Source organism: Streptomyces sp. NPDC002809, assembly GCF_040295435.1.
Classification (GTDB): Bacteria; Actinomycetota; Actinomycetes; order Streptomycetales; family Streptomycetaceae; genus Streptomyces.
This window is the reverse complement of the sequence record NZ_JBEOVJ010000066.1, coordinates 1-46,983: the sequence shown is the minus strand read 5'-3', so window position 1 is coordinate 46,983 and position 46,983 is coordinate 1. Positions and strand designations below refer to the sequence as shown.

The following is a 46,983-nucleotide window of genomic DNA, read 5'->3' as shown; positions in this document are numbered from 1 at the left end:
CCCCACCCCGCCCCCCCCCCCCGCCCCCCCCCCCCCCCGGGGCGGGCCCCCCCCCCCCCCCCCCGGGGGGGGGGGGGGGGGGGGGGGGGGGGCCCCCCCCCCCCCCCAAGGGACGGTCAGCCCGCGTTCTCCTCCGGCGCACCGCACGGCGACACGCACGGCCCCTTGCGCCACCACTCCGGCAGCATCGCGATCGCCTCGTCCCCGAGCGGGTTCACACCCGGCCCCGCGGCCAGCGAGTGCCCGACGAGCACGTGCAGGCACTTCACCCGGTCCGGCATGCCGCCCGCGCTCGGGAAGCCCTCCAGCACCTCGATGGCGTCCCGCCGCGCGATGTAGTCCTCGTGCGCGGCCCGGTACGCCGCAGCCAGCTCGGGGTCGGTGCCGAGACGCTCGGTCATCTCCTTCATGACCCCGTTCGCCTCCAGCGTTCCGATCGCGGAAGCCGCACGCGGGCACGTCAGATAGAACGTCGTCGGGAACGGCGTACCGTCCTCCAGCCGGGGCTGCGTCTCGACCACGTCCGGGTTGCCGCACGGGCAGCGGTGCGCGATCGCGCGCAGCCCCCGCGGCGGGCGCCCCAGCTGCTGCTGGAACGCGGCGATGTCCGCGTCGGTGGGCGCGGTGGACTCGGTCTGGGGAGGGGGCGTTTCCATGCCTGCCTAGGGGTTCTGATCGGACTGCTCGAACTGCGGTTCTGCAGATGTGAAAGGAATGCGGCGGCTCAGCCGCGATCGGCGCTGTCGCCCCGGTCGGCGCTGTCGACGCCGTCCCACAGGTTGGAGTGCCACGGCCGGCCGGACTCCTCCGGCTGTCCGTTGCGCTCCTTGACCGCGTCGGGGTCGACCACGGTGTAGCCGGTCTCCCCGGGAAGAAGGTAGTGCAGGTGCTCACGGGCCAGCCGCTTGATGTAGGCGTCGTCCTGGAGCCGCGCCTTCTCGTCGCGCAGCTCCTCCGTACGGACCTCGGCCTCCTGCGCCAGCCGCTCCTGGTCGGCGATCTCGTCACGCTGCGACACGTACTGCCGCATCGGGTACGCGAGGGCGACAACCAGTGAGCAGACGATCAGGGCCAGGAAGGCGGCCCGGCCGGTGAGCCGGGAGCGGCGGGCCTGACGGCGGTTCTGGGACCGGTAGACGCGGGCTGCGGTCTGCTCGCCGAGCAATCGCAGCCGGGTCGCGGTGGAGAACCGGTCCCGGTCCTTCGCGGCCATGTCTCCGCCTCCCCATTACGCACGTCCGTCCCCGCACACGGTACGGGACCGAGTGCGGGGACGGACGGAGGCCGGGGCACTTGACCCCGCCGGGCTTTGCGGGCCCTTGCTGTACGTGTCAGCCCTTGAAGCGCGGGAACGCCGAGCGGCCGGCGTACACCGCGGCGTCGTCGAGGATCTCCTCGATGCGCAGCAGCTGGTTGTACTTGGCGACGCGGTCCGAGCGGGCCGGGGCGCCGGTCTTGATCTGGCCGCAGTTCACCGCGACCGCGAGGTCGGCGATGGTGACGTCCTCGGTCTCGCCGGAACGGTGCGACATCATGCACTTGAAGCCGTTGCGCTGCGCCAGCTCGACGGCGTCCAGGGTCTCGGTCAGCGAACCGATCTGGTTGACCTTGACGAGCAGGGCGTTGGCGGAGCCCTCCTCGATGCCGCGGGCCAGACGCTCCGGGTTGGTGACGAAGAGGTCGTCGCCGACGATCTGCACCTTGGCGCCGATCTTGTCGGTGATGACCTTCCAGCCGGCCCAGTCGTCCTCGTACAGCGGGTCCTCGATGGAGACCAGCGGGTACGCGGAGACGAGCTCCTCGTAGTACTCGGTCATCTCGGCGGCCGAGCGGGACTTGCCCTCGAACTCGTACTTGCCGTCCTTGTAGAACTCCGAGGCGGCGACGTCGAGCGCGAGCGCGATGTCCTTGCCCGGGGCGTAGCCGGCTTCCTTGATGGCCTCGACGATGAGGTCGAGCGCGGCGCGGTTCGACTCCAGGTTCGGCGCGAAGCCGCCCTCGTCACCGAGACCGGTGGACAGGCCCTTGGTCTTCAGGACCTTCTTCAGCGTGTGGTAGACCTCGGCGCCCCAGCGCAGGGCCTCGGAGAAGGACTCCGCGCCGATCGGGGCGATCATGAACTCCTGGATGTCCACGTTGGAGTCGGCGTGCGACCCACCGTTGAGGATGTTCATCATCGGGACGGGCAGCAGGTGCGCGTTCGGGCCACCGAGGTAGCGGAACAGCGGCAGGTCCGAGGCCTCGGAGGCGGCGTGGGCCACGGCGAGCGAGACGCCGAGGATGGCGTTGGCGCCGAGCGAGCCCTTGTTCTCCGTGGCGTCCAGGTCGAACATCGCCTGGTCGATCAGCCGCTGCTCGGTCGCGTCGTAACCGACGAGCTCCGGGCCGATCTGCTCGATCACGGCGAGGACGGCCTTCTCGACACCCTTGCCGTGGTAGCGGTTGGGGTCTCCGTCACGAAGCTCGATGGCCTCGAACGCACCGGTGGAGGCGCCGGACGGAACGGCAGCACGGCCCGTGCTGCCGTCGTCGAGGCCGACCTCGACCTCGACCGTGGGGTTTCCGCGGGAGTCGAGGATTTCCCTGGCTACGACGACGTCGATGGACGGCACGAGGCATCTCCTTCTGGGATATGACGCTGGTGGTGCAGGGTCGCTTTGGCCTTGCGACAAGAGCCTAACCGGCCGGGCCGCATCAACCGGCCGACCGCCCGTCCCCTGGGACGAAAAAGGACTCAAGGGCGGGCACAGCCGGACAAAGGGCCAGAATTTTACTGACGAGTAACTACAACAGTTGAACGATCACGCCGAAACCGGCCGACCCCGGCCCGGCACGCACGGGGGGAAGATGCGCACCGGACCGGGGCGGCCGGAGTGATTCGGCGAGGAGAGATCGCGACTACTTCGTCAGGTGGAGCTGCTGACCCGGGTAGATCAGGTCGGCGTCCGTGACGATGTCCTTGTTCAGCTTGAAGAGCTGCTCCCAGCCGCCCTTGACCTTGTGGTCGGCGGCGATCTTGCTCAGGGAGTCGCCGGTGACGACCTTGTACTCGCCGTCACCCTTCTCGACCTTCTTGCCGGTCGGGGTGGTGACGGTCTTCGACTCGGCCTTGGGGGCGGCCGAACGCTCCGAGCGGTTGGTGGCGGGGGCCTCGGCGCGCTCGGCCTTCTTCGGCTCGGCCTGCTGGACCGGCGCCGACTCCTGCTTCGGGGCGGTCTCCGTCTTGGCGGCGGAGGAGCCGGTGTCGACGCCCGGGTCGACACCGTCGTTGCTCAGGTTGCCGGCACCGGCACAGGACCAGGCGCCCGGGCCCTGCAGGTCGAGGAGCTTCTCGGCGACAGCGATCTGCTGGGCCTTGGTGGCCAGGTCGGCGCGGGCCGCGTACTGGGTGCCGCCGGCGGCGGCCCAGCTGGACTGCGAGAACTGCAGGCCGCCGTAGTAGCCGTTGCCGGTGTTGATGGACCAGTTGCCACCGGACTCGCACTGGGCGACGGCGTCCCACGTGGACACGGAGGCGGCGGAGGCGCCGGTGGCACCCATCAGGGGCACGGCGATGGCGGCACCGGTGACACCGGCGAGCGTGGCGATACGGACGGCCTTGGACGGGCGACGGTGCTTGTTGCCCTTGCTGTTGAGCAGCATCGAGACTTCTCCTCACCGACGCCTACGAGGTGAGCTGTCGGGTTCGGGCCAAGTGAGTTGCCCGGTCGCACGTCCTAGCGCACGACTTCACCCCAAGCCGGTCCTGGTGCGTCTTGCGACGACCGGGCCCGGCGCTTACCTGGGTCCCCCGCTCCTGCCTACGGCGCTTTACGCGTCTGTTCCCTTCGACCGACGGCAGGATTCGGCGTGACGGTCGACGGGGCCCGCGGTGCGAGCGGTTCCGACCGTAAACACACCCACCCCTCATATCCAAAGATGGACATACCGGATAAACAGCCCTTACTTGCATCCGAAGAAGCACTGTTTGCGCAGGTGGGAACGGCTGCGGCGGGACCTCCCGAACAAGACGCGCCAGTTCACGCGAAGAGACCCATGTCTCACTTGGTCAAAAGTGGGACATAGGCCTCTTAACTACCCCAACTTTTGGGGTGTTTTCAGCTGATCATCAGACCGCTCTCACTCGGCCTTCATGCCGAGATCAAGGCTCTGGCCAGGCAGGATGAGGTCCGGGTCGGAGCCCACCTCGGCCTTGTTGGCCTCGTACAGCCCGGTCCAGCCTCCCGGCAGCTTCTGTGCATCAGCAATCGACCAGAGGTTGTCGCCGGCGCGGACGGTGTACGTGCCGTCAGATGCCGGGGCGCCGGTGTCGCGTGCGCCACCGTCACCTCGCGAGGCGTGCCGCCCCGCATCCCGGTCGCCGCCGCCGCTCCGGGTCCCCTCGGGGGCCGGAGCGCCCCGGTGCTTGCCACCCTTCTCCTGCCCCCCGGAGGGGTCCTCCTCGGCGCCGGAGGCGTCCCCGGAGGGCGACGTGGAGGGCGTGGCGGAGGGTGCGGCCGACGGCGAGGCGGACGCGTCCGGCTTCCCGTTCCCGCCCTCCGTGTCGTCCGTGGCCCCGTCCGCGGGCGTCGTCGCGTCCGAGGACGCGTCGTCCGACGCGGCGGCGTCCCCGGAGGGGTCGCCCGCCTCGGACGGGTCCGTACTGCCGGCGGTGTCGTCGGCCGGGGCGCTGCCCGGGTCCACACCCGGCAGGCCGCTGTCCACGACGAGGCCCGAGATGACCGCACAGCTGGGCCACGCCTTCGGGCCCTGGTCCTCCAGGACCTTCTCCGCCACGGCGATCTGCTGCGAGCGGCTGGCGAGGTCCGCGCGCTCCGCGTACGAGTCACCGCCGTACGACTTCCAGACCTCCTGCGAGAACTGCAGGCCGCCGTAGTAGCCGTTGCCGAGGTCGGCGCTCCACATGCCGCCGCTCTCGCACTCGGCCACCCGGTCCCAGGTCGAGGCGTCGGCTGCGTGCGCGCCTGCCGCGCCGAGCAGCGGGATGGCGATGGCCGAACCGGTCACGCCTGCGGCGACGATGATCGCGGGTGCCTGCCGAGGGCGACGGTGTCTGCCGTTCGCGGAGCCCATGGGGATGCCTTCCGTGTGACTGACGAGTGACTGGTGAGTCGAACGGTGAACCTAGCGGGACTCGAACGTGTGTCACAAGTCGATGCAGCAGAGATCACGTGAAAGTCACAGAGTTGACAGAGTGTCACCTTCATCGGACACCGGCCCCGGGGTGAACTCCACGGGCAGCGTGCGCAGTCCGCGCATGATGAGCCCGCCACGCCACCGCAAATCGGCAGGTTCTCCCGCAAGTCGCAGGTCCGGAAGGCGTTTCAGGAGCGTGGCGAGGGCGGCCTGCCCCTCCAGCCGGGCAAGCGGTGCTCCCAGGCAGTAGTGGATTCCGTGACCGTAGCCGAGGTGCTGATTGTCACGCCGCGAGAGGTCCAACGTGTCCGGCCTGCGGAAGCGTTCCGGGTCCCGGTCGGCGGCCGCCAGCACGACGAGCACCGGGTCACCCTCGGCCACCCTCTGCCCGCCGATCGTCAGCGGCTCGATGGCGTACCGCCAGGTCGCCAGCTCCACCGGACCGTCGTACCGCAGCAGTTCCTCGACACCCGTGGCCAACAGCTCCGTCTCCCCCGCGGCCAGGGAACGCTGGAGCTGCGCCCGCTGCTCCGGGTGACCCAACAGGGTGTGGATGCTGTTGCCGATCAAGTTGACTGTGGTCTCAAAACCGGCGAAGAGGAGGATAAAGGCCATCGCGGCGGCCTCGTTCTCCGTCAGGTGCTCGCCGTGGTCGCTCGCCCGGATCAGCCCCGAGATCAGGTCGTCCCCCGGGTTCTCGCGCTTGCGGTGGATCAGTTCCAGGAGATAGCCACGCATCTTCTTCACGGAACGGGCCACCCCGCCGCGCGGGCCGCCGCCGTGGCGGATCATCATGCCCGCCCAGTCCCGGAAGTCGTCCTGGTCCTCGCTCGGAACGCCCAGCAGGTCGCAGATCGCGTAGATGGGGAGCGGGAAGGCGAACTCGTGGATGAGGTCCGCCTCCCCCTTCTCGACGAAACCGTCGATGAGCCGGTCGGTCAGCTCCTGCACACGCGGGGCGAACTCCGCGATGCGACGCGGAGTGAACGCCTTGGACACGAGGCGGCGCAGCCGGGTGTGGTCGGGCGGGTCGATGTTCAGCAGATGTGTCATCAACTCCGCCTTGCGCTCGCCCGGGATCCCCGTCTTCCCCTTGGTGTGCGCGGACCCGGCGTGGTGTGCCGGGTTCTTGGACAGCCGGCTGTCGGCGAGGGCCTCCCTGGCGTCCGCGTACCGCGTCACCAGCCAGGCCTCGACCCCGCTGGGCAGCGTGGTGCGGTGCACGGGACTGTGCTCGCGCAGCCAGGCGTAGGCGGGGTACGGATCGGTGGCGAACTCCCACGTGAAGAGTTCGGGCGCGGCGGGGGCCGTGTGGGCGGGGCAGCCGGTGGGGATGCGGTCGGAGCTGTCGTTCACCCCACGACGTTATCCGCTGCCGTCCGGCCGGCCCCGGCTGAGGCCCTCCGTCGCTACCCGACGCCCTCCGCCGCCCTGATGGCGTCCCGGTAGGCGCGGCCCGCTGCCCGCAGGGCGGCCTCCGGGTCGATGCCGTCCTCCTGGGCGCGCACGGCAAGGGCGAGGAGCCGGTAGCCGATGCCGTCGCCCTCGTCGCCGCCCTTGCTGTCGCCCTCGGGGAGTGCCACGTCGAGTCCGGCGGTACGGACCCGGCTTGCCAGCTTCGCGGCGAGGGCCAGGCCGGGCTGGCCGAGCGGCACCCCGTCGGTGACGGACTCGCGCTGCTTCTCGATCGCCTTCGTCCGCAGCCAGTGCGCGTGGACGTCCTCCGGCGTCTCGGCGGTCTCGTCGCCGAAGACGTGCGGATGGCGGTGGATCAGCTTCTCGACGAGCGTGGCCGCGACGTCGTCGACGGAGAACGACTCGTCCTCGTCCTCTTCCGCGATGCGCGCGTGGAAGACGACCTGGAGCAGTACGTCGCCGAGCTCCTCACGCAGTTCCTCGCGGTTGCCGTCCTCGATCGCCTCGACGAGTTCGTACGCCTCCTCGATGGCGTACTTGGCGAGGCCCTTGTGGGTCTTCTGCGAGGTCCAGGGGCATTCGATCCGGATCCGGTCCATGACCTGGACGAGGTCGAGGAGCCGGGCGCCGGGAAGATCGTACGAACCGGGGAGCAGCTCCAGGTTCGGCATCTGCACCCGTCCCGAGCCGGCCAGCCGGGCCAGTCCGTCGGTCAGCGGCTGGTTGCCCTCGCCGCCGGTGAGGACGACGACCGTCCGGCCGCCCGCGCACGCGCCCACGAGCTCCTGCGCGTCGGGCACACCGGGCGTGACGGTGATGCCCGCCTCGCGCAGATACGGCAGCTGCGGCTGGTCCTGCTCCCCGCAGTGCACCCGGTCGGCGGCGTGCAGTGTCTGCCAGGCGGGCCAGGACAGCAGTCCGGGCGCGACGCGGTGGCTGGCGGTGAGCAGGACGATGCGGCCGGGGTCTTCAGCGTTCACACCGCCGAATCTACCCCGGCCGTCGGACAGTCCTCAGGCCCCGGCCTCCGCGGCCGACTGGGCCGGCTTGGTGACCTGGGTGATCCAGGGCGCCTTGAACTCGGCGAGCTGGATCTGCTGGTTGTTCCAGGTGCCGAAGCGCGGGTTGACGTCGACCTTCAGCGCCTTGGACGCCTTCGTCAGCGCGTCGCCCAGGACCTTCGTGCCGGCCGGGGTCGTCGGGTCGGCGCCGAGCGCCTGGCCGAGCTTGGTCAGCTGGATCTGCTCTCGCAGGAAGGCGTCGATCTGGTCCGGGGCGATCCACCGCTCCTGGAGCACCGCGGCGCGCAGCCCGGCCTCCCCCTTGTACTGGGCGACGGCCGACTGCCGCATCTGCTGGATCTCGGCGCGGCTGACGGTCACTCCCGCGTCCGCCGATGCCTTGTCCAGGACCCGGTCGAGGATCAGCCCGTGCAGCTTGGCGCGGACGAGCTGGCCGGACTGGTTGGTGATCTGGGCGGCCTGCTTCGAGCTGTCCTGCGCCTGGCGCACGTCCGCCACCTGGCCCTGCACGGTGGCCACCGTGATCCGGTCCCCGCCCACGACGGCCGCGGCGCCCGGGTGGGCCTGACTGCCGCAGGCGGCGAGGAGCGGCGCTGCGGCGAGCAGTGCGGCGGAGACGGTGAGCGCGGTGCGACGGCGGCGGTGCAAAGGAGCCTCCCGAGGAGATTGTGCGGCGGTGCACAAAGCCTTGCGGTGATCGATGTTAGGCAGTGGAACTGGTCCGGGCCACTGATTCGACCAACGATTCGGGAGGAGTTGGGGATGTGGGGTGCCGGCGGCGCGGCTCGGGCGGCGCGTTCGGCCTGGTTTCGGCGGGTCTCTCGTGGGGCGAGGCCCGCCCCCGTACCTTCTAGCCGTTACACCGTCGCCGTCGCCGGAGGAACGAGTCCTGCCATGGCCTCCATGTCCTTGACGCCGAACCTTGGGAAGAAGATGCGCAGGGCGCTCCCCGCGGACTCGTCGATCAGGATGAACGAGTGCTTCACGAATCCGCGCTTGATCTCGGTCCGCTTCACGTTCTTGATCTCGAACGTGGCCAGGTGCCGGTCCGGCTTCGCGAAGGTCGGGTTGGCCTGGAAGAGGAAGAGGCGTTCGCGGCTGCCCGCGAGATACATCGGCTGGGGGGCTGCCGCAGCGATCATCGTCCCGCCGCTCAGGACCGCCGCGGCGATGCCCATCGCCACGTTCTTCTTGACGGAGACCTCGCTGAGATTCACCAGCGACGTCGCCTCGATCTGTTCACCGGGCTCCAGCATGACCGTGACGGCTTTCAGCAGGGCCCGGCGTCTTCTCGCGTTCACAACACACCTCTGAGTGGATCAAGGAGTACGGTGCGCGAGCCGGCCGTGCGGAGTCACGCCGCGGCCGGCGCCTCGCCGGAGCTCCACGGCGCGACGGTTCTGCCCGGCTCAGCGCATATGACCGGGACACCTTGCCATACGGAACACCCGGCTCCGCACCGCCCGGCTCAGCCGACCCGTTCGACCGATTTCGGCGGGGTGTCCGGCCGCAGCATGATCGCGCGCGAGACCACGAAGGTGATGGGGATGGCGGCCGCGGCCGCGACCAGTGGGGCGTACCGGCTGCTGAATCCGGCCAGGTCGACCAGCAGGTAGACGCCGCCGGTGGTGATGACGAAGTTGGCCGCGTTGGTGAGCGGGAAGAGCAGGAACTTCCGCCAGGTGGGCCGGGTGCGGTAGGTGAAGTACGAGTTGAGGAAGAACGAGCCGGTCATGCTGAGCGCGAACGCCAGCACATGCGCGGCCATGTACGGCAGCCAGTGCAGGAGAGCGAGATAACAGCCGTAGTACGTGCCGGTGTTCACGGCGCCCACGAGCGCGAACCGGGCCATCTGTGCCTTGACCGTCATCGGCGTACGGACTCCAGGGGTTTCGGCTCCGGGGCCGGCCTGCGGATCGGGGTGTTGGTCGCCTTCACCAGGAAGTGCGGGCGGCGCTTCACCTCGTAGTAGATCCGGCCGACGTACTCCCCGACCACCCCGACCATCACCATCTGGACCCCGGCGAGGGCGGTCACCACCACGATCAGGGTGACGTATCCGGGGGTGTCGACGCCCTGGACCAGGGCGACGCCGACGATCCAGGCGGCGTAGGCGAGGGCCACCGACATCAGCAGCATGCCGAGATAGAGCGCGGCGCGCAGCGGCTTGTTGTTGAACGAGAGGAGTCCGTCGAGGCCGTAGTTCAGCAGCTTGCCGAAGGTCCAGGCGGAGCGGCCCTGTTCCCGGACGGCGTTCTCGTAGCTGAACGTCGAGGTGGGGAAGCCGACCCAGGCGAAGAGGCCCTTGGAGAAGCGGTTGTACTCGGTGAGTTCGAGTACGGCGTCGGCCGCCCGCCGCGACAGCAGCCGGAAGTCGCCGACGCCGTCGACGAGTTCCACGTCCACGAGGCGGTTGATCAGCCAGTAGTAGGCGCGGGCGGTGAGGGTGCGGGTGACGCGGTCGCCCTTGCGGGTGCGGCGGGCGATCACCTGGTCGTAGCCCTGCGCGTGCTCCTGCAGCATGCGGCCGACGAGCTCCGGCGGGTGCTGGAGGTCGGCGTCCATGATGACGAGTGCGTCACCCTCGGCGTGCTGGAGACCGGCCAGCATGGCGGCTTCCTTGCCGAAGTTGCGGCTGAAGGAGACGTAGCGGGCCCGGGGGTCGGCGGCTGCCAGCTCCTGGAGGATCGGCAGGGTCCGGTCCGTACTCCCGTCGTCCACGTACACGAGCTGGAAGGCATGGCCCAGGCGGGTCAGCTCATCCGTCACGCGTTCATGGAAGCGTTCGAGGATGTCTTCCTCGTTGAAGCAGGGCACCACCAGCGAGATCAGCACGAATGTACATCAGCCGGTCAAAGTGTCGGGAGCGGATGGCGGGTGTGGCCTGAGGGCGACGATTGGGTGAACTGGCCCCGGAGCCCGGCCGGGTGAGGCCGTGCGCGGTGTCACGGGCGGCGTCGGCCGACGGCCCGTCCTCCGTAACGGCGCGTACGGCACAGCTCAGCCCTGGAAGCTGAGGCGCGGCGGGTGGGTGGGGTCCGCCCGGCAGACGAAGACGTGCATGGAGCCCCAGCGGCCCACGGTGATCCAGGTCGGGACGTTGGCGCCCATGGCGTCCGCCGTCGCGCGGTCCTCCTGAGGGATCCAGCTGCGGTTCCCGCCGTCCCACTCCTGGCTCGCCACCGTCATCAGGAGATCCGTCCGCGCCCCGCACGAACAGCGCAGGTCGACGTGGTCCGTCGCGTGCCGGGAGGCGAAGCCGCCGGCCTTCCAGCCCGGCGCGACCGACAGGTCGGACCGGTAGAGGACCGCGTCCTCGTCCAGGTCGTCCTCGTCGCCCTCCCACGCGTCGATGCGCTCCCGCACGTCGTCCGGGAGCAGGCCGGCGTCCGGGTGCTCGACCACCTGCTCGGGGTCGAGCAGGCACGGCGCGGGCACGTACCCCTCGGATCCCACCACCTCGGGTTCCGGCTGCTCGGCCAGGACCTCGCCGACCTCGGCCGACCGGCGTCGGCGCAGTTCGACAGCGGGCTCGTGACGCCCGTGGTGGGCGTCGAACGGACACCACAGGATCTGAAGCAGATCGAGATCGGCCAGGCCTTTGAGGTCGGGCACGTCCCGCCGGAACAACTGGGCCAGCGCAAGGAGGGGAACGGGGTCCGTGTCCCCGAGAGAGGGGGCATGGCGCGCCCGCTTGAACGAGCGGAGGACATCCCCCTCCTCGTCCGTGGGACCGGGACGCTGCCCCGGGGCGGGAACCCTGCTCCACGCCTCGTCGAGGATGCGCCGGCTCAGCCGTACGTCCGCCGTCCGCTCCCCGTATCCCCGCCGGTGCCGCTCCGTGCAGACCGGCCAGGGTTCGGCGGCGGGCCACAGCAACGGCCCGCCCACCGAACTGTCGCGGTGCCCGGGGGCGCCCGGACGCGGGTGCAGCCGTGTGGTGGTGCGCCGGTGGGCGGCCAGCTCCGGGAAGACACTCTCGATGTCCACAGGACGGGAGGGGGTGGTGCGCGACATGCGTCTCCTTGTGCGGACGGGGGCGCCGCGCGGGCTTCGGCTTCGGCTTCGGCTTCGGCTTCTACAGACTCATCTGCGGGCGGCCGAGGTCGAACAGGTCGGGGTCCTGCTTCGTCAGTTCGCGCTCGAAGTCCGGCCAGCCGTGCTTCTCCACGTACTCCGCCTCGATGCCGTGAAGCGGCACCAGCCACACCAGGGACACATGCGTCCCGTTCTCCAACGCGACGGAGAAGAAGGCGTCGTCGAAGTAGACCGGCATGGCCGCGTACAGCGCGGTCAGGGAACTCCCCGGAGTCAACGGCATCGGCAGGGGCACGACGTCCCCGCGAAGAATCGCCCTCCCGGTGGCCGCCAGGCGCTCCGCCACCCACTCCAGCACTCCGGGAAAGGGGCCGTACTCGTCCCCGGCAAGAGGGTGGCCGCAGCCCAGCAGTTCCAGATGCTGGGGCTCCCCGGTGGTGGGTGAGACGAGGTGCGTCCGGTGCAGGGTGATGGTGGCACAGGACTGGACGCCCTCGAAGACACCACCGGTGAACCAGCCCACCTGCGCCGCGCCTTCGGGAGCGCCGTCCCTGACCGGCCACGCTCCGGCCAGTCGGCCCAGACGTGCCTCCAGGTGGTCGATCAGAACAGCCACACTCACCTCTTACGTCGTTGCGATGCCAGGTCGGTCGTATCCGTACGGGCACGGCGCTTGGCGGACACCTCTCCGGTCCGGCACCGGTTCAGCCACCCCTGACCTTCAGCTGGCGCTCCAGCTGGCGGCGCAGTTCGACGGGCAGCGGGTGGTGCGGGCCGTACATCCGCTCGGTGTCGTACAGCAGGGCCTGGAGCTGGCCGCGCGCCCCCACGTGGTCACCGAGGGCCAGCAGCAGGTGGCCGATGCGGTGGCGGATCTCGTACGAGCGGGCCGGGTCGTTGTTCGTCGCGTACTGGTTCTCGTAGTACGGGAGGACCGCGCGGTACTCGGCGAGTGCGGCGGCGGGTTCGCCCAGCTGTTCCAGGCACTGTGCGGCGTCGTACCGGAACTGAAGGGTCTGCAGGTCGGCGGGTCCTGCCTCCGCGGCCCGGTCGTCGGCCAGCCGGCGCAGCTCGGGCAGGGCGCGTCGGTACTGGCCGTCGTCCATCAGTGTCGCCGCGTACTGCTTGCGCAGGATGCGGACGACCGGGGAGCCCTCGCCGTGCTGTTCGGCGGCGGCCGGGAGGATGCCGCCGAGCATGTCGACGGCCTGGGTGATCCGGCCTTCGCCCAGCAGCCTCTTGACCTCGTCGACGGCGGCCGCGACGTCCGGCCGGGCGGGCATCGGCGCGGGCTGGGCGGCGGGCGGGGTCGTGGCCCGGTCGGGCCACGGGGCGTGCGGGCGCAGGAAGGGGCGGGTCGGGTCGAGCGGGCCCGAGGGCTGCCCGGCGTTCCGGGTGGGCAGCAGGGGGGCGAGGTGTTCGTACACCTCCTGCGCGCTGGCCGGGCGGTGCTGCGGGTCCTTGGCGAGCAGGCGCAGGACGAGCGCTTCGAGCGGTTCCGGGATGTCGGGGCGGATCGTACGGACGGGGGCCGGCGGCTCGTAGAGATGGCGGTGCAGCACACCGAGGGCGGTGGATCCGACGAACGGCACGTCTCCGCTGAGGAGTTCGTGCAGGAGCACGCCGAGGGCGTACAGGTCGGTGTACGGGCCGACGGCACCTCCCATGGCCTGCTCGGGGGCCATGTAGGCCGGCGAACCGATGGGCGAGCCGGTGTGGGTGAGCCGGGTGGTGTCGGTGTCGAGGACGGAGGCGACGCCGAGGTCGAGCACGACGACGGTGCCGTCCGGGCGCACCATCAGATTGCGGGGCTTGAGGTCGCGGTGGACGATCGGCACCGCGTGCACGGCGCACAGGACGGCGCAGAGCTGGGCGGCGACGGCGACGGCCCACTGCCAGGGGTACGGATCGTGTTCGGCGAGATGGTCGCCGAGGTCGGCGCCCTCGACGTACTGCATGACGAGGAACAGTTCGTCGCCGTCGCTGCCCGCGTCATGGACGGTGACGAGGCCGGGGTGGTCGACCTGGGCGGTGACCCGGCACTCACGGACGAAGCGGCGGCGCAGCTCGCCCGCGGCGTCGCTGCCGATGGGGCCGGTGACCCGGTCGGGGCGCAGCAGCTTGACCGCGACCCGACGGTCCAGGCGCTGGTCGTAGGCCGTCCAGACCTGGCCCATGCCGCCCTGCCCTAGGATCGTCGCCAGCTCGTACCGCCCGCCGATGAGGCGACCGCTCACCGGCCCTCCTCCTTACGGAGGTAGTCGCTCAGCTCGTCGAGCTCGGCGCGGACCTGGTCGAGGCGCTGGGGGTGGGGCGTCGAGTGCGGCTGGTGGGTGTGGGGCGCCTGCTGGGGCTGGGGTGCGGGGTGGGGTTGGGGTGTGGGGTGGGGTTGGGGTGTGGGAGGGGACTGCTGGTACTGCTGCGGCGCGTACGGCTGCGGTGTGTACGGCTGCGGGATGTAGGGCTGCGGGGTCGGGGGGTGCTTACCGATCGGCTGCATCGGCGGCTGTACAGGTGTCTGCACGGGCACCGTGGGCGCGTATGCGTAGCCCGGCACCGGCGGCACAGGGCCGCCGCCCATCACGTTCTGCCGCGTCAGCTGCGCGTAGTGGCGGATGTCGGCGACGAGGTAGTGCACGGGGGCGGCCACCATCGCGAGCAGCAGCAGCGGTATGAGGACGTTGTCGACTCCGTGGGGATCGGCGTCGCCGCCGTCCCTCCCGATGACCGGCAGCAGCACGCAGACGAGTACGAAGCCCGCCCCGGTCACCCACCAGTCGAGGGCCCTGCGGCGCACGATCGCCAGCCGCAGCAGGGGCGCCCACAGGAGCAGGCCCAAGGAGCACACCGACAGCACGGTGAACAGTACGCGCATCGACACGATCCAGGCCCGGCCGGGGACTCTGCGCGGCGGCGTCGGCAATTGGCCCGGGGCGTACATGGCTGCTCCTGGATACCTGGTCATGGGACGTCTGCGCGCACCTGGGCGTGCACGCAGAACCGAGCGTAGAGGGCGACACCGGCAAGGGCCCCCGGGTTGTACGGAACCGTTGTGGTTCCGCTCACTTCGGCGTGACCGTTCCGTCCGTCAGTCCGTCGTACATGCCCTGGACGAGCCGGCCCCCGAGGCGGCCGGCGAGGCGCAGGGCGTCCTCGAACGCGGCAAGGGCGCGGAAGCGTTCGCCGTACCGCTGCTGCTCGGCGAGCGGCAGCCGGGGCAGTTGGAGACGGCGGGCGTCGAGCCGGGTCGCGGTGGACGCGTAGCTGCTGGCCTGACGGTTGTTGGCGGTTCCGCGCAGGAACCCGGCGAGGAACCAGGGGTCGAGCGCGGCCGGATCGGGGCGCAGCAGCTGGAGGTTGCGGCCGAGCGCGGCGCCCGCCGTGGCGTCGTCGATGACGCGGGCGACGGAGCCGCCGCCGAGCACGGGGACGACGACGTCGCCCGGTTCGACGAGCACGGGCTCCTCGTGCGGCCCGTCGGCCGGCAGGTTCCCCGACGGTGCGGAGGAGCCGAGGACGTCGTGCTCGGTGAGCACGGGGCCTGTGCCGGTGCCGGAGCCTCCGGTGCGGAGCTGGAGGGCCCCGGCCCGGGCGAGTTCGCCGACTGTGGTGAGCGGCCAGTGGGCGGGGCCGGAGACCTCCACGGGCGGCGGGGTGAGGCTGTCGGCGAGGCCCAGGCTCTTCGTCAGCCGTTCCCGTACGTCGATCAGCTCGGCGGGCCCGTCCGCCGCCGCTGCGGCGGGCAGATGGCGGGCGGGAGCCAGGTCGACATCGTCGTCGAGGAGTTCGATGACCGGGACGACGCGGCTGGTACCGGGCCTGAGGCGGCCGGCCTCGCCGTTCGCGAGGCTCCCGTCCGCGGCCTGTGTCACACCGGTTTCCCTCGCCTCATCCGTCTCACCGGTCCCACTGGCCTCAGTGGCCTCACGGGTCCCACGGGTCCCACCGGCCCCACCGGTCCCACGGGTCCCACCGGCCCCACCGGTCTCACCGCTGAACGGCTGCCAGGCGTCGAGCACGGCTGCGTGCAGGGCCGGCCAGTCGAGCCGGTCGCGGCCGCTCTGAGAGGAGGCCTGTTCGGTGGGCTCGGTGGTGTCGACCAGGAGCAGTTCGGGTGAGGGGTGCGGCCCGGTGTCCGGCTTGCGCAGCACCCAGAGGTGGAGCGGGATGCCATAGGGGGGTGCGGCACCGGCCGGGAGCGCGATGACGGCCCGCAGGGCGCCGCGCCGCAGCAGATCGGCGCGGATGCGTCGGCCGGAGCGACGCGACGCGGCGGCGGGCGGCATCAGCAGGACCGCGGTGCCGCCCTCGCGCAGATGGGCCAGCGCATGCTGCACCCAGGCGAGTTCGGACTCCGTGCGGGCGGGAAAGCCGTACTCCCAGCGCGGGTCGTAGGCGAGCTCGTCATGGCCCCAGTTGCGCTCGTTGAACGGCGGATGGCAGAGCACGGCGTCCACGGTGAGGCCGGGGAAGGCATCGGCGCGCAGGGTGTCGCCGGTGCGCACGGTGAGCGTGCACTCGGTGGAGTCGGCGTGCAGGGCGAGACGGAGTGCGGTGAGTGCCGCGAGGTCCGGGTCGCTCTCCTGCGCGTACAGCGCGCCCGGCCGCGGGACGGCACCCAGCAGGGCCCCGGTGCCCGCCGCCGGGTCGAGAACCGTGCTCAGGGGCCGGCCACCGGTGTCCGCCAGCGCGGCCATCAGCTCCGCGAGGCCGGGCGGGGTGAGTGTGTACTGGCGCGGGTTGGCGTCGAGCTGACGCCCGAGCAGGAACTCGAAGGTCTCCCGGACCCCGGCAGCGGCAGCGAGCTCCGCGGCGCCCCGCAGCAGCGGGACGGACGGCAAGAGCTCGGAGCGGTCCGGGCTGTGAACCGCGCGCCCGGCCTCGGCGGCCGGTCCGAACCTGGCGGTGAGCACCTCGTTCAGCGCGAGGGAGAGCACACCCGCCATCCGTTCGTCGGACACCCCCGTGATCTCCCGCCAGGCGGAGGGCCGCTCCCGCACGAGGAGCAGTGCGCATCCGACGTGGAACAGGGCCGGGACAGCACCCGCGGGATGTCCGGCCAGCTGCTGCCAGACGCGCTCGCGGAGCGGGACCTCGGCGAGTTTCCCCTGGTCGCGCAGCCACTGCTCGACCTCGGGCAGGGCGAACGACGGACTCGCCTCGGTACCGCCGACGGGCTTGGGGAAGTCGGCGTGACGACGGCGCCAGTTACTGACGGCGGCGCGCCCCACCCCTGCCAGCCGGGCGATCCCTGCGGCGGTCACCTCTGTCGCGTTCTCCGGCACTTGCTGTCTCCCTGGTGCTCGTACCGCTGCTGGCCCGTCCGTGCTCACTGCCCGCGCTCATCGCGCGTGCTCACTGCGGCGCGTGCTCACTGCGCGTGCTCACTGCGGCGCGTGCTCACTGCTGTGTCGGCGAGCATACCGACCCGTTCACAGCACCCGGTTCACAGTCACCGTGCAGCAAAACCCTGTGAACGATGTTGACTCGGTTCACAGGAAATGGTGTCATTGACCTGTCGCTGCACAAGCGGCGCGTGGAACCGCTCACCACTCAACTCCGCACTTGCCGAAGGGCACAGCCATGTCCCAGTTCACCCAGCCGCCGCAGTCCCCGCAGCAGCAGCCCCAGTCCCCGCAGCAGCCGTACATCCCCGCCCAGACACCCGGCCTGCGCCCCGCACGCAACGGGCTCGGCATCGCGGCACTGATCCTCGGTCTCATCGGCGCGGTCTCGGGTCTGATCCCGTTCCTCTTCTGGCTGGCGGGCACCCTCGGTCTGATCGCGCTGATCCTGGGCCTGGTGGGCCGGGGCCGTGCCAAGAGGGGCGAGGCGACGAACAAGAACATGGCCACGTTCGGCACGGTCCTCGGCCTCATCGCGCTGATCCTCTCGGTGGTCGGCGCCGTGATCACGTTCAAGGCGGTCGACGACGCGGTGAACGACATCAACAAGGCGGTGTCGGACACGACGGCCTCCGCGAAGCCGAAGGCCGCCGGGGAGACCGGCAAGAACGCGGACGACGCGAGCACCGGGGGCGAGGCCAAGAAGGACGAGGCCAAGGAGGAGGACACCGCCGAGGCCCTGGAGGCCGGCGACTCCGCTGTGTACGACGACGACGTCACGGTCACCGTCGGCGACGCGACCTCGTACTCCGCGGGCTCTTTCGCGGCCGGTCACACGAAGGGCAACAAGGCCTACCGCGTGGCCGTCGTCATCGAGAACGCGGGCAAGGAGAAGTTCGACTCCACACTGGTCAGCGTCGAAGCGCGCGCCGGTCAGGACGGGGTCGACGCCGAGCAGATCTTCGACGGCAAGGTCGGCGAGGGCTTCAGCGGCACGGTGCTCCCGGGCAAGAAGGTCACGGTCCTCTACGCCTTCGACGCTCCCGCGGATGCCAAGAACCTGACCGTCGAGGTCAACCCCGGCTTCACGTACGAAGCGACCCAGTGGGACCTGAAGCTCTGACCCGCGCCGAGGCGCCCGCACACACGACACCACGGCACCTGCCCCGGCAGGATCCGTGGTGTCGTGCGTTCACCCCCGGCCGCTACGAGGTCCAGCCGGCGCGGCCGAGGATGTCGGCCGCCGCCATCCTGACGTTCGGGTTCTCGTCGTGCAGGAGTGCGCGTGCCGCGGAGCCGTATGCGGTCTCGTCGTCGGTGACCCGCAGCAGATGGACGAGGGCCCGCCGTCTGACCCAGTGATCGGGATCGCTCAGCGCCCGTGCGAGGGCGTCGGCCACCCCTGCGTACAGGTCTGACTCTGCCAGGGTCTTCGCCGCCTCCATACGGACTCCGCGGACGGGATCGTCGGCGAGGGCGGCGAGCAGCACGTCACGGGCACGGCTGCCGAGTGGCCGCCGCCCACCCAGGGTGTAGGCGGCGGCAAGTCGCTCGCAGGCTGAATCCGAACCGGCCAGTTGATCGACGAGTTCCTCGTCGCTGCCCCGGGACTGGTCACGGAGATCAGGAGCAAGCCTCCCCTGCGGCAACCCGTCCAGCCAGTGCTCGTACCAGTGGAGGAAATCCGGCGCGGGATGGAACACCGGGGGCAGAGCCGTGTTCCCGAGGTGGGCGTCGAGGAGCCGGCCCCGGGCGGGCCCGGTGATGACCAGCAAGGTCGCCTCCGGGCCGCCCCGTTGGACGACTGGATGGGTTCCCGCGTACGGATCCGTCCGATCGGCACACAGCCGCGCCCATTCCTCGGGCACACAACCGGTCGGATCCGGAGCGAAAGTCGTCCCCAGGCGCTGACGGGCATCAGGGATGTCACGGATGTTCCAGCGGGTCAGCGGCTCAAGGCCGCAGTCCGGGCCGATGCCTCCGTTGCCGACCTCCCGCAGGAACGTGCGATACGCGGAGGGAAGACGGATGCCGTGGACCGCCTCGAAGGCAGCCAAGCGCTCCTCACCGAGCGGGAGGCCCAGCCGTCGGCCACCGGGCGCCCGCACGAAGGCCCTCCGCCGAGGGACCGGCTCGGGGCACGCTGCGGACAGCTTGGCGTGGATGCGGGCGACAACGTCGTCCATAGGCGCCTCTTCCGGGTGCGGCGACACTCCGTGCGTACCGCGCTCGCCCGCATCGTAAGCAGAGGCAAGGCGGACCAGAACCGGGAGCGCCGCCTGCGGTTGCCGCTCCCTCCCGGCCGCCGCATCGCCGAACTGCCGCACCACCGAACTGCCGCGTCGCCGAACTTCCTCACCACCGAACTGCCCGACCACCGAACTGCCGCACTGCCGAACTACCGCACCGCCGTGATGTCGTGATGCCGCACCGCCGCACGCCGCAGTCCGCTGGTCCGCTCGCCGCAGTCCGCACGCCGCGCTCCGGCCGGGTCCGGGGCCCACCGCTTCCGTCACGTGAGCGCCGGAGTCGCCTGGGCTGCCCCGATACGGAAGCGCGCGGCCAGGAGGCCGTAGGACGCCATCCGGTCCTCGGGCGATGCGGCGAGCGTGTTGATCATGATCTCGGTGGCCTGGTGGGCGCGGGCCAGGGAAGTGAGGCGGAGGTGGAGTTGTTCGGGCGTGCCGTGGAGGATCGCAGGCCGGTGCATGGCGGCCCGGGCTCGTTCCTCCGGGGTCCAGATGTGACGGGCCGCCGTGGCCGGTGCGGGGATCGGGCCGTCGTGGCCGAGGTCCTTGCGGGCACGCCACAGCAGCATGGCCCGGGCCAGGGCTGCGGCGTGGCCCGGGTCCTCCGCGGTGACGGCGCGGACGGCAAGGACGGTCGACGGACTGCTCCCGGCGCGCAGGTGCCCGCGGTATTCGGCGACGGCCGCGGGACCGTTCCTCGGGGCGAAGAAGTGGCCGAAGGCGTAACCCGCGCCGAGACGGCCGGCCAGCGGGGCGGTGGAGCCGCCCGCGCCGAGCAGCCACAGGTTGCCCACCGGTTCTCCGGCGTCGGCGGTCGCACCCGTACCCGGTTCCGTGAGGCGTTGGTGCAGGCGCTGGAGCTTTTCGTCGAAACCGGCGGACGGGCCGCCGCCGCGGGCGATGCCGACATCCACGCGGCCGGGGTGCAGCCGGCGCAGCAGCGTCATCGCCTCGGCGGCCTTGTCGGGGTGGTACCGGGGCAGCAGGATGCCGCCGGTACCGACCCGCAGGCGCGCGGTGTTCTGCAGCAGCAGTCCGGTCAGGACTTCGGGTGCGGTGCCGGCGAAGGAGCGGGATTCGTGGTGCTCGGCCAGCCAGTAGCGGTGGTAGCCGAGGGCTTCGGCGTACTGGGCGAGCGAAACGGTGGTGCGCAGGGCGTCGGCAGCGGACTGCCCCTCCCCTATGGGGGACTGGTCCAGGACGGAGAGCCGGATCGTGGCCGGGTCGCCGTGGGCGGTGCCGGCGGGAACGGGGTGGGTGGTCATCGCGGCTGGACCTCGTTCGGGGTGGGTGCGGCGGCATCGGCGGCCGTGGTCGTCGGCTGATCGGGGTGGGGGTGGTGACCGTGATCGCGGAGGGCGGGGACGATGCGCCAGTCGCGCTGGAAGACGAGGTTGTGCAGATCGGCGGCGACGATCGCGCGGAAGGTGGGGACGAGTTCGGCGGCCTGGGCGGGGGTGAAGACGTTGAGCGGCCACTCGGCGACGGTCGCGCCGCGCAGGTGCGGGTGGTGGAAGCCGGCGCCGTAGTGGGCGTGCAGGGTGAGGGCGGTGATCCCGGCGCGGCGCTGTTCGGGCCAGGTCAGAAGCCAGGCTGCGAAGTGGCCTCCGTACTGGTCGCGGCGCAGGCCGGTGGCGCGGATCGTTCCGGTGCCCAGCAGCAGGTGGGTGTCGAACTCTGCGAGGACCTGGCGTGCGGGGGCGTCCAGGAGTTCGGCGGCCTCACCGAACGCTGTCTGCTTGGACGGCCGGTCGGCGTGTCCGGCGTGGGTGCCTTCACGCAGGTCGGTGAAGTGGCGTACGAGGGCCTCCAGGGGTGCGGGGACGGCGGAGGGGGCAGCTGCGGTGGTCATCGCGGGGTGTCCTTTGCGTTCAGGTGCGGGCTGCGCCGGTGGTGACGGTGCGCAGACGTCCGGCGAGTGCGGGAAGAAGCTTGCTGTCGGGGTGCAGGAGGTCGGCGTGGGCGGTGCCGGGCGGGTGGACGAGATCGACGGGGACGGCGGCGGCACGCAGCCGGGCTGCGTAGGTGAGGACGTCGTCCGCGACCGGGTCCAGTCCGCCGACGGCCAGCACGGTGGGTGGCAGTCCGCGCAGGTCGGGGGCGTCGAGCGGGGTGGAGTACAGGACCCGGCCACCGGCCGTGGGGGCCGGGGGCGCGGTGCCGCGCAGAACCCGCCAGGCGCGGCGCAGGTCGGCGGGGTGCGGGAAGGCCGCCGGGTCGCGTCGGTGGCTGGCCCCGGAGCAGGCCGGGTCGAGGGGCGGGTAGGCGAGCAACTGGGCGGCCAGCGGTGCCCGTTCCGGGTCCGCGCCCCGGTGATCGCGGTCGGCCAGGGCGGCCGCCGCGGCCAGCGTGCCGCCGGCGCTGTCCCCGCCGACTGCCACCGGTACCGCCTCGGCGCCCGCCCGGCTCCGGGCCCAGTCGAGAGCGGTGAGAACGTCCTCCAGGGCTGCGGGATGGCGATGGGCGGGGGCGAGCCGGTAGTCGACGCTCAGCACCCGCCACCCGGAGAGCTCGGCCAGCCGCTGTGTGACGGGGTGCCACTCGGCCGCCGATCCCCGCTGCCAGCTCCCTCCGTGCGCCCACACCAGCCACCCGCCACGGCCCGTGTGCCCGGTACCGGCCGGGGAGTGCAGCCGGGCGCGGACAGGCCGTCCTCCCGGAATCGTCACGTCGGTCCACCGGGGCGGGCTGGTCCACCGGGGCAGGTCGGTCCACCGGGGCAGGTCGGTCGCGTTCATCGGAGGAAGTTCCTTCCGGGAGCGGTACGGAGGGTGATCGGGGAAAGCGGCGGAGCGCGCCGGGCACGTCCGCGCCGCCGGTGATGCCGGGGGGGCGGGGCCTGGCGCGCCCGGCGGGAGCCCGGCGTCAGGCGTTCTGCGCGACAGCGGGAGTGTCCTGGGGCTTCCCGTTGGCGGCAGCGAGGGCGTCCTCGGACTTCTCGTCGGCGACAGCGGGGGCGTCCTCGGACTTCTTGTTACGGAGGAAGAGCGCCGCGATGACGACCCCGAGGGCGACGAGTGCGGCGTTGACGGCGATGGCGACCGTGACGCCGTGGTGGATGGCGGAGGCGGAGGCGGCGCCGGCGGTGGTCGCCGTGACGACCGTCGACATGATCGGGGTGCCGAGGGTGATGCCTACCTGCTGGGACATCGAGGCGAGCCCGGTGGCCAGGCCCTGTTCCTTGTCGGGCAGGCCGCTGGTGGCGGTGACCATGAAGCCGACGATGACGAGCATGTTGCCGATGCCGCCGAAGAAGGTGGCGGGCAGGAGCAGTGCGAGGGCGGTGCCGGTCGTCGTACCGAGGAAGAGCAGCGAGGCGGTGAAGACGGTCTGGATGATGCCGCCGGCGATCAGGGCGGTCAGGGTCGAGGTCCTTGCGATGACCCTGGGGGCGAGCAGTCCGCCGACGACCGTGCCGATGCCCAGGACGCCGAAGGAGATCCCGGCGGTGAGCGGCGAGAAGTCCAGGGTCTTCTGCAGGTAGAGGGTGAGGAGGTAGACGAGCGAGGTCTCGGTGACGAAGGCGAGCATGCCCAGCGCGTTGCCCCAGGCGACGTTGCGGCGGCCCAGGGTCCTGAGCGGGACGAGCGGCTCGGCGACCTTGCGCTCGATCAGGAAGAAGGCGGCGAGGAGCAGGGCGCCGACGACGAGGCCGGTGACGGCGTGGGCGTTGCCCCAGCCGTGCTCGCCGGCCTGGGTGAGGCCGTAGACCAGGGCGAGCAGTCCGCCGGTGACGGCGAGCGCGCCGGGCAGGTCGAGCCTGGGGCGGGTGGCGGGCCTGGACTCCTTGATGACGGCAGGTGCGACGAGGACGACGGCCAGCGCCACGGGGACGTTGATGAAGAACGCCCAGCGCCAGGAGAGCAGGTCGGTCAGGACGCCGCCGAGGATCGCGCCGGCGGTGAACCCGGCGGACATCAGGGCCCCGTTGATGCCGAGCGCCTTCTGCCGGAGCGGGCCCTCGGGAAAGATCGTGGTGAGGAGGGAGAGCCCTGCCGGGGTGGCGGCGGCGGTGGCCAGACCCTGGGCGACGCGGGCGATCAGAAGCATCTCGGGGGTGGTGGCCAGCCCACCGACGAGGGACGAGGCGCCCAGCAGCACCAGGCTCCCGATGAAGATCTTCTTACGGCCGATCAGGTCGCCGATCCGCCCGAAGAAGAGGGTGAAGCCGGCCGCGCTGAGTGCGAACGATGTCGCGATCCACTGCAGGTTGGAGAGGGAGAACCCGAGGCCGTCGCCGATCGCGGGGAGCGCGACGTTCAGGATCGAGAAGTCGACGGCCAGCATGAACTGGGCCACCAGCAGCACCGCGAGGATCAGCTTCAACCGGCCGGTCAGGTGCTGCGGTTGATCATTCGGGGCGACCGTTCGGGGGGCGGGGGCGGGCCGTGGCGGGAGCTGTTCCCCGGGGACGGCTCCCGAGTTCGCCTTAGTCATAGACATGACAGAGATTCCTTTCTTTCCCGCCGTTCGCCGGTACGGCGGGGCATGGACGGGCAGGGCGGCCTGGGCTTCAGAACGGCAATCCTTAATGGGCCCGCAGTTCCGTTACGACATGAAAGTAGCACCGTGACTCGCCAATGGGAACCCCAGTCCCGATAAGATGGGGGTGGCACCGTGAGAAATCAGCAGAAGGAGATCGCCATGCCCACACCCCCGGCCGGCCCGGCCGGCCCGCCCACCGACGACCACTCGACCCCGGCCACCCCCTCGGCCCCCGTCGGCACCGTGCGTCCCGGCGGCCGCACCGCCCGGGTCCGCGAAGCAGTACTCAAGGCGGCCGGCGACACCCTCGCCACCGACGGCTTCGCCACCCTCGACCTCACCGAGATCGCCCGCCGCGCCGACGTCGGCAAGACCACCGTCTACCGCCGTTGGGGCACTCCGGGCGCCCTGGCCGCCGACCTCCTCACGGACATGGCCGCGACCTCCCTCCCCCGCGCCGACACGGGCACTCTCGACGGCGACCTCACCGCCAACGCCCGCCTCGTCGTCAAGACCCTCACGGATCCCCGCCAGGGCCGCCTCTTCAAGGCCCTGATCGCAGCCTCCCTCTGCGACGACCAGGCAGCCGAGGCCCTCCACCGCTTCTACGAGGTCCGCATCGCCGAGTGGTCGGGCTGCGTCACCGACGCCGTCACCCGTGGCGAACTCCCCGACGGCACCGACCCCCACGCCGTCATCGGCGCCGTCTCGGCACCCCTGTACTACGCCCTGCTCAACACGGGCCACGCGCTCACCGAGGACGACGCGGACACCGCGGCCCGGAGCGCCGCCGAAGCGGCCCGGGCCGGCGTCTGGCAGTCCCCTCGGCCGAACTGACGTGGCGGTGCACGACCAGGGCTCCACACCGGCCCCGGCCGATGGCAAAATCGCGGGCCGCGCCGCCGGACCACGGGCCCGCGACACCCGCACCGCGGCCACGCACGGCACGGCGCGGGGCTCAGCCCCTCTTCGAGCACCGGGCCGCGCAACGGGGCCGCCCACCGATGCCGCTTCGGAACGGGCGCACCCTCGCACTCACCACGCAGAGGCGGCCTTGCGCTGCGCCCACCGTCAGTGGGCAACCCCGCGGACTTCGACACCACGCACACCCCAGACCCGTCCCGCCGCAGGCCCCACACCTCCGCGACCTACGAGAAGGACCTCAAGGCGGAGCGCGATCGGCTCCGCAACCGGGTCAGGCTGTCTCTCGGCACCGAGTTGGAGGGCGTGAACCAGCACGAGCTGATCGAGCGGGTACAGCAGATCGAGCAGCGGAATACCGCGCTGGAGCGGGCGATGTCAGAGGCCGGGGATCAGATCGCCGCCTTGGAGGGCCAACTGCGGGGGCGGAGGACGACCTCACCGCGGCACGAGCCAGTCTCCGCCGTGCCATTGCGGGCTGTTCCGTCTCCATAGCCCTCGCTCCACACCGTCCGCAGCTGTCCGGCTTGAGTGTCGTCTGCCGGACAGCCGTGAGAGGCGGAGTCAGAACGAGGGATCGTGGAAGAGCGAGCCGGTCCGGACAGGTGGCCCCGGCTCGGAATCGCGCTGCTGAAGAAGTGCGACAGCGTCCTTGACGCGACCGAGGCCGATGAGGTGGCCGGCAAGGTCGATGCTGTTCGCGGGGGCGTACTGTTCGAGAACGGCAACAGCCTCCTCGGTGCGTCCGGCACCGGCGAGCAGCTCAGCGATGTGCGGCGCCGCGTACGAGGTGGCGCCCTCCGGGTGGGAGCGGGCCCGTGCGATCGCTTCGTCGACGCCATCGCGTGCGGCAATCAGCGGCAGCCGTATCCAGTACAGGTCCCAGTCCTCCTCGCATCCGCGGGCGGCGGCAAGGCCGTCGAGGTGCGCCAGGCCTTCCTCGGGGCGGCCCTGGCCGAGGTACAGGCCGGACAGCGCATGGAGGATCCAGTCATCCCCGACATGGGCGTCGGCCTGGCCGCGCATCACGTTGATCGCTTCGTCGCCTTGACCGTGGCGCGCCAGGAGCTGCGCGAGCTCGAAAGCCGAGTTGGGATCGTGCGCCCCTGGTCGGTCGGCCTGCCGGTACACGGCGATCGCGCCTTCCACATCACCGCGCTCCTCCAGCACCTCGGCCAGGCACCGCGCAGCGTCACCGAGATCCTCTGTCGCCGCGTAAGCACGCAGTTCCTCGATCCGATCGTGTCTCGCCAACAGATCGGCCAGCTGGTCGTGGTTGTTGACGGAGGTGATGAGCTGCCGGGTGTGCAGCAGGGCGATCGCTTCGTCGATGAGGCCCTGGCGTTCACGGATCGTGGCAAGCAGCCCGATCGCAGTGTCGGGGTCGAGGCCGCGGCAGCACCACGGGCTGTCACACCGGTGCTGAGCCGGGATCCGGGCGGCCAGCAGCGCGGCGACGTCTTCGTCCCGGCCTGTTCCCTCGGCGATGTCGACCAGAGCGGTGGCAAGACCCCAGTCCTCGATTCCGGTGCTCAGCCGAGTCACCGCCTCGTCCGTACGCCCGTGCCGGGCCAGCAGGCGCGCAAAGAACTCCAGTGGGAGCCCTCCCGTGCTCGCGTACGGCCGGGCCAGCGTGATCGCCTCCTCTGCCCGCCCCCAGCTCTCCAGGAGTTCCGCCTGGGTCCGGGCCGCCGGCCACCAGCCCGTGGCAACGTACGGGGCAAGCGCCTCCAACGCCTGGGCCGGTCGGCCCTGGTCACCGAGCAGCCGCGCCCACTCCCGCGCGCAGAACCATTCCCCACGACCGGCCTGGAACTCCACCTCGTTGTTGTGGCCGAACTCAAGAAGCCGGGATACCAGGATCGGAGGAATGCAGCCGGACAACGTCCTGGCCCGGTAGTCAAGATCAGCAGCGTCCATGGCAAACCACGTTAGCCGCCGCCTCCGACATCGGCCCTGCAGCCCAGCGGGGGGCTGTCATTGGGGTGCTATCGGCCTCCGCACTGCCGCAGCATCATCTGCTTGTCCGCCGCGGTCACAGGCAGCTCGTACTTGAGAGAGACCTGGGCGAACCGAAGCGAGTACGAGCAGCGGATCTGCTTGTACGGCGGCAACCAGGACGCCGGACCGGAATCGCTCTTGGAGCCGTTGGCGGGTCCGTCGACCGGGATGAGGTTGAGCGGGTCGTTGGCGATCTGCTGCCGCTTGGCGTCGTTCCAGCGGGCGGCGCCCATCTGCCAGTCGTACGAGAGCGGCATGACGTGGTCGATCTGGACCTTGGTGGCCTGCTGCTTGCGCCATTCGATGGTCGAGCCGGTGTACGGGTCCTTGAGCGTCATGGCGACGACCACGCAGTCGGAACCGGAGCGGAGCGCGACGTCCTTGCCGTCGCGGGCCAGCAGATCGTTCCGTGTGTCGCAGCCGTTCCGCGAGAGCGGGATGCCGTCGACCGAGTCCTTCCAGGCGTACCCGAACTTGTCCCGCTCGTAGCCGGTCCTGGGGCCACGCCCCTTGGTCGCCACCTTCTCGATGACCTTCCGGGCCGCCGCCCGGTCCGCGTCGGAGGTGAGGGGGGCGAGACCCGGCTTCGTACCGTCGGGGTTGTCCAGCGGGCTGGCGCCGAAGCCGGTGACCGACTGGCCACCGGCGTTCGAGCTGCCGGTTCCGGAGGACACCTGCTCGGGGTCACAGCCGGTCAGGGCCAGTACCGCCACGGCGCCCAGGGCGGGCACGATCACTCGACAATCGCGGGGAGATATCACTCGAAGCCGTCCTGACGGGGAGAAAGCCGAACCAACCCGGGAATCCTACGGACGTCTTCCCCGCCAGGACGTGTTCATGACTCCCGTTCACCCCCGATGCGGCCCGAATCACACCTTGCCGATGCCCAGCGTCGTCTCCGACGGCAGCAGCCCGGAGCCGATCGCCGCCACCCACAACGGCCCCAACAGCTCCACGAGCCGCTCCCGTTCCTCATCCCCCAGCACCCGCCACGGGGCGGCCGCCGCCTCGTCCGTACGCCGCTCGACCTCGGCACGCAGCGCCGCACCCGCCTCGGTCGCCGTACCGTCCTCCGTCAACAGTCCGCGCTTCAGAAGTCGTTCACCGGCCTGCGACCACTCCTCGCCGCTCCATCCCCGGCTCGCGAACACCTCCGGGCGCGCCGCACCGACGGCGGCGAACGACACCAGCGCCTCGACCGGGTCCAGCTCCGCACCCGCGAGCGCCGCGAGGTGTCCGTCGCCGCGGTGTTCGCGCAGGACGGTCGCCGCGTGCCAGAGCGCGAGGTGCGGTTCGTCCGGCCAGGGCAGTGCGGCGTTGGCTGCGGCGAGCGGGCGCCCCGCCGTGTCGGCGGCCTCCGCGACGCGGCGCAGGAGCGCGGCGGCCTCGGCCGTGTCCGGAGCGACGGCCGCCTCCCCCAGCAGCGTCCGGTACATGCGGTCGACGGCCCGGCTCCGGGCGGCGAGCACGGCGTCCGGCGAGGCGACGGACCAGACGGCAGGGACGTACGCATCCACCGTCCGCGGGCTGAAGCTGTAGAAGGTCGCCGTGACCCGGTCGGCCCCCGCCCCGGCCTCCCCGAGTGGTGCCGCCCGCCAGGCGAAGTAGCTCGGCCAGCGCTCGTCCACGGCGTATCCGAGCGCCGAGGCCTCCTCGAAGGCCTCCGGTGCGTAGTAGAGAACAGCGTGCAGGGGCTCCAACAGGTGCCACATCTGCCGTACGCGACCCAGCTCGTCGGACATGTCTCCGCCTTCCGCGACCATTCAATCTTGCCGTTGACTAGATCCTCAGAGTGCACCTCGCTCCGCGAACTTGTCAATGGCTAGATTCAGCGTAATCTGCTGTCATGACCAGCCCCCGCACCTACCACCACGGCGACCTGCGGCGAGCCGTTCTCGCCGCCGCCCTCGACGTCATCCGCACCGAGGGCCCCGCCGCGCTGAGTCTGCGCGACCTGGCCCGCCGGGCCGGCGTCTCCCACGCCGCCCCCGCCCACCACTTCAAGGACCGCACCGGCCTGCTCACCGCCGTCGCCACCGAGGGATACGGGCTCTTCGCCGCCGCCCTGGCCGATGCGCCGGACCTGCGGGAGCGGGGCGTGCGGTACGTACGGTTCGCGGCCGAACACCCGGCCCACTTCCAGGTGATGTTCCAGCCGGACCTCTACCGCGCCGACGATCCGGACCTGCTCGCGGCGAAGGAGCGGGCGTCGCAGGAACTGCGCGCAGGCGTCACCGAGCTCCCCGCAGCCGGACGCGGCGACGACCCCCGCCTCGCGGGCGTGGCCGCCTGGTCCCTGGCCCACGGCTTCGCCACCCTGCTGCTGAGCGGCAACCTGAGCGGGGCGGTGGGCGACCGGGACCCGGAGGAGGTGTTCCGATCGCTCGCGTATCTGCTGTTCGATCGGGAGAGTCCTGCCGCCGAGTGACCGGCACGGGCCGAGGGGCGTGTTTCGGACGTCGCGGAGCCCGGCTCCGCCGGGGCACAGAGGACCGGGCGCCTTCCCGGCACCGGTCGACGGCCTCCCCGTGCCGGCCTGATCAGAGGTGTCGCGGAGCGGTGGAGTCGTAGAGTCCACCGCCATGTCCATCGAATTGGCTCGGCCGCTGTGGCGGAACCAGCAGTTCGCCCTCCTGGCCTCCGCGCGCGCCGTCTCGGTCCTGGGCAACGGCTTCGCCCGCGTGGCGCTGGCGTTCGCCGTGCTTGCCCTGCCGGGCGCCGGTCCGGGGCGGCTGTCGCTGGTCCTGGCCTGCCAGGCGGTGCCGCAGCTGGCTCTCGTCCTGCTGGGCGGCGTGATCGCGGACCGGATGTCCCGCTCCCGGCTGATGGCGATGGCCGATGTCGTCGGCGCCGTGGCGTACGGCGGGCTGGCGGTCCTGGTCCTGGCCGGACACGCCCCGTTGCCGTTGATGTGCGTGCTGGCCGTGGCCGCGGGCACGGCGACCGCACTGTTCGCTCCGGCGATGGACGGAATGGTGCCCCTGGTGGTGCCGGCCGGACAGCTCCAGCAGGCCAACGGATTGCTGCGGGTGAGTACGAACGTCTCGCTGCTGCTGGGCCTGGCCCTGTCGGGCATCACGGTGGCGTGGCTGGGCGCCGGCTGGGCGCTGGCCCTGAATGCCCTGTCCTTCGTGATCAGTGCGGTACTGACGTCGTTGCTGGCGATCGGTGAACGCCCGCGCAAGCGGACCTCCGGCTGGGCGGACCTGCGGGAGGGGTGGCAGGAGTTCTCCTCCCGGCAGTGGCTCTGGGCCGTGGTCTGCCAATGCACCTTCGTGGTGGCCGCGTTGAACGCGAACGTCGGCGTACTGGGCCCGCTGGCGGCGGAGCACCACCTCGGTGGCGCTCGCGCCTGGGCGGTGATCGTCGCGGCACAGGCCCTCGGAGCCGTCGCGGGCGCGGGCCTGGCGGCCAGGGTGCGGGTCGAACGGCCGGTCCTGGTGGCGGTTCTGGCCCTGCTGCCGTCGGCTGTCCCGATCGTGCTGCTGGGGCTCGGGGCTCCGGTGTGGCTGATCGCGGTGGCGATGTTCGGGTCGGGAGTGTCGTCGGACGTCTTCGGTGTGCTGTGGTCCACCACGGTGCAGCGGGAAGTACCGGAGGAGGCGTTGTCGAGGGTCAGCTCGTACGACCTGTTCGGCTCGCTCGCGTTCGCCCCGCTGGGCCTGCTGCTCGCGGGACCTGCTGCCGCCGCATGGGGAACGGACCGGATGCTGTTCGTCTGCGCCGCTCTGATCGTCGCGGCGACCTCGGGGGCCGTCCTGGTTCCCCAGGTACGCACTCTTCGTTCCCCGGCACGGGCGGAGCTGCCCAAGGCGCCGGATCAGCAGGAGATCCGGAAGGCCGTGGGCACGGGATCCATGGGCGAGGAGGCGGCGGGCCGGAGCGCGGGCCCTGCCGGTCATGAGTGACTGCCCGGGCCATCAGCGCGCCGGCGCACCCTGCCCTGCCGGTGCGTCTTCGCGCCCCTGGCCGATGGATAGGCTCCGGCCATGGACGTCCACGTAGAGATCATCCGGGAAGCCGGTCAGGAACTTGTCGAGGCCTTCGGCCGGCTGCTGCCGCAGCTCTCCACAACAGCCGAGCCCCTGGACCGCGAAGCCATCCACCGCATGGTGACATGGGATGCCAACACCGTACTTGTCGCCCGGACGTCCGAGGCGATCGTCGGCACCCTGACTCTGGTACTCCTGCCGTTGCCGTCCGGAGTGCGGGCCCGCATCGAAGACGTCGTCGTCGACAGCGCGGCACGAGGCCAGGGAGTCGCCGCACTCCTCACCCGGGAGGCTCTGCGGATCGCCCGGGAGGCGGGCGCACGAACGGTGGACCTCACCTCCCGGCCGGATCGCGCTGCGGCGAACCGGTTGTACGAGCGCCTCGGCTTCCGGGCTCGGGAGTCGACGGTCTATCGCTACCCGACCGGCTAGGAGCTGTCCGGCCGGGCACGGTCCGGCACGATGCGCGAGGCCGACGACGGCAGGCCCCACGCAACCCGCCTGCCGCCCGGCGCGCACGAGGAGCTCTCCTCCGGGCGCACGCCGCGCGTCCGCCCTCACGACCCCAGGATCGTCGTGAGGAACTCCCCCGTCCACGCCAGCAGTTCGCGCCCCACGACCGGCTTGCCGCCGATCTTGCCGCCGGTCGGGCGCGGGACCAGGATCTGGCGCAGGGCCGGCTTGATGATCGTCTTCGGGTACAGACGCTTCAGGCGCAGCTCCTGCGACTCGCGCAGCTCCACCGGGGCGAAGCGGATGTTCGAGCCCTGGAGCACGATGTCGCCGACCCCGCAGGCGCGGGCCAGCATGCGCAGGCCCGCCACCAGGAGGAGGTTCTCGACCGGCTCCGGGAGCTTGCCGTAACGGTCGGTGAGTTCCTCGCGCACCGCCCTGATGTCCTCCTCCGAGGAGGCCGAGGCGATCGAGCGGTAGGCCTGGAGGCGCAGCCGCTCGCCGGGGGCGTAGTCGTGCGGGACGTGCGCGTCGACCGGGAGCTCGATCTTGACCTCCAGCGGCGGTTCCTCCTCCACTCCTCCTTCGAGGGAGGCCCGGTAACCGGCGACCGCCTCGCCGACCATGCGGATGTACAGGTCGAAGCCGACGCCCGCGATGTGGCCGGACTGTTCGCCGCCCAGCAGGTTTCCGGCGCCGCGGATCTCCAGGTCCTTCATGGCCACGTACATGCCCGCGCCCATCTCGGTGTGCTGGGCGATCGTGGCGAGACGCTCGTGGGCCGTCTCGGTGAGCGGCTTCTCCGGCGGGTAGAGGAAGTAGGCGTAGCCGCGGTCGCGGCCACGGCCGACGCGGCCGCGCAGCTGGTGGAGCTGGGAGAGGCCGAAGTTGTCGCCGCGCTCCACGATCAGGGTGTTGGCGTTGGAGATGTCGATGCCGGACTCGACGATCGTCGTGGAGACCAGGACGTCGAACTTCTTCTCCCAGAAGTCCACCACCACTTGTTCCAGGGCCTGTTCGGACATCTGGCCGTGGGCGGTGGCGATCCGCGCCTCGGGGACGATCTCGCGCAGCCGGGCGGCGGCGCGGTCGATGGACTCGACGCGGTTGTGGATGTAGAACGCCTGGCCCTCGCGGAGCAGTTCGCGGCGGATGGCCGCGCCGATCTGCTTCTCCTCGTACGGGCCGACGAAGGTCAGGACCGGGTGGCGCTCCTCGGGCGGTGTGGTGATCGTCGACATCTCGCGGATGCCGGTCACCGCCATTTCGAGCGTACGGGGGATGGGCGTCGCGGACATGGTGAGGACGTCCACGTTGGCGCGGAGCTTCTTCAGCTGCTCCTTGTGCTCGACGCCGAAGCGCTGTTCCTCGTCGACGATGACCAGGCCCAGGTCCTTGAACTTCGTCTCGGAGGAGAACAGACGGTGGGTGCCGATGACCAGGTCGACGGAGCCTTCGCGGAGCCCTTCGAGCGTCGCCTTGGACTGGGACTCGGACTGGAAGCGGCTCAGCGCCCGTACGTTGACGGGGAACTGGGCGTACCGCTCGGTGAAGGTGCCGTAGTGCTGCTGGACCAGGAGGGTCGTGGGGACGAGGACGGCGACCTGCTTGCCGTCCTGGACCGCCTTGAAGGCGGCCCGCACCGCGATCTCCGTCTTGCCGTAGCCGACATCGCCGCAGATCAGCCGGTCCATGGGGACGGACTTCTCCATGTCCTCCTTGACCTCGGCGATGGTGGTGAGCTGGTCGGGCGTCTCCGCGTGCGGGAAGGCGTCCTCCAGCTCGCGCTGCCAGGGGGTGTCCGGGCCGAAGACGTGGCCGGGGGCCGCCATCCGGGCCGCGTAGAGCTTGATCAGGTCGCCGGCGATCTCCTTGACGGCCTTCTTGGCGCGCGCCTTCGTCTTGGTCCAGTCGGCGCCGCCGAGCCGGTGCAGGGTGGGTGCCTCGCCGCCGACGTACTTGGTGACCTGCTCCAGCTGGTCGGTCGGGATGTAGAGCCGGTCGCCGGGCTGGCCGCGCTTGGCGGGGGCGTACTCGACGAGGAGGTACTCACGGGTGGCGCCCTGCACCGTGCGCTGCACCATCTCGATGTAGCGGCCCACGCCGTGCTGCTCGTGGACGATGTAGTCGCCCGTCTCCAGCGTCAGCGGGTCGATGCTCTTGCGGCGGCGGACCGGCATCCGGCCCAGGTCCTTGATGGCGGTGCGCTGGCCGGTCAGGTCGGTCTCGGTGAGGACGGCGATCCGGAGCTCGCGGTCGACGAAGCCGTGGTCGATGGCGCCGCAGGAGACGTGGACGAGGGACGGGGTGATCTCGCCGAGGTCCGCGTCCAGACGGGCCGGGATGCCTTCGCCGCCCAGCACCTCGACGGTACGGGAGGCGAGCCCCTGGCCCTCGGTGACGTACACCGTGCGCCAGCCGTCGGCCAGCCAGCCCTTGGTGTCGGCGAGCGCGCGGGCGGTGTCGCCGCGGTACGCCTCCGGGGCGTGCATCCGGAGCTTGAGGGTGTCGTCGTCCAGTTCCTCGTCCGCGGCGAACGGGGAGATGGACCACCACATCATGTTCAGTTCGCGGGCCCGGTCGCGGACGTCCGCGATGCCGCGCAGCGAGGCCGCGCCGACGTCGATCGGGGCCTCGCCGCCGCCCGCGGTGGCCGCCCAGGACGCCTCCAGGAACTCCTGGCTGGTGGCGACCAGGTCGGCGCCCCGGGTACGGACCCGCTCGGGGTCGCAGACCACGGCCATGGAGCCCTTGGGCAGGACGTCGATCAGCAGTTCCATGTCGTCGACGAGGACCGGGGCGAGGGACTCCATGCCCTCGACCGCGATGCCCTCGGCGATCTTGTTGAGGAGTTCCCCCAGCTCGGGGTGGGCCTCGGCGAGCTCGGCGGCCCGCTCGCGGACCTCGTCGGTCAGCAGCAGCTCGCGACAGGGCGGGGCCCACAGCCCGTGCTCGGCGATCTCCAGCGACCGCTGGTCGGCGATCTTGAAGTAGCGGATCTCCTCGACGTCGTCGCCCCAGAACTCCACCCGCAGAGGGTGCTCCTCGGTCGGCGGGAAGACGTCCAGGATGCCGCCGCGCACCGCGAACTCGCCGCGCTTCTCGACCAGTTCGACCCGGGAGTACGCGGCTGCCGCCAGCGCCTCCACGGTCTTGCCGAGATCCGCGCTCTGCCCGATCCGCAGCGCCACGGGCTCCAGGTCGCCGAGCCCCTTGACCTGCGGCTGGAGCACGGAGCGGATCGGCGCGACGACGACGGAGACCGGGCCGGTCTCCGGGTCGTCCTCCCTCGGGTGCGCCAGGCGCCGCAGCACGGCCAGCCGGCGGCCCACGGTGTCGGAGCGGGGCGACAGGCGCTCGTGCGGCAGCGTCTCCCAGGACGGGTACTCCGCGATCGTGTCCGGCGGCAGCAGCGTGCGCAGCGCGGCCGCCAGGTCCTCGGCCTCGCGCCCGGTCGCGGTGACGGCGAGCACGGTCCGCCCGGAGTCCCTTGCCAGCGCCGCGACGGCGAAGGGCCGGGCGGCGGGCGGGCCGACCAGGTCGATGTGCATCCGGTGGCCGTCTCCGGCGGCCTTCACCGCTTCGGACAGCGCCGGGTCATGTACGACGACATCCAGCAGACCGTGCAGGCTCATGAAGGGCTTCCGTCCGGGTAACGAGGGTGGAGGTCTGACAGCCGGCTGCTGTCAGGGGCAACGCGAAGGGCCCGACACGTCAGACGGGCCGGGGGTGCCACCAGCGTACGACTCCGGGGTGACAGCCGCTCCCGCAACGGGGCTGCGCGCCGCGAGCGGGCTCCCGTACACAAGAGATCCGGAGGCGGCGGCCACATACGAAATCCCGCCCCGGGGCGTTTGGAGGAACGCCCCGGGGCGGGAACCGTCAGTCTATGCGGACCGCCCGGCTCACCCGTCCGTGGCGATGGCGTTCAGGACGTTCATCCGTCCTGCCCGGAAGGCCGGGACCAGCGCCGCGAACAGACCGACGAAGGCGGAGGCGACGAACACCGTGATGATGGTCGGCCACGGGATCTCCAGGACGCCGAGGCCCTCAAGGGCCAGCAGCTTCTGGGCCGAGGTGCCCCAGCCCATGCCCAGGCCGAGGCCGAGCAGGGCGCCGAACAGGGCGATGACCACGGACTCCAGCCGGATCATCCGGCGCAGCTGGCGGCGGGAGAGGCCGATGGCGCGCATCAGGCCGATCTCGCGGGTCCGCTCGACCACGGACAGGGCCAGGGTGTTCACGACCCCGAGCACCGCGACGATGATCGCCAGGGCGAGCAGGCCGTAGACGATGTTCAGCAGCTGGCCGATCTGGTCCTTCAGGTCCTGCTTGAAGTCGGCCTGATTCTGCACCTTGTACGTCGGGTACGCGTGGAGCGAGTCCTTCAGGGCGGCGTACGCCTCCGTCTCCTTGCCCTCCTGCGCCTTGGCGAACATGATCATGTTCTGGGGCATCTTGCCGGCGGGGACGTACCGCTCGGCGGTCGTGATGTTCATGTACATCGCGCCCTGGTCCACGGTCGTGTCGTCCGAGGTGATCGCGGCGACCTTCAGCTTCGCCGTGGCGCCCGCCTTGAACGCGACGGTGATCGTGTCACCGGCCTTGATCCCGTGCTCGGTGGCGTAGTCGTCCCCGACCGACATGGTGTTCCTGCCGTACGCCGCGGACAGCTCACCGGCGACGGTCTCGCGCCGCAGGTCGTTCGGGTACGTCGGGTCGGCGGCGGTGACGTCCTTCTCCGCCGTCGAACCGTCGGGGTTGGTGAGCTTCGCGCCGAGGACCTTGTAGTTCGTGATGTGCTCGATGCCGGGAACGGACTCCAGCGCCTTTGCCGCCTGAGGCACGATCAGCTGACCAGGGGTGGACGGCTGCACGATGAAGTCCGCGCCCACCGACTTGTCCAGCTCGTCCGTGGCCGAGGCGACCATGGAGGAGCCCACCACCGACAGGCAGGCCACCAGGGCCAGGCCGATCATCAGGGCCGCACCGGTCGCTCCGGTCCGGCGCGGGTTGCGCAGTGCGTTGCGCTCGGCCAGCCGGCCGACCGGGCCGAACAGCCGCAGGACGACGACGCTGAGCGCCCGTACGACGATGCCGGCGAGCAGCGGGCCGATGACGATGAAGCCGATGAGGGTGAGGACCACGCCCAGGCCGAGGAAGAGGGAGCCGTCGCTCGCCTTGTCCGCCTGCGTCGTCGCCCACAGGGCTGCCGCGCCGCCGCCGGTGAGGACGAGGCCGATGCCGGCTCGGATCCAGCCCGACTTGGCGTCCGCCGGCGTTCCGGCGTCGCGCAGGGCGGCCATCGGGGAGACCTTGCCGGCCCGGCGGGCCGGGATGTACGCGGCGAGGACGGTCACGATGATGCCGAGCGCGAGACCGATCGCGGGGGTCGTCCAGGCGATGGTGAGGTCCTTGGTGGACAGCTCCATGCCGACGGCGCCCATGACCTTCATCAGCCCGACCGCGAGGCCGACACCGGCGGCGACGCCGAGGATCGATCCGACGATGCCGAGGAGCACCGCTTCGAGCAGCACGGACCGGTTGACCTGCTTGCGGCTGGAGCCGATGGCCCGCATCAGGCCGATCTCGCGGGTCCGCTGGGCGACCAGCATCGAGAAGGTGTTGACGATGAGGAAGATGCCGACGAGGAAGGCGATCCCGGCGAAGCCGAGCATCGCGTACTTCATCACGTCGAGGAAGGAGCCCATGGAGTCCTTGTTGGCCTCCGCCGCTTCCTCCTGCGTCTGGATCTTGTACGCGGTCGAACCGGACAGCGCCGAGGCGACGTTCTGCTTCAGCTGCGTGTCGCTGACGCCGGGTTCGGCGGTGATGGAGACATGGGTGAAGACGCCGGGGCTGCCGAGCAGCTTCTGCTGGGCGGTGGCCGTGTCGAGGTAGACGATCGCCGCACCCGGGTTGGTGACCTTGAAGGCGGCGATGCCGCTGATGTGCGCCTTGATGTCACCGGTGACCGCGATGGTGCGCAGCTCGTCACCGATCTTCAGGTCGTGCTTGTCCGCGGTGTCGGCGTCGACCATGACCTCGGTCGGGCCGCGCGGTGCGTGGCCGGAGGTGATCTCCATGGAACGCAGGTCGTTCTGCGTCCAGTTGCCCGCCAGTGTGGGGGCGCCGTTCTCGGAGCCCATGTTCTTGTCGTGGCTGTCGACGACCGTGACCGCCGAGCTGGTGACGGCTCCCTCGGCCTTCTTCACCCCGTCGGCCTTCTCGACCCGGGCGACGACGGAGGCGGGCAGCGATTCGGGCTTGCCGTTCTCGGGGGTGTCGTCGACCTCGGCCTTCTTCGGGCTGACGGTGACATCGGCCGACGTCGCGGCGAAGAGCTTGTCGAACGTGGTGTTCATCGTGTCGGTGAAGACGAGCGTCCCGCAGACGAACGCCACCGACAACAGGACGGCGACGGCGGAGAGCGCCATGCGTCCCTTGTGCGCGAAGAAGTTGCGCATCGAGGTCTTCCAGACGGTCATGACGTCCGCCCGCGCGCGTCGAAGTCCTTCATGCGGTCCAGCACCTGGTCGGCGGTGGGGTTGAGCATCTCGTCGACGATGCGTCCGTCGGCGAGGTACAGCACCCGGTCGGCGTAGGAGGCGGCCACCGGGTCGTGGGTGACCATGACGATGGTCTGGCCCAGCTCGTCGACGGACTTGCGCAGGAAGTTCAGCACCTCGGCGCCGGCCCTGGAGTCCAGGTTCCCGGTCGGCTCGTCACCGAAGATGATCTCCGGCTGGGCGGCGAGTGCCCGTGCCACCGCGACGCGCTGCTGCTGACCGCCTGAGAGCTCGGTCGGACGGTGCTTGAGCCGCTCGGCGAGGCCGACGGTCTCGACGACCTGCCTGAGCCAGGCGGCGTCCGGCTTGCGGCCGGCGATGTCCATCGGAAGCGTGATGTTCTCCAGCGCGTTGAGCGTCGGCAGGAGGTTGAACGCCTGGAAGATGAAGCCGATGCGGTCGCGGCGCAGCTGGGTGAGCTTCTTGTCCTTGAGCCCGGTGATCTCGGTCTCCGCGAGGTGGATCTGGCCCGAGGTCACGGTGTCCAGACCGGCGAGGCAGTGCATCAGCGTCGACTTGCCGGAGCCGGACGGGCCCATGATCGCGGTGAACTGGCCGCGGGCGATGTCGACGTCGACGTGGTCGAGCGCGACGACCCTGGTCTCACCGACCCCGTACGCCTTGACGACCTGCCGCGCTCGCGCAGCCACGGCCGTACGCCCTCCAGTGCCCCCGTGCCTGGGAATGGTTACAGCCGTTGTCACGGTTTATCTCCTATGTCGGTCGGCGACGGGTCGTCGCCTTCTGATGTGAAGTCTGGTTGCTGGAGGGGGTCCGGCGCGCTGGTGCCCAGCGCAGTCTTCGGGTGGGGTTTTCCCCACCCCGCCCCCTGTGGTCTGCCTCAACCGCGGTGCATGACCACGCTACGGAGAGGGCATGGCCCGGCACGTCCTCCGCCGGGAGGAACGGCCCCTGGGCAGAAGTAAGGAGCTACCCCTAGGGGACTGGGCCCCTGGGTGGAGAGGCGTCTCAGGGCTGCACCCGTGGGTCCGGACCGCGGGGTGGACCGGCAGGGGCCCGGCCGTACGGCGCCTCAGGGCCTGCGGCCTGCTCCGGTGTGCCGTCCCGGGGCCAGCGCAGCGCGCAGGGCCGGGGTGAGGACGGCGCGCGTCTCGGCCGGGGTGAGGGCGGCGGGGGTGGCGAGCGGGTTGAGGTAGCGGGTGTAGATCAGCCCGCCGAGGATCGTGACGACGGCGGTGGCACGGGCGGTCGCGTCCCGGCCGCCGAGAAATTCAACAAGGCGGGCCAGCAGCTCGAGTTCCAGGTATTCACGGATCACGTCGGCGGCCTCGTCGCCCTGCGCGGTCAGCCGGCGGAAGTCGGCGTCCTCCCACAGGTCCGTCACCGCGTCGATCAGCCGGCCGGGAAGCGTGGCGGGGTCACCGCCGAGGACCTCCTCCACCGCCAGCGCGTTGGCGCACTGGAACTGCATCACGTCGGCGAACAGGCCCTTCTTCGAGCCGAAGTGATACGCGATCAGCGCCGGGTCGACCCCGGCGGCACCGGCCACCGCGCGCAGGGTCGTGGCCCGGTAACCGCGCTCCAGGAACAGCGCTCGGGCCACCGGGACGATCGACTCGCGGGTCGGAGGATTGCCGCGGGGGCGGCCCCGGGTGCGGGCTGAGGCGGGGGCGGCGTTATTCATCAGCGTTGAGCCTGCGTTTCGTGATCGGCACAGTCAAGGGCGTTGTGGCCACCACACGAAGGGACGCCCGGCACCATGCCCGACACGGCACCGGACTCAGCAATGGACAAAATCGACGCGGCATCCGGCTCGGCAATCGGCTCGGCAATCGACGCAGCGCCCGGTTCGGCAATCGACGCGGCACCCGGCTCGGCACCCGCCGATGCCGCGACTGCCGAATCCGTCGCACTCCCCACCTTCGCGGGGGAGTTCCTCGCACTCCCCCGTACGGCCGTCCTCACCACGATCCGCCCCGACGGCACCCCGCACCTCGCACCCGTCCGCTTCACCTTCGACGCGTCCACCGGCCTGGCCCGGGTGACCACCAGGGCGGGAGCCCGCAAGGCCCGCCATGTGTCGGCGGGCGGCGCGGCGGCCCGTGTCGCCCTCTGCCAGGTGGACGGCTTCCGCTGGATCACCCTCGAAGGCCGTGCCGTGGTCACCGACGACCTCGTACGCCTGGCCGAGGCGGTCCGCCGCTACACCGCCCGCTACCGCACGGCCCCGCCCGCCCCGCCGGACCTGACCGTCATGGAGATCACCGTCGACCGCTTCCTGAGCCTCGGCCTCTGATCCCGGCGCCGGGCAGGCCCCGAGGGCCGATCCGCACACCCCCGTACGGACCGCATGAACCCGCACGACCCGCACGACCCGCATGACCCGCATGACCCGCACCGAACGATTCCCCACCACCGAAAGCGACGTGACCCGCGATGCCCACCGTTCCCGTGCTCGGCTCCACCCTCCACTACCGCGAGTCGGGCGACCCCGACGGTCTGCCGTTCGTCTTCCTCCACGGCAATCCCACCTCCTCCCACCTGTGGCGCAACGTCCTGCCGGGGGTGGTCGCGCCCGGACGCCGCCTGCTGGCCCCCGACCTGATCGGCATGGGCGAGTCCGGCAAGCCCGACCTCGCCTACTCCTTCGACGACCACGCCCGCCACCTCGACGCCTGGTTCGACGCTCTCGGTCTGGGCGAGGCCGTCCTCGTCGGCCACGACTGGGGCGGGGCACTCGCCTTCGACCGCGCCGCCCGCCTTCCGGGCAGCGTCCGCGGGCTCGCCTTCACCGAGACGATCATCAAACCGTTGGTGGGTGACGAATTCCCGCCTGCAGGCAGGGAGTTGTTCACTCTGCTGCGCACGCCCGGGGTGGGCGAGAGCATGATCCTGGATCAGGCGCTTTTCATCGAAGGGCTTCCGGACACACTCGCCACCCCGCTCGCCCCCGCCGACCACGACGTCTACCGCCGGCCCTTCCCGACCCCGCACAGCCGCCGCCCGGTGCTGGCGTGGACGCGCATGATGCCGCTGGACGCCGAACCCGCCGACGTCGTGACCCGCATCGAGCGCTACGACGCCTGGCTGGCCGCCAGCCCCGAAGTCCCCAAGCTGCTCGCCGCGTTCGAGCCGGGGCCCGGTGCGATGACCGACCGGGGTGCCGTGGCCTGGTGCGAGGAGAACATCGCGGGGCTGGAGGTCTCACGCCACGGTGTGGCAGGCCACCACTCCCCGGAGGACCGCCCCGAGGAGCTGGCGGCGGCGATCGACGCCTGGGCCGTCCGCCACGGGCTGGCGCGCCCGCCGGTATCCGGATGAGGTGACACGCTCGAACACTGCGCCGCCGGGCGCCCGTTCGCGCCGCCTCCGCCTCGCCCGGCCCGATCGCGGCGCCCCCGCCGAACCCTGCCGGGGACCGGCTGCGGCTACTCCGGCAGCCTGGCCCAGAAGTGGTCGACGATCTCCTCGACGTACTTTCGCCCGTCCTCGCCGGAAGCCGTGCTGCCACTGGCCCGGCTGAGCGTGGCCGCCATGAGGGCCTGGTACTCGTGGTACATGGAGTCCAGCGGCTCGTGCAGCAGTTTGCGGTCCACGGAGATGAGCTTGGCGATGGCACGCACATGCGCCTGCCAGCGGGTGCTGACGGCTTCGGTGAGCAGGCGGGCGAGTTCGTCCTCGTGCCCGGTGACGGCGACATGGTCGCGCGGCGGGAGACGGAGCAGGTTGCCGAGTTTCGAGGACTGCCTCTGGTCACCGGTCCACCGGCCGGTCTCCTCCATCCGGAGGTAGGCGGCCAGGGGGAGGCCCGTACTGCGGGCGACGTCCTCGGCCGATATCCCGCAGGCGACACGGTGCTCGCGCAAGGTGCGCGGGTGCCCCATGATCTCGCTGGGGTGACACCACAACGCGCCTGCCAGTGCGGCGAGTTCATGCGGATCGGGCAGAGCCGTGCCACGTTCCCACGCCGCTATGTGCTCCGGAGTGACGTGAGCCGTCCCGAAGGAGGCCCTCATTGCGTAGGCGACGTGACCGTGAGCCATCCCGAGCTTCTCACGCAGAGCTCGGGCAGCGCGCGCATTGAAAGGGGGTGGAGGGTGCACGCACAGAACGTATGGGCATCGTCACCAGAAAATCCACGACCGCTGTCGCCTGAATCACGGTTTGGCTCATTAGATCACCGGCGATTCCGTAGGAACCGACAGTCGGATTCGAGTCATCAACAACGGTATGCCGTAAGGCTCTTGAGGGCGCAGCCATGGCACGTATGATCCGCTCGCAAGGCGCCGCACGTGTGTTCGCACAACTGCCTGTCACCTGTACCCGGCGGTAGCGGCTCCCCCTTCCCCCTTGTCCGTTGCAGGCCCAGGAGACGTATCCATGCAACCCAGCCAGTCCACCCCGGCCGCCATACCGCCGACCAGATCCGGCGATGGCGCCCTCGACCGGTTCTTCCGCATCACCGAACGCGGATCGACCTACGGCCGGGAAGTTCGCGGTGGCTTCGCCACCTTCTTCACCATGGCCTACATCCTCGTGCTCAACCCGATCATTCTCGGCGGCGCGAAGGACAAGTTCGGCGACCAGCTGGACACGGTCCAGCTGGTGACCGCCACCGCCCTCGTGGCCGCGGTGATGACCCTGATCATGGGCGTGGGCGGTAACCTGCCGCTCGCCCTGGCCGCGGGGCTGGGCATCAACGCTGTCGTCGCGTACCAGGTCGCGCCCCTCATGGCCTGGGACGACGCGATGGGCCTCATCGTGCTCGAGGGCCTGCTGATCTGCATACTCGTGGCTTCCGGCCTGCGCGAAGCGATCATGCACGCCATCCCGCAGGCTCTCAAACAAGCCATCAGTGTCGGCATCGGCCTGTTCATCGCGTTCATCGGTTTCGTCGACGCCGGGTTCGTCACCCGCATTCCGGACGTCGCGAACACCACCGTTCCGGTCCAGCTCGGCACCGGCACCCTCGCGGGCTGGCCCATGCTCGTGTTCTGCCTCGGCGTGATCATGACGATCGTGCTCCTCGCCCGCAAGGTCAAGGGCGCCATCCTCATCAGCATCGTCGTGATGACCGTGCTCTCCATCGTCATCAACTCGATCGCCGACGTGAAGTCCTGGGGCCTGACCGTCCCCTCGATGCCCGACAAGCCCGTCGCAGCGCCCGACTTCGGGCTGCTCGGCCACTTCGACCTGCTGGGCTCGTTCGGTGAGATCAGCGTCCTGACCGTCATCCTGCTCATCTTCACGCTCATCCTGTCGGACTTCTTCGACACGATGGGCACCGTCGTCGGCGTCACCGCCGAGGCCGGGCTCCTCGACGAACGGGGACAGGTGCCGGGCCTGGGCCGGGTCCTGCTCATCGACGGTGCGGCCGCGGTCGCCGGCGGTGTCGCGTCCTCGTCGTCCGCCACCACCTACGTCGAGTCCGCCGCAGGTGTCGGCGAAGGCGCCCGCACCGGCTTCGCCAACCTCGTCACGGGCGGCATGTTCGCCCTGGCCCTCTTCTTCGCCCCGGTCCTGACCATCGTGCCCATGCAGGCCGCGTCGCCCGCACTCGTCGCGGTCGGATTCCTGATGATGACCCAGGTCAAGCACATCGACTGGGACCGCTACGACCTCGCCATCCCGGCGTTCCTCACCATCACCGTCATGCCGTTGACGTACTCCATCACCAACGGCATCGGCGCCGGTTTCGTCACCTACGTCATCATCAAGGCGTGCCTGGGCAAGGCCCGTGAAGTCCACTGGCTGCTCTGGGGCACCGCGACGCTCTTCCTCGTCTACTTCGCGATCGACCCGCTGGAACAGCTCCTCGATCTCAAGTAGTACGAAGACCGTCCAGTACGAAGACCGTTGCCGAAGCGGTCCCCGGGTGCGAACCGCACCGCCCCGGGAGACCCGCCTCGCCGGCCGTGACGCCGAACTGCCCGGCTCCGGGCCCCTTGTCGGGGACGGAGCCGGGCAGTTCGGTTCGGTCAGGGACGGCGGGGCCGGAGCCGGGCTGTCCGGTCCGGCGAAGCCGCGGGCCGGGTCAGCCCTTGGCCGCGGCCACCTCGGGCGAGGCGGTCTCGTCAGCCGTCTCACCGGCGACGGCCGACGCGCGGATGGCCGGGATGAACGCCGAGATCAGCACGGCAATGAGGGCGACAGCGCAGCCGAACATCAGGCCGGTACGGAACCCGGCCTCGGAGGTGAAGCTGTAGCCGGCCGTCTCCGTGGTCATCTGGCCGAGGACCGCGCCGATCACGGCGGCACCGATCGACGTGCCGAGCGCACGCATGAGGGTGTTGAACGCGTTGGCGGCGGCCGTCTCGGACGCCGGGACCGCGCTCATGATCAGTGCGGGCATCGCCCCGTAGGCGAGGCCGACACCGCTGCTGCTGACCATGAGGAACAGCATCAGACCCCAGGCGGAGCCCATGAGCACAATGCCCAGCCCATAGGCGGCCGCGATGACCAGCACACCGCTGATCAGCGTGAACTTCGGACCGCGGGCGTCGGTGAGCTTTCCGCCGAACGGGGAGACGATCATCATCATGACGCCGCCGGGCGCCATCCACAGGCCCGCCTGAAGCATCGACTGGCCAAGGCCGTAGCCGGTGGCCTCGGGGAACTGCAGCAGCTGCGGCGCGATCAGCATGCCCGCGTACATACCGAAGCCGACGAAGAGCGACGCCAGGTTGGTGATGAGCACGCGCGGGCGGGCCGTGGTGCGCAGGTCGACCAGCGGGTCCTCGGTGCGCAGCTCCCAGAATCCCCAGGCGATGAGCACCACGACGGCGGCGACGAACAGGCCGACCGTCGTCGCGGAGCCCCAGCCCCACTCGGCGCCCTTGGAGACGGCGAGGAGCAGGCAGACCAGGCCGACGGCCAGGCCGAGGGCGCCGGGTACGTCGAAACGCTGCCCCTTGGCGGCGGCCGGGACGTCCGGGATCAGGAACCAGACCAGCGCGAAGATGGCGAGGGCCAGAACGGCGGAGCCCCAGAACAGCACCCGCCAGTTCGCGTACTGGGCGACCGCCGAGGCGATCGGCAGGCCGAGAGCGCCACCGATGCCGAGGGAGGCGCTGACCAGTGCGATGGAGGAGCTCAGCTTCTCCTTCGGCACCACGTCACGCAGCAGGGCGATGCCGAGCGGCACCATGCCCATGCCCATGCCCTGCAGACCACGTCCGACGATCATGGGGACCACGGTGGACGAGAGCGCACAGACCACCGAGCCCGCGAACAGCGGCACCGCACACACGAGCAGCATGCGGCGCTTGCCCAGCAGATCGCCCAGCCGTCCGGAGACCGGCACGCACACCGCCGAGACCAGCAGGGTGGCCGTGATCACCCAGGCGGCGTTGGAGGAGGTCGTGTCGAGGATCTTCGGCAGCTCCGCGATGAGCGGTGTGACGAGAGTCTGCATGACCGCCGCCACGGTGCCGGCAAAGGCGAGCGTGGCGATCACACCGCCTGATCTGGCGGTCGGCTGGGGGGCATCCATGAGGGAGGAACTCCTTGGGGGGTCGTGGTCCCGTCTACCGGGACAGCGACGTGCATCGTACATGCCTAATGTGTCATACACATGCCGTGCCCTGTGCACATCGCATGAGAGCATGAACCGTCGCCCAGAATCCGACGTGCGACCGATCCCGGCGCAGAAGCAGCAGAAGCAGGAGGCCGCAGACATGCCGAGGCCCACAGAAGAGGTGGAGTACGAGCAGATGCTGCTCGGTCGCCACAGCCTCGCCGACCACCGCGGCGGACGCCACAAGTACGCCCTCCTGGACCGGAGCGCGTACACCCTGCTGAGCCGTCTCCGTGTCCAGGGCCCCATGTCCAACGGCGAACTGAGCGACGCCTTCGGCCTCGACGCCTCCACCCTCAACCGTCAGACCGCCGCCGTGACCCGCGCCGGACTGGCCGAGCGCATCGCCGACCCGGACGGTGGCATGGCCCGCAAGTTCCGCATCACCGACAAGGGCACGGAGCTGCTCGACGCGGAACGCGAACGCGTCGTCCAGTCCCTGGACCAGGTCATGAAGGACTGGCCGGACGACGACATCGCCGCCTTCGCCGGCTACCTCAAGCGCTTCAACTCCGGAATCGAGCAGCTCTCCCAGCGCCCCTGGCCACGCCCCTGACCCGGCCCCGCGCGTGAGGCCCCGCCATCGCGGCAACTGCTCGCCGCGCGTTCCCGCGCCCCGGCCCCGCACGCGAGCCCCCGCCCACAGCGGGGCCGACAGGGCCGGGCGCCCCAGCAGACGGCGCGAGGACCCTCAGTCCTCCGCCGGAGCCACCCGCCCGGTCAGCGCCGCCAGCGAGTTGCGCACGTGCGCCATGTGCGCCTGCACGTCCTCGCGCCCCTCCTCGTGCTCGCGCAGGATCCGCTCCGTCTCCCGCACCACCCGCTCCTCACGCACCCGGGCCTCCGCGATCAGCTCCGCCCCCTGCGCCTCCGCGTCCTCCTGGCCGTGCCGCGCGGCCTCCTCCGCCTCGGCCAGCGCCCGCCGCGCCCCGGCCAGCCCGGCCTCCGCCCGCTCCGTCGACTCCACGTGCTCCGCCGACTGCACCGCCTCGGCATCCGCCAGTTCCTGCCCGGCGGTCTTCCAGCGGTCGGCGTGCTCCTGCTCCTGATGGGCCAGCACACTCGCCGTACGGCTGCGGGTCACCTCCATCGCGGCCTCCGCCTCCTCGCGCACCTGAGCCGCCTCCAGCCGGGCCGCGGCCAGCGCCTCACCGGCCGTACCCTCGGCAGCGGCCAGCACCTGCTCGGCGTGGCCCGTCGCGGCCGACCGCATCGCCTCCGCGTCGGCCCTCGCCGACTCGCGCAGGGCCCGCGCCGCCGCGTCCACCTCGTCACGCAGCGCCTGCGACTCCTCCTGGGCCGCGGCCGCGACCGTCTCCGCCTCACCCTCGGCAAGCGCCAGGATCTCCTGCGCCCGCTCCCCCAACGACGCGTAGTCCTGCGGGGCCAGCGCGGCGACGGCCTCGTCCAGCCGGGCCGACTCGGCCACCAGCCGCTCCGCCAGCGCCGTCAGCGCGGCCACCTGCTCCAGCGCCACGTCCCGCTCCGCCGACAGCGCGGCCACCGTCCGGTCCACCTGCTCCGGGCGGTAACCACGACCGCGTACGCCGACGAAGCCGTGCGCGGACACCGGTGCAGAACTCATCCTTGACGCCTCTTTCCGACTACCGACCATCGAGCAATACGTCAAGGATGCGGCAATTGGCCCGGAAGTCGGAATCGATTCGACGCTTTCCGGACGGAAGCGACAGGCATCACAGGTCACAGAAGAGGCGTGGCGCCCCTCCCCCGCAGGGAAGAGTCCCCCCCCCCCCCCCCCACCCCGAAGAAAAGCCCCGCAAATAAGCCCCGCCCCCCAAAACAACCGCCGCCCCCACCC

The 46,983-nt window shown here is 71.0% G+C and carries 41 protein-coding genes and 1 riboswitch; of the genes, 10 read left to right on the top strand and 31 right to left on the bottom strand.

Annotated features, from left to right (window positions below; genetic code table 11):
- Window positions 1-116: 116 nt before the first annotated feature.
- The 16 genes from ABT025_RS29570 to ABT025_RS29495 form a co-directional block, all read right to left on the bottom strand.
- Complete coding sequence (locus ABT025_RS29570) at window positions 117-656, bottom strand: DUF501 domain-containing protein (protein ID WP_351001028.1); 540 nt, start codon at window positions 654-656, stop codon at window positions 117-119.
- A 68-nt stretch (window positions 657-724) separates the two neighbouring features.
- The gene (locus tag ABT025_RS29565; protein ID WP_351001025.1) at window positions 725-1,213 is read right to left on the bottom strand and encodes an FtsB family cell division protein; all 489 of its coding nucleotides are present in this window, start codon (window positions 1,211-1,213) and stop codon (window positions 725-727) included.
- 118 nt (window positions 1,214-1,331) lie between these two features.
- Entirely contained in the window at window positions 1,332-2,612 is a 1,281-nt protein-coding gene (eno, locus tag ABT025_RS29560) for a phosphopyruvate hydratase (RefSeq protein WP_073738482.1), read from the bottom strand.
- A gap of 286 nt (window positions 2,613-2,898) precedes the next feature.
- Window positions 2,899-3,642 carry a transglycosylase family protein gene (locus ABT025_RS29555; RefSeq protein WP_351001021.1) on the bottom strand — a complete coding sequence of 248 codons (744 nt, stop codon included), beginning with the start codon at window positions 3,640-3,642 and terminating at the stop codon, window positions 2,899-2,901.
- A gap of 4 nt (window positions 3,643-3,646) precedes the next feature.
- A riboswitch (cyclic di-AMP (ydaO/yuaA leader) is annotated at window positions 3,647-3,818 on the bottom strand.
- 301 nt (window positions 3,819-4,119) lie between these two features.
- On the bottom strand, window positions 4,120-5,073 hold the full coding sequence (locus ABT025_RS29550; RefSeq protein ID WP_351001018.1) for a transglycosylase family protein: 954 nt from the start codon (window positions 5,071-5,073) through the stop codon (window positions 4,120-4,122).
- Between the two features lie 105 nt (window positions 5,074-5,178).
- Window positions 5,179-6,492: a cytochrome P450 family protein gene (locus ABT025_RS29545; RefSeq protein WP_351001015.1), complete on the bottom strand. Its 1,314-nt coding sequence runs from the start codon at window positions 6,490-6,492 to the stop codon at window positions 5,179-5,181.
- Window positions 6,493-6,545: 53 nt separating this feature from the next.
- Window positions 6,546-7,532 (bottom strand): nucleoside triphosphate pyrophosphohydrolase, encoded by a 987-nt coding sequence (locus ABT025_RS29540; RefSeq protein ID WP_351001012.1) that lies wholly within the window; start codon window positions 7,530-7,532, stop codon window positions 6,546-6,548.
- 33 nt (window positions 7,533-7,565) lie between these two features.
- A complete protein-coding gene (locus ABT025_RS29535) occupies window positions 7,566-8,222 on the bottom strand; it encodes a SurA N-terminal domain-containing protein (protein WP_351001004.1) in 657 nt (218 codons plus the stop codon).
- A gap of 209 nt (window positions 8,223-8,431) precedes the next feature.
- A complete protein-coding gene (locus tag ABT025_RS29530) occupies window positions 8,432-8,875 on the bottom strand; it encodes a hypothetical protein (protein ID WP_351001001.1) in 444 nt (147 codons plus the stop codon).
- A gap of 167 nt (window positions 8,876-9,042) precedes the next feature.
- Entirely contained in the window at window positions 9,043-9,444 is a 402-nt protein-coding gene (locus ABT025_RS29525; protein ID WP_351000998.1) for a GtrA family protein, read from the bottom strand.
- Window positions 9,441-10,409, bottom strand: coding sequence for a glycosyltransferase family 2 protein (locus ABT025_RS29520; RefSeq protein ID WP_351000995.1), 969 nt, complete (start codon window positions 10,407-10,409; stop codon window positions 9,441-9,443). Before ABT025_RS29520 ends, ABT025_RS29525 begins: the two co-directional genes overlap by 4 nt.
- 165 nt (window positions 10,410-10,574) lie before the next feature.
- Window positions 10,575-11,591, bottom strand: a complete 1,017-nt coding sequence (locus ABT025_RS29515) for a hypothetical protein (protein ID WP_351000993.1) — start codon at window positions 11,589-11,591, stop codon at window positions 10,575-10,577.
- Window positions 11,592-11,652: 61 nt separating this feature from the next.
- Complete coding sequence (locus ABT025_RS29510) at window positions 11,653-12,228, bottom strand: suppressor of fused domain protein (protein WP_351000991.1); 576 nt, start codon at window positions 12,226-12,228, stop codon at window positions 11,653-11,655.
- A gap of 88 nt (window positions 12,229-12,316) precedes the next feature.
- Window positions 12,317-13,849 carry a serine/threonine-protein kinase gene (locus tag ABT025_RS29505; RefSeq protein ID WP_351000988.1) on the bottom strand — a complete coding sequence of 511 codons (1,533 nt, stop codon included), beginning with the start codon at window positions 13,847-13,849 and terminating at the stop codon, window positions 12,317-12,319.
- Window positions 13,846-14,553 (bottom strand): hypothetical protein, encoded by a 708-nt coding sequence (locus ABT025_RS29500; protein WP_351000986.1) that lies wholly within the window; start codon window positions 14,551-14,553, stop codon window positions 13,846-13,848. Before ABT025_RS29500 ends, ABT025_RS29505 begins: the two co-directional genes overlap by 4 nt.
- A 121-nt stretch (window positions 14,554-14,674) precedes the next feature.
- Window positions 14,675-16,897, bottom strand: coding sequence for an N-6 DNA methylase (locus ABT025_RS29495; RefSeq protein ID WP_351000984.1), 2,223 nt, complete (start codon window positions 16,895-16,897; stop codon window positions 14,675-14,677).
- Between the two features lie 298 nt (window positions 16,898-17,195).
- Between ABT025_RS29495 and ABT025_RS29490 the strand changes: the two genes are divergently transcribed.
- On the top strand, window positions 17,196-18,080 hold the full coding sequence (locus ABT025_RS29490) for a DUF4190 domain-containing protein (protein ID WP_351000981.1): 885 nt from the start codon (window positions 17,196-17,198) through the stop codon (window positions 18,078-18,080).
- 82 nt (window positions 18,081-18,162) lie between these two features.
- On the opposite strand, the gene ABT025_RS29485 is transcribed toward ABT025_RS29490, so the two are convergent.
- Entirely contained in the window at window positions 18,163-19,014 is an 852-nt protein-coding gene (locus ABT025_RS29485) for a HEAT repeat domain-containing protein (RefSeq protein WP_351000979.1), read from the bottom strand.
- Here ABT025_RS29485 and ABT025_RS29480 point away from each other — a divergent pair.
- Window positions 18,991-19,380, top strand: coding sequence for a hypothetical protein (locus ABT025_RS29480; protein WP_351000977.1), 390 nt, complete (start codon window positions 18,991-18,993; stop codon window positions 19,378-19,380). The genes ABT025_RS29485 and ABT025_RS29480 overlap by 24 nt on opposite strands.
- An 89-nt stretch (window positions 19,381-19,469) precedes the next feature.
- Here ABT025_RS29480 and ABT025_RS29475 read toward each other — a convergent pair whose 3' ends face one another.
- From ABT025_RS29475 to ABT025_RS29460, 4 genes are all read right to left on the bottom strand, one after another.
- Entirely contained in the window at window positions 19,470-20,471 is a 1,002-nt protein-coding gene (locus ABT025_RS29475) for an MsnO8 family LLM class oxidoreductase (protein ID WP_351000974.1), read from the bottom strand.
- Window positions 20,468-21,058, bottom strand: coding sequence for a hypothetical protein (locus ABT025_RS29470; protein ID WP_351000972.1), 591 nt, complete (start codon window positions 21,056-21,058; stop codon window positions 20,468-20,470). Before ABT025_RS29470 ends, ABT025_RS29475 begins: the two co-directional genes overlap by 4 nt.
- A gap of 19 nt (window positions 21,059-21,077) precedes the next feature.
- Window positions 21,078-21,944, bottom strand: a complete 867-nt coding sequence (locus ABT025_RS29465) for an alpha/beta hydrolase fold domain-containing protein (protein ID WP_351000969.1) — start codon at window positions 21,942-21,944, stop codon at window positions 21,078-21,080.
- 127 nt (window positions 21,945-22,071) lie between these two features.
- A complete protein-coding gene (locus tag ABT025_RS29460; protein ID WP_351000966.1) occupies window positions 22,072-23,649 on the bottom strand; it encodes an MFS transporter in 1,578 nt (525 codons plus the stop codon).
- Between the two features lie 201 nt (window positions 23,650-23,850).
- Between ABT025_RS29460 and ABT025_RS29455 the strand changes: the two genes are divergently transcribed.
- Window positions 23,851-24,528 carry a TetR/AcrR family transcriptional regulator gene (locus tag ABT025_RS29455; RefSeq protein ID WP_351000963.1) on the top strand — a complete coding sequence of 226 codons (678 nt, stop codon included), beginning with the start codon at window positions 23,851-23,853 and terminating at the stop codon, window positions 24,526-24,528.
- Window positions 24,529-25,176: 648 nt separating this feature from the next.
- On the opposite strand, the gene ABT025_RS29450 is transcribed toward ABT025_RS29455, so the two are convergent.
- The 3 genes from ABT025_RS29450 to ABT025_RS29440 form a co-directional block, all read right to left on the bottom strand.
- A complete protein-coding gene (locus ABT025_RS29450) occupies window positions 25,177-26,532 on the bottom strand; it encodes a tetratricopeptide repeat protein (protein WP_351000961.1) in 1,356 nt (451 codons plus the stop codon).
- Between the two features lie 68 nt (window positions 26,533-26,600).
- Window positions 26,601-27,350, bottom strand: coding sequence for an HNH endonuclease family protein (locus ABT025_RS29445; protein ID WP_351000958.1), 750 nt, complete (start codon window positions 27,348-27,350; stop codon window positions 26,601-26,603).
- A 132-nt stretch (window positions 27,351-27,482) separates the two neighbouring features.
- Window positions 27,483-28,355, bottom strand: coding sequence for an SCO6745 family protein (locus tag ABT025_RS29440; RefSeq protein ID WP_351000956.1), 873 nt, complete (start codon window positions 28,353-28,355; stop codon window positions 27,483-27,485).
- Between the two features lie 104 nt (window positions 28,356-28,459).
- Between ABT025_RS29440 and ABT025_RS29435 the strand changes: the two genes are divergently transcribed.
- The 3 genes from ABT025_RS29435 to ABT025_RS29425 all read left to right on the top strand — a co-directional run bounded on the left by ABT025_RS29435 (window position 28,460) and on the right by ABT025_RS29425 (window position 31,037).
- Window positions 28,460-29,041 (top strand): TetR/AcrR family transcriptional regulator, encoded by a 582-nt coding sequence (locus tag ABT025_RS29435; protein ID WP_351000953.1) that lies wholly within the window; start codon window positions 28,460-28,462, stop codon window positions 29,039-29,041.
- Between the two features lie 154 nt (window positions 29,042-29,195).
- On the top strand, window positions 29,196-30,521 hold the full coding sequence (locus ABT025_RS29430) for an MFS transporter (RefSeq protein ID WP_351000951.1): 1,326 nt from the start codon (window positions 29,196-29,198) through the stop codon (window positions 30,519-30,521).
- Window positions 30,522-30,602: 81 nt separating this feature from the next.
- Window positions 30,603-31,037, top strand: a complete 435-nt coding sequence (locus ABT025_RS29425) for a GNAT family N-acetyltransferase (protein ID WP_351000948.1) — start codon at window positions 30,603-30,605, stop codon at window positions 31,035-31,037.
- Between the two features lie 125 nt (window positions 31,038-31,162).
- Here the strand turns inward: ABT025_RS29425 and mfd are convergent, their stop codons facing one another.
- The 4 genes from mfd to ABT025_RS29405 form a co-directional block, all read right to left on the bottom strand.
- On the bottom strand, window positions 31,163-34,693 hold the full coding sequence (mfd, locus tag ABT025_RS29420; protein WP_351000945.1) for a transcription-repair coupling factor: 3,531 nt from the start codon (window positions 34,691-34,693) through the stop codon (window positions 31,163-31,165).
- Between the two features lie 270 nt (window positions 34,694-34,963).
- Window positions 34,964-37,546, bottom strand: coding sequence for an ABC transporter permease (locus ABT025_RS29415; RefSeq protein ID WP_351000942.1), 2,583 nt, complete (start codon window positions 37,544-37,546; stop codon window positions 34,964-34,966).
- Window positions 37,543-38,331 (bottom strand): ABC transporter ATP-binding protein, encoded by a 789-nt coding sequence (locus tag ABT025_RS29410; RefSeq protein WP_148019058.1) that lies wholly within the window; start codon window positions 38,329-38,331, stop codon window positions 37,543-37,545. The genes ABT025_RS29415 and ABT025_RS29410 overlap by 4 nt, the downstream gene beginning before the upstream one ends.
- Window positions 38,332-38,660: 329 nt before the next feature.
- A complete protein-coding gene (locus ABT025_RS29405) occupies window positions 38,661-39,272 on the bottom strand; it encodes a TetR/AcrR family transcriptional regulator (RefSeq protein ID WP_351000939.1) in 612 nt (203 codons plus the stop codon).
- Window positions 39,273-39,557: 285 nt separating this feature from the next.
- Here ABT025_RS29405 and ABT025_RS39560 point away from each other — a divergent pair, with 285 nt between their 5' ends.
- On the top strand, window positions 39,558-39,884 hold the full coding sequence (locus ABT025_RS39560; RefSeq protein WP_502972058.1) for a pyridoxamine 5'-phosphate oxidase family protein: 327 nt from the start codon (window positions 39,558-39,560) through the stop codon (window positions 39,882-39,884).
- A gap of 140 nt (window positions 39,885-40,024) precedes the next feature.
- Window positions 40,025-40,909: a haloalkane dehalogenase gene (locus ABT025_RS29395; RefSeq protein WP_351000935.1), complete on the top strand. Its 885-nt coding sequence runs from the start codon at window positions 40,025-40,027 to the stop codon at window positions 40,907-40,909.
- Window positions 40,910-41,016: 107 nt separating this feature from the next.
- On the opposite strand, the gene ABT025_RS29390 is transcribed toward ABT025_RS29395, so the two are convergent.
- The gene (locus ABT025_RS29390; protein WP_351000930.1) at window positions 41,017-41,631 is read right to left on the bottom strand and encodes a helix-turn-helix domain-containing protein; all 615 of its coding nucleotides are present in this window, start codon (window positions 41,629-41,631) and stop codon (window positions 41,017-41,019) included.
- 337 nt (window positions 41,632-41,968) lie between these two features.
- On the opposite strand from ABT025_RS29390, the gene ABT025_RS29385 reads away from it, so the two are divergent.
- Window positions 41,969-43,417: an NCS2 family permease gene (locus ABT025_RS29385; RefSeq protein WP_351000926.1), complete on the top strand. Its 1,449-nt coding sequence runs from the start codon at window positions 41,969-41,971 to the stop codon at window positions 43,415-43,417.
- 205 nt (window positions 43,418-43,622) lie between these two features.
- Here the strand turns inward: ABT025_RS29385 and ABT025_RS29380 are convergent, their stop codons facing one another.
- On the bottom strand, window positions 43,623-45,080 hold the full coding sequence (locus ABT025_RS29380; RefSeq protein WP_351000924.1) for an MFS transporter: 1,458 nt from the start codon (window positions 45,078-45,080) through the stop codon (window positions 43,623-43,625).
- Between the two features lie 184 nt (window positions 45,081-45,264).
- On the opposite strand from ABT025_RS29380, the gene ABT025_RS29375 reads away from it, so the two are divergent.
- Complete coding sequence (locus ABT025_RS29375; RefSeq protein WP_351000921.1) at window positions 45,265-45,720, top strand: MarR family winged helix-turn-helix transcriptional regulator; 456 nt, start codon at window positions 45,265-45,267, stop codon at window positions 45,718-45,720.
- Window positions 45,721-45,855: 135 nt separating this feature from the next.
- Here ABT025_RS29375 and ABT025_RS29370 read toward each other — a convergent pair whose 3' ends face one another.
- Window positions 45,856-46,749, bottom strand: a complete 894-nt coding sequence (locus ABT025_RS29370; RefSeq protein ID WP_351000918.1) for a coiled-coil domain-containing protein — start codon at window positions 46,747-46,749, stop codon at window positions 45,856-45,858.
- Window positions 46,750-46,983 lie beyond the last annotated feature (234 nt).

Coding starts and splice junctions, on each gene's coding strand:
- ABT025_RS29435 (WP_351000953.1), top strand. CDS start 28,460: ATGACCAGCCCCCGCACCTACCACCACGGCGACCTGCGGCGAGCCGTT.
- ABT025_RS29500 (WP_351000986.1), bottom strand. CDS start 14,553: ATGTACGCCCCGGGCCAATTGCCGACGCCGCCGCGCAGAGTCCCCGGC.
- ABT025_RS29385 (WP_351000926.1), top strand. CDS start 41,969: ATGCAACCCAGCCAGTCCACCCCGGCCGCCATACCGCCGACCAGATCC.
- ABT025_RS29465 (WP_351000969.1), bottom strand. CDS start 21,944: ATGAACGCGACCGACCTGCCCCGGTGGACCGACCTGCCCCGGTGGACC.
- ABT025_RS29395 (WP_351000935.1), top strand. CDS start 40,025: ATGCCCACCGTTCCCGTGCTCGGCTCCACCCTCCACTACCGCGAGTCG.
- ABT025_RS29370 (WP_351000918.1), bottom strand. CDS start 46,749: ATGAGTTCTGCACCGGTGTCCGCGCACGGCTTCGTCGGCGTACGCGGT.
- ABT025_RS29460 (WP_351000966.1), bottom strand. CDS start 23,649: ATGTCTATGACTAAGGCGAACTCGGGAGCCGTCCCCGGGGAACAGCTC.
- ABT025_RS29570 (WP_351001028.1), bottom strand. CDS start 656: ATGGAAACGCCCCCTCCCCAGACCGAGTCCACCGCGCCCACCGACGCG.
- ABT025_RS29390 (WP_351000930.1), bottom strand. CDS start 41,631: ATGGCTCACGGTCACGTCGCCTACGCAATGAGGGCCTCCTTCGGGACG.
- ABT025_RS29450 (WP_351000961.1), bottom strand. CDS start 26,532: ATGGACGCTGCTGATCTTGACTACCGGGCCAGGACGTTGTCCGGCTGC.
- mfd (WP_351000945.1), bottom strand. CDS start 34,693: ATGAGCCTGCACGGTCTGCTGGATGTCGTCGTACATGACCCGGCGCTG.
- ABT025_RS29490 (WP_351000981.1), top strand. CDS start 17,196: ATGTCCCAGTTCACCCAGCCGCCGCAGTCCCCGCAGCAGCAGCCCCAG.
- ABT025_RS29455 (WP_351000963.1), top strand. CDS start 23,851: ATGCCCACACCCCCGGCCGGCCCGGCCGGCCCGCCCACCGACGACCAC.
- ABT025_RS29550 (WP_351001018.1), bottom strand. CDS start 5,073: ATGGGCTCCGCGAACGGCAGACACCGTCGCCCTCGGCAGGCACCCGCG.
- ABT025_RS29415 (WP_351000942.1), bottom strand. CDS start 37,546: ATGACCGTCTGGAAGACCTCGATGCGCAACTTCTTCGCGCACAAGGGA.
- ABT025_RS29430 (WP_351000951.1), top strand. CDS start 29,196: ATGTCCATCGAATTGGCTCGGCCGCTGTGGCGGAACCAGCAGTTCGCC.
- ABT025_RS29525 (WP_351000998.1), bottom strand. CDS start 9,444: ATGACGGTCAAGGCACAGATGGCCCGGTTCGCGCTCGTGGGCGCCGTG.
- ABT025_RS29475 (WP_351000974.1), bottom strand. CDS start 20,471: ATGACCACCCACCCCGTTCCCGCCGGCACCGCCCACGGCGACCCGGCC.
- ABT025_RS29380 (WP_351000924.1), bottom strand. CDS start 45,080: ATGGATGCCCCCCAGCCGACCGCCAGATCAGGCGGTGTGATCGCCACG.
- ABT025_RS29440 (WP_351000956.1), bottom strand. CDS start 28,355: ATGTCCGACGAGCTGGGTCGCGTACGGCAGATGTGGCACCTGTTGGAG.
- ABT025_RS29555 (WP_351001021.1), bottom strand. CDS start 3,642: ATGCTGCTCAACAGCAAGGGCAACAAGCACCGTCGCCCGTCCAAGGCC.
- ABT025_RS29470 (WP_351000972.1), bottom strand. CDS start 21,058: ATGACCACCGCAGCTGCCCCCTCCGCCGTCCCCGCACCCCTGGAGGCC.
- ABT025_RS29565 (WP_351001025.1), bottom strand. CDS start 1,213: ATGGCCGCGAAGGACCGGGACCGGTTCTCCACCGCGACCCGGCTGCGA.
- ABT025_RS29425 (WP_351000948.1), top strand. CDS start 30,603: ATGGACGTCCACGTAGAGATCATCCGGGAAGCCGGTCAGGAACTTGTC.
- ABT025_RS29405 (WP_351000939.1), bottom strand. CDS start 39,272: ATGAATAACGCCGCCCCCGCCTCAGCCCGCACCCGGGGCCGCCCCCGC.
- ABT025_RS29515 (WP_351000993.1), bottom strand. CDS start 11,591: ATGTCGCGCACCACCCCCTCCCGTCCTGTGGACATCGAGAGTGTCTTC.
- ABT025_RS29375 (WP_351000921.1), top strand. CDS start 45,265: ATGCCGAGGCCCACAGAAGAGGTGGAGTACGAGCAGATGCTGCTCGGT.